Origin of the sequence: Microbacterium sp. 1S1 (assembly GCF_008271365.1) — a bacterium.
Taxonomy (GTDB): Bacteria; Actinomycetota; Actinomycetes; order Actinomycetales; family Microbacteriaceae; genus Microbacterium.
On sequence record NZ_CP043430.1, the window covers coordinates 1,628,062 to 1,683,191 of the forward strand.

61 protein-coding genes (2 of these 61 only partly in view) are annotated in these 55,130 nt (G+C 70.4%); 28 read left to right on the forward strand and 33 right to left on the reverse strand.

Translation table 11 applies throughout. The features are described from left to right. The 6 genes in view from FY549_RS07980 to FY549_RS08005 are tightly spaced (at most 8 nt apart) and all read left to right on the forward strand, a layout consistent with a single transcriptional unit that may run on beyond the window. On the forward strand, positions 1–178 hold the final stretch of the coding sequence (locus FY549_RS07980; protein WP_149084565.1) for a NeuD/PglB/VioB family sugar acetyltransferase. It extends 464 nt beyond the left edge of the window; the window shows 178 of its 642 coding nt (coding positions 465–642); its start codon lies off the left edge, out of view; its stop codon occupies positions 176–178. Next, on the forward strand, positions 175–1,296 hold the full coding sequence (locus FY549_RS07985; RefSeq protein WP_149084566.1) for an N-acetyl sugar amidotransferase: 1,122 nt from the start codon (positions 175–177) through the stop codon (positions 1,294–1,296). The genes FY549_RS07980 and FY549_RS07985 overlap by 4 nt, the downstream gene beginning before the upstream one ends. 8 nt (positions 1,297–1,304) lie before the next feature. Beyond that, positions 1,305–2,438: a glycosyltransferase gene (locus FY549_RS07990; protein ID WP_159463414.1), complete on the forward strand. Its 1,134-nt coding sequence runs from the start codon at positions 1,305–1,307 to the stop codon at positions 2,436–2,438. After that, positions 2,435–3,673, forward strand: a complete 1,239-nt coding sequence (locus FY549_RS07995) for a glycosyltransferase family 4 protein (protein ID WP_149084568.1) — start codon at positions 2,435–2,437, stop codon at positions 3,671–3,673. The genes FY549_RS07990 and FY549_RS07995 overlap by 4 nt, the downstream gene beginning before the upstream one ends. Further along, a complete protein-coding gene (gene hisH, locus FY549_RS08000) occupies positions 3,670–4,272 on the forward strand; it encodes an imidazole glycerol phosphate synthase subunit HisH (protein WP_149084569.1) in 603 nt (200 codons plus the stop codon). The genes FY549_RS07995 and hisH overlap by 4 nt, the downstream gene beginning before the upstream one ends. Next, positions 4,257–5,054: a HisA/HisF-related TIM barrel protein gene (locus FY549_RS08005; protein ID WP_200838951.1), complete on the forward strand. Its 798-nt coding sequence runs from the start codon at positions 4,257–4,259 to the stop codon at positions 5,052–5,054. Before hisH ends, FY549_RS08005 begins: the two co-directional genes overlap by 16 nt. Here the strand turns inward: FY549_RS08005 and FY549_RS08010 are convergent. After that, entirely contained in the window at positions 5,044–6,414 is a 1,371-nt protein-coding gene (locus FY549_RS08010) for an O-antigen ligase family protein (RefSeq protein ID WP_149084570.1), read from the reverse strand. The genes FY549_RS08005 and FY549_RS08010 overlap by 11 nt on opposite strands. A 77-nt stretch (positions 6,415–6,491) precedes the next feature. Further along, positions 6,492–7,304 carry a glycosyltransferase gene (locus FY549_RS08015; protein WP_187614947.1) on the reverse strand — a complete coding sequence of 271 codons (813 nt, stop codon included), beginning with the start codon at positions 7,302–7,304 and terminating at the stop codon, positions 6,492–6,494. A 400-nt stretch (positions 7,305–7,704) separates the two neighbouring features. On the opposite strand from FY549_RS08015, the gene FY549_RS08020 reads away from it, so the two are divergent. Next, entirely contained in the window at positions 7,705–9,159 is a 1,455-nt protein-coding gene (locus tag FY549_RS08020; RefSeq protein ID WP_149084572.1) for a hypothetical protein, read from the forward strand. Between the two features lie 31 nt (positions 9,160–9,190). Beyond that, positions 9,191–11,074: a DUF4012 domain-containing protein gene (locus FY549_RS08025; protein WP_149084573.1), complete on the forward strand. Its 1,884-nt coding sequence runs from the start codon at positions 9,191–9,193 to the stop codon at positions 11,072–11,074. Positions 11,075–11,093: 19 nt separating this feature from the next. On the opposite strand, the gene FY549_RS08030 is transcribed toward FY549_RS08025, so the two are convergent. The 3 genes from FY549_RS08030 to FY549_RS08040 are packed head-to-tail and all read right to left on the reverse strand — an operon-like array spanning position 11,094 to position 13,260. Then, positions 11,094–11,810: a hypothetical protein gene (locus tag FY549_RS08030; RefSeq protein WP_200838952.1), complete on the reverse strand. Its 717-nt coding sequence runs from the start codon at positions 11,808–11,810 to the stop codon at positions 11,094–11,096. Then, the gene (locus FY549_RS08035) at positions 11,807–12,283 is read right to left on the reverse strand and encodes a VanZ family protein (protein WP_149084574.1); all 477 of its coding nucleotides are present in this window, start codon (positions 12,281–12,283) and stop codon (positions 11,807–11,809) included. The genes FY549_RS08030 and FY549_RS08035 overlap by 4 nt, the downstream gene beginning before the upstream one ends. Positions 12,284–12,318: 35 nt before the next feature. Then, positions 12,319–13,260, reverse strand: coding sequence for a Ppx/GppA phosphatase family protein (locus FY549_RS08040; RefSeq protein ID WP_149084575.1), 942 nt, complete (start codon positions 13,258–13,260; stop codon positions 12,319–12,321). A gap of 28 nt (positions 13,261–13,288) precedes the next feature. Between FY549_RS08040 and coaA the strand changes: the two genes are divergently transcribed. From coaA to FY549_RS08080, 8 genes are all read left to right on the forward strand, one after another. Next, positions 13,289–14,242 carry a type I pantothenate kinase gene (coaA, locus tag FY549_RS08045; RefSeq protein ID WP_149084576.1) on the forward strand — a complete coding sequence of 318 codons (954 nt, stop codon included), beginning with the start codon at positions 13,289–13,291 and terminating at the stop codon, positions 14,240–14,242. 63 nt (positions 14,243–14,305) lie between these two features. Beyond that, positions 14,306–16,153 (forward strand): glutamine--fructose-6-phosphate transaminase (isomerizing), encoded by a 1,848-nt coding sequence (gene glmS / locus FY549_RS08050; RefSeq protein ID WP_149084577.1) that lies wholly within the window; start codon positions 14,306–14,308, stop codon positions 16,151–16,153. A gap of 108 nt (positions 16,154–16,261) precedes the next feature. Further along, complete coding sequence (locus FY549_RS08055; RefSeq protein WP_149084578.1) at positions 16,262–16,621, forward strand: holo-ACP synthase; 360 nt, start codon at positions 16,262–16,264, stop codon at positions 16,619–16,621. Continuing rightward, positions 16,618–17,724 (forward strand): alanine racemase, encoded by a 1,107-nt coding sequence (alr, locus tag FY549_RS08060; RefSeq protein ID WP_149084579.1) that lies wholly within the window; start codon positions 16,618–16,620, stop codon positions 17,722–17,724. Before FY549_RS08055 ends, alr begins: the two co-directional genes overlap by 4 nt. Next, complete coding sequence (tsaE, locus tag FY549_RS08065) at positions 17,721–18,212, forward strand: tRNA (adenosine(37)-N6)-threonylcarbamoyltransferase complex ATPase subunit type 1 TsaE (protein WP_149084580.1); 492 nt, start codon at positions 17,721–17,723, stop codon at positions 18,210–18,212. Before alr ends, tsaE begins: the two co-directional genes overlap by 4 nt. Then, entirely contained in the window at positions 18,209–19,048 is an 840-nt protein-coding gene (locus FY549_RS08070) for a response regulator transcription factor (protein WP_200839059.1), read from the forward strand. The genes tsaE and FY549_RS08070 overlap by 4 nt, the downstream gene beginning before the upstream one ends. A gap of 209 nt (positions 19,049–19,257) precedes the next feature. Beyond that, a complete protein-coding gene (locus FY549_RS08075) occupies positions 19,258–20,850 on the forward strand; it encodes a sensor histidine kinase (RefSeq protein WP_149084581.1) in 1,593 nt (530 codons plus the stop codon). Continuing rightward, entirely contained in the window at positions 20,847–21,983 is a 1,137-nt protein-coding gene (locus tag FY549_RS08080; protein WP_149084582.1) for a hypothetical protein, read from the forward strand. Before FY549_RS08075 ends, FY549_RS08080 begins: the two co-directional genes overlap by 4 nt. Before the next feature lie 15 nt (positions 21,984–21,998). On the opposite strand, the gene FY549_RS08085 is transcribed toward FY549_RS08080, so the two are convergent. Beyond that, positions 21,999–22,667: a FadR/GntR family transcriptional regulator gene (locus tag FY549_RS08085; RefSeq protein ID WP_149084583.1), complete on the reverse strand. Its 669-nt coding sequence runs from the start codon at positions 22,665–22,667 to the stop codon at positions 21,999–22,001. Between the two features lie 278 nt (positions 22,668–22,945). On the opposite strand from FY549_RS08085, the gene FY549_RS08090 reads away from it, so the two are divergent. Continuing rightward, entirely contained in the window at positions 22,946–24,640 is a 1,695-nt protein-coding gene (locus FY549_RS08090) for a 2-isopropylmalate synthase (RefSeq protein ID WP_259614216.1), read from the forward strand. Here FY549_RS08090 and csrA read toward each other — a convergent pair. The 7 genes from csrA to FY549_RS08125 are packed head-to-tail and all read right to left on the reverse strand — an operon-like array spanning position 24,637 to position 30,243. Then, positions 24,637–24,888, reverse strand: coding sequence for a carbon storage regulator CsrA (gene csrA, locus FY549_RS08095; RefSeq protein ID WP_149084585.1), 252 nt, complete (start codon positions 24,886–24,888; stop codon positions 24,637–24,639). The genes FY549_RS08090 and csrA overlap by 4 nt on opposite strands. Before the next feature lie 4 nt (positions 24,889–24,892). Beyond that, positions 24,893–26,962 carry a flagellar biosynthesis protein FlhA gene (locus FY549_RS08100; protein ID WP_149084586.1) on the reverse strand — a complete coding sequence of 690 codons (2,070 nt, stop codon included), beginning with the start codon at positions 26,960–26,962 and terminating at the stop codon, positions 24,893–24,895. Continuing rightward, entirely contained in the window at positions 26,959–28,050 is a 1,092-nt protein-coding gene (locus FY549_RS08105; RefSeq protein WP_149084587.1) for a flagellar biosynthesis protein FlhB, read from the reverse strand. Before FY549_RS08105 ends, FY549_RS08100 begins: the two co-directional genes overlap by 4 nt. After that, positions 28,047–28,808 carry a flagellar biosynthetic protein FliR gene (locus FY549_RS08110; RefSeq protein WP_149084588.1) on the reverse strand — a complete coding sequence of 254 codons (762 nt, stop codon included), beginning with the start codon at positions 28,806–28,808 and terminating at the stop codon, positions 28,047–28,049. The genes FY549_RS08105 and FY549_RS08110 overlap by 4 nt, the downstream gene beginning before the upstream one ends. A 4-nt stretch (positions 28,809–28,812) precedes the next feature. Then, the gene (gene fliQ / locus FY549_RS08115; RefSeq protein ID WP_101847221.1) at positions 28,813–29,085 is read right to left on the reverse strand and encodes a flagellar biosynthesis protein FliQ; all 273 of its coding nucleotides are present in this window, start codon (positions 29,083–29,085) and stop codon (positions 28,813–28,815) included. Further along, on the reverse strand, positions 29,082–29,849 hold the full coding sequence (gene fliP, locus FY549_RS08120; RefSeq protein ID WP_410428260.1) for a flagellar type III secretion system pore protein FliP: 768 nt from the start codon (positions 29,847–29,849) through the stop codon (positions 29,082–29,084). The genes fliQ and fliP overlap by 4 nt, the downstream gene beginning before the upstream one ends. After that, positions 29,758–30,243 (reverse strand): flagellar biosynthetic protein FliO, encoded by a 486-nt coding sequence (locus FY549_RS08125; RefSeq protein ID WP_262381153.1) that lies wholly within the window; start codon positions 30,241–30,243, stop codon positions 29,758–29,760. Before FY549_RS08125 ends, fliP begins: the two co-directional genes overlap by 92 nt. Here FY549_RS08125 and FY549_RS16745 point away from each other — a divergent pair. Next, complete coding sequence (locus FY549_RS16745; RefSeq protein ID WP_262381158.1) at positions 30,148–30,411, forward strand: hypothetical protein; 264 nt, start codon at positions 30,148–30,150, stop codon at positions 30,409–30,411. The two genes, FY549_RS08125 and FY549_RS16745, sit on opposite strands and share 96 nt — an antisense overlap. On the opposite strand, the gene fliN is transcribed toward FY549_RS16745, so the two are convergent. Genes fliN through FY549_RS08150 form a run of 5 tightly spaced genes read right to left on the reverse strand, consistent with a single transcriptional unit; the run spans position 30,366 to position 33,876 of the window. Then, positions 30,366–31,025 (reverse strand): flagellar motor switch protein FliN, encoded by a 660-nt coding sequence (gene fliN, locus FY549_RS08130; protein WP_149084590.1) that lies wholly within the window; start codon positions 31,023–31,025, stop codon positions 30,366–30,368. The two genes, FY549_RS16745 and fliN, sit on opposite strands and share 46 nt — an antisense overlap. Continuing rightward, the gene (locus FY549_RS08135; RefSeq protein ID WP_259614215.1) at positions 31,022–31,954 is read right to left on the reverse strand and encodes a flagellar motor switch protein FliM; all 933 of its coding nucleotides are present in this window, start codon (positions 31,952–31,954) and stop codon (positions 31,022–31,024) included. Before FY549_RS08135 ends, fliN begins: the two co-directional genes overlap by 4 nt. A gap of 49 nt (positions 31,955–32,003) precedes the next feature. After that, the gene (locus FY549_RS08140; protein WP_149084592.1) at positions 32,004–32,813 is read right to left on the reverse strand and encodes a flagellar motor protein MotB; all 810 of its coding nucleotides are present in this window, start codon (positions 32,811–32,813) and stop codon (positions 32,004–32,006) included. Next, on the reverse strand, positions 32,810–33,622 hold the full coding sequence (locus FY549_RS08145) for a motility protein A (RefSeq protein ID WP_149084593.1): 813 nt from the start codon (positions 33,620–33,622) through the stop codon (positions 32,810–32,812). The genes FY549_RS08140 and FY549_RS08145 overlap by 4 nt, the downstream gene beginning before the upstream one ends. Next, positions 33,622–33,876, reverse strand: a complete 255-nt coding sequence (locus FY549_RS08150) for a flagellar FlbD family protein (RefSeq protein WP_149084594.1) — start codon at positions 33,874–33,876, stop codon at positions 33,622–33,624. The genes FY549_RS08145 and FY549_RS08150 overlap by 1 nt, the downstream gene beginning before the upstream one ends. A gap of 215 nt (positions 33,877–34,091) precedes the next feature. Between FY549_RS08150 and FY549_RS08155 the strand changes: the two genes are divergently transcribed. Continuing rightward, entirely contained in the window at positions 34,092–35,462 is a 1,371-nt protein-coding gene (locus FY549_RS08155) for a M23 family metallopeptidase (protein ID WP_259614054.1), read from the forward strand. Between the two features lie 94 nt (positions 35,463–35,556). Here FY549_RS08155 and FY549_RS08160 read toward each other — a convergent pair whose 3' ends face one another. The 15 genes from FY549_RS08160 to FY549_RS08230 form a co-directional block, all read right to left on the reverse strand. Beyond that, on the reverse strand, positions 35,557–36,717 hold the full coding sequence (locus FY549_RS08160) for a flagellar hook protein FlgE (RefSeq protein WP_149084596.1): 1,161 nt from the start codon (positions 36,715–36,717) through the stop codon (positions 35,557–35,559). A gap of 25 nt (positions 36,718–36,742) precedes the next feature. After that, positions 36,743–37,201, reverse strand: a complete 459-nt coding sequence (locus FY549_RS08165; protein ID WP_149084597.1) for a flagellar hook capping FlgD N-terminal domain-containing protein — start codon at positions 37,199–37,201, stop codon at positions 36,743–36,745. 1,331 nt (positions 37,202–38,532) lie between these two features. Next, positions 38,533–38,955, reverse strand: a complete 423-nt coding sequence (locus FY549_RS08170; RefSeq protein WP_149084598.1) for a hypothetical protein — start codon at positions 38,953–38,955, stop codon at positions 38,533–38,535. Next, complete coding sequence (locus tag FY549_RS08175) at positions 38,952–40,244, reverse strand: FliI/YscN family ATPase (RefSeq protein ID WP_149084599.1); 1,293 nt, start codon at positions 40,242–40,244, stop codon at positions 38,952–38,954. The genes FY549_RS08170 and FY549_RS08175 overlap by 4 nt, the downstream gene beginning before the upstream one ends. After that, the gene (locus FY549_RS08180) at positions 40,241–40,849 is read right to left on the reverse strand and encodes a FliH/SctL family protein (protein ID WP_149084600.1); all 609 of its coding nucleotides are present in this window, start codon (positions 40,847–40,849) and stop codon (positions 40,241–40,243) included. Before FY549_RS08180 ends, FY549_RS08175 begins: the two co-directional genes overlap by 4 nt. After that, the gene (gene fliG / locus FY549_RS08185) at positions 40,839–41,843 is read right to left on the reverse strand and encodes a flagellar motor switch protein FliG (RefSeq protein ID WP_149084601.1); all 1,005 of its coding nucleotides are present in this window, start codon (positions 41,841–41,843) and stop codon (positions 40,839–40,841) included. Before fliG ends, FY549_RS08180 begins: the two co-directional genes overlap by 11 nt. Further along, positions 41,840–43,462, reverse strand: coding sequence for a flagellar basal-body MS-ring/collar protein FliF (fliF, locus tag FY549_RS08190; RefSeq protein ID WP_149084602.1), 1,623 nt, complete (start codon positions 43,460–43,462; stop codon positions 41,840–41,842). Before fliF ends, fliG begins: the two co-directional genes overlap by 4 nt. Then, positions 43,462–43,722: a flagellar hook-basal body complex protein FliE gene (fliE, locus tag FY549_RS08195; protein WP_149086043.1), complete on the reverse strand. Its 261-nt coding sequence runs from the start codon at positions 43,720–43,722 to the stop codon at positions 43,462–43,464. Before fliE ends, fliF begins: the two co-directional genes overlap by 1 nt. Positions 43,723–43,763: 41 nt before the next feature. Next, complete coding sequence (locus FY549_RS08200; RefSeq protein WP_149084603.1) at positions 43,764–44,159, reverse strand: flagellar basal body rod protein FlgC; 396 nt, start codon at positions 44,157–44,159, stop codon at positions 43,764–43,766. Next, complete coding sequence (gene flgB / locus FY549_RS08205; protein WP_149084604.1) at positions 44,156–44,497, reverse strand: flagellar basal body rod protein FlgB; 342 nt, start codon at positions 44,495–44,497, stop codon at positions 44,156–44,158. The genes FY549_RS08200 and flgB overlap by 4 nt, the downstream gene beginning before the upstream one ends. Positions 44,498–44,609: 112 nt before the next feature. Beyond that, positions 44,610–44,906, reverse strand: a complete 297-nt coding sequence (locus FY549_RS08210; protein WP_149084605.1) for a hypothetical protein — start codon at positions 44,904–44,906, stop codon at positions 44,610–44,612. Beyond that, entirely contained in the window at positions 44,903–45,289 is a 387-nt protein-coding gene (gene fliS, locus FY549_RS08215; RefSeq protein ID WP_149086044.1) for a flagellar export chaperone FliS, read from the reverse strand. The genes FY549_RS08210 and fliS overlap by 4 nt, the downstream gene beginning before the upstream one ends. 2 nt (positions 45,290–45,291) lie before the next feature. Continuing rightward, the gene (gene fliD, locus FY549_RS08220) at positions 45,292–46,680 is read right to left on the reverse strand and encodes a flagellar filament capping protein FliD (protein ID WP_149084606.1); all 1,389 of its coding nucleotides are present in this window, start codon (positions 46,678–46,680) and stop codon (positions 45,292–45,294) included. Between the two features lie 88 nt (positions 46,681–46,768). Beyond that, positions 46,769–47,599 carry a flagellin gene (locus FY549_RS08225; RefSeq protein ID WP_149084607.1) on the reverse strand — a complete coding sequence of 277 codons (831 nt, stop codon included), beginning with the start codon at positions 47,597–47,599 and terminating at the stop codon, positions 46,769–46,771. Between the two features lie 81 nt (positions 47,600–47,680). Then, complete coding sequence (locus FY549_RS08230) at positions 47,681–48,484, reverse strand: sigma-70 family RNA polymerase sigma factor (RefSeq protein WP_149084608.1); 804 nt, start codon at positions 48,482–48,484, stop codon at positions 47,681–47,683. A 220-nt stretch (positions 48,485–48,704) separates the two neighbouring features. Here FY549_RS08230 and flgN point away from each other — a divergent pair, with 220 nt between their 5' ends. The 9 genes in view from flgN to FY549_RS08275 are tightly spaced (at most 54 nt apart) and all read left to right on the forward strand, a layout consistent with a single transcriptional unit that may run on beyond the window. Next, positions 48,705–49,187 (forward strand): flagellar export chaperone FlgN, encoded by a 483-nt coding sequence (gene flgN / locus FY549_RS08235; RefSeq protein WP_149084609.1) that lies wholly within the window; start codon positions 48,705–48,707, stop codon positions 49,185–49,187. A gap of 13 nt (positions 49,188–49,200) precedes the next feature. Continuing rightward, the gene (flgK, locus tag FY549_RS08240; RefSeq protein WP_149084610.1) at positions 49,201–50,610 is read left to right on the forward strand and encodes a flagellar hook-associated protein FlgK; all 1,410 of its coding nucleotides are present in this window, start codon (positions 49,201–49,203) and stop codon (positions 50,608–50,610) included. Positions 50,611–50,635: 25 nt separating this feature from the next. Further along, on the forward strand, positions 50,636–51,505 hold the full coding sequence (flgL, locus tag FY549_RS08245) for a flagellar hook-associated protein FlgL (protein ID WP_308208818.1): 870 nt from the start codon (positions 50,636–50,638) through the stop codon (positions 51,503–51,505). Then, entirely contained in the window at positions 51,502–51,873 is a 372-nt protein-coding gene (gene fliW, locus FY549_RS08250) for a flagellar assembly protein FliW (protein WP_149084612.1), read from the forward strand. Before flgL ends, fliW begins: the two co-directional genes overlap by 4 nt. 54 nt (positions 51,874–51,927) lie before the next feature. After that, a complete protein-coding gene (gene tsaB / locus FY549_RS08255; RefSeq protein ID WP_149084613.1) occupies positions 51,928–52,545 on the forward strand; it encodes a tRNA (adenosine(37)-N6)-threonylcarbamoyltransferase complex dimerization subunit type 1 TsaB in 618 nt (205 codons plus the stop codon). After that, positions 52,542–53,030 (forward strand): ribosomal protein S18-alanine N-acetyltransferase, encoded by a 489-nt coding sequence (gene rimI, locus FY549_RS08260; protein WP_149084614.1) that lies wholly within the window; start codon positions 52,542–52,544, stop codon positions 53,028–53,030. Before tsaB ends, rimI begins: the two co-directional genes overlap by 4 nt. Then, positions 53,027–54,115, forward strand: a complete 1,089-nt coding sequence (gene tsaD, locus FY549_RS08265; protein WP_149084615.1) for a tRNA (adenosine(37)-N6)-threonylcarbamoyltransferase complex transferase subunit TsaD — start codon at positions 53,027–53,029, stop codon at positions 54,113–54,115. The genes rimI and tsaD overlap by 4 nt, the downstream gene beginning before the upstream one ends. Continuing rightward, positions 54,112–54,594 (forward strand): hypothetical protein, encoded by a 483-nt coding sequence (locus tag FY549_RS08270; protein WP_200838928.1) that lies wholly within the window; start codon positions 54,112–54,114, stop codon positions 54,592–54,594. The genes tsaD and FY549_RS08270 overlap by 4 nt, the downstream gene beginning before the upstream one ends. Before the next feature lie 5 nt (positions 54,595–54,599). Next, a protein-coding gene (locus FY549_RS08275; protein WP_149084616.1) for a hypothetical protein crosses the window boundary here: on the forward strand, positions 54,600–55,130 show its 5' end (the start). 540 nt of this gene lie beyond the right edge of the window; 531 of the gene's 1,071 nt are visible here — the first part of the coding sequence; it begins with the start codon at positions 54,600–54,602; its stop codon lies off the right edge, out of view.

The window sequence follows — 55,130 nt, forward strand, 5'->3', positions numbered from 1 at the left end:
CAATCCCGGAGCGATCGTCTCGGGCAACGTCGTCGTCGAGACCCGAGCACTCCTGGGGGCCGGATCGGTCGTCCTGCAGGGGCTCACGGTCGGCGCGGGGGCGACGGTCGGAGCCGCGGCCTGTGTGACCAGGGATGTCGCACCGGGACAGACTGTGAAGGGGGTGCCTGCACGATGACTGTTCGAGAGTGCACGCGTTGCATCATGAACTCTGACGTGGACCCAGACATCGTCCTCGTGGACGGCGTATGCAATCACTGCCTCCGGTACGACGCGCTGCTGGAGTCCCGTGTCGTCCCCGTCGAACAGCGCCCGGCGAAGCTGGCGCAGGTCGTCGAAGCGATCTCCCGCGCGGGGCAGGGTCGGGAGTACGACTGCATCATCGGCGTGAGCGGGGGAGTGGACAGCTCCTACGTGGCGCTTCAGGTGAAGCGACTCGGCCTCCGTCCACTCGCCGTCCATGTCGACAACGGCTGGAACTCGGCCCTCGCGGTCCTGAACATCGAGCGTCTCCTGCGCACCCTCGACATCGACCTCCATACGGAAGTCCTGCGTCTCGACGAGTTCTACGACCTGCAGCGATCGTTCCTGATGGCGTCGACGCCGGACGCCGACATCCCGAGCGACCATGCCATCCAGGCCACGCTCTGGAAGGTCGCGCGTGAGCACGGTGTGAGGTTCATCATTTCCGGGATGAATTTCGCCACGGAATCGATCAGCGTGCCGTCGTGGTCGTACGGTCATTCGGACTGGCGGTATCTCAATGACGTGCACCGCCGATTCGGTCGGGTGCCGTTGCGCACCTACCCGCACTTCGGATTCGTGACGCTCGCCTGGACGACGTTCGTGCGACGGGTGCGAATCGTCTCCATCCTCAACTACCTCGACTACGACAAGTCGAAGGCGATGGAAGAGCTCGTCGAGAAGCTCGGCTGGGTGCCGTACGAAGGAAAGCACTACGAATCCATCTTCACCCGCTGGGTGCAGGGCTTCTACCTCCCGAAGAAGTTCGGCATCGACAAGCGTCGCGGTCATTACTCCGATCTGATCAATTCGGGACAGATCTCGCGCGCGCAGGCGCTGGCGGCTGTAGCGGAAAGCGACTACAGCGAGCGCCTGCGCGCTGAGGATGAGCTTCTGCTGCTCAAGAAGCTGTCCCTGACTCCTGCCCAGCTCACGGACATCGTCGAACGGCCCGCGTCGAGCTACCGTGCCTACCGGAACTCATACGGGTTTGTGCAGTTCCTTCGCGGAACGGTCAATCGGCTGCGAAAGCTGGGGCTCTACCCCCGATGACAGAGAGCATGAACATCCACGTTTATCCCGCCCCGATCGTCAACGAGAGCCGTATCTTCCGCGAAACGAAGGCTGTCGCGGAGGCCGGTCTGTTCGAACAGGTGGTCGTGACCGGACAGAGGTCCCCCGGTCTGCCCGACGTCGAGCGACTCGACGAAGTACGGTCGATCGAACGTGTCGGTTCCGTCGGGGATGAGAGGCCGCGGTCGATCGTGGGGCGCATCCTGGAACAGATCTCCTGGTCGGTTGCGGTCTACCGTCGTTGGCGATCGCGTCCGGTGCGCGTCGTCAACGCCCACTCCGTGGCCGTTCTTCCGGTGTGTCATGCGATCGCGCGCCGCCATCGCGCCGCATTGATCTACGACACACATGAGCTCGAGACCGAGACGTCGACGTCGAACGGCATCCAAGGGAAGATCTTCCGGATGATCGAGAGGCACTACGTGCGTCGGTGCGACGCCGTGTTCGTCGTCAACGACTCGATCGCGGACTGGTACCGGGCCGCGTATCCCGGCGCGCGTGTGACCAGCGTGCGCAACGCACCTACCCGGGAGCGGGATCCGCAGGCCGTCGATTTGCGTCGGAGGTTCGCCATCCCCGCCGGCGACCGCATCTACGTGCACGTGGGGAACATCGTCGCCCATCGCCGCATCCCGGAGATCCTGGAAGCGTTCCGCGCGCGTGAGTCCGCCGGGGATCACGTCGTCTTCATAGGATCCGGGGTGCTGCAGAGCCTGGTGCGGGGCGCCGCGGAGCGGCACACGAACATTCATCTCCTCGGATCCGTCCCTGCGGACGAGGTGGTCGACACCGTCGCGGGCGGGGACGTCGGCCTCTGCCTGATCGAAGCGACATGTCTGTCGTATGCGTTGTCGCTGCCGAACAAGGCACTGGAGTATTCGATGGCGGGCATCCCCTTCTTTTCCACGGACCTCGTCGAGATCGACCGTCTTCTCGGATCCGACGCGGCAGCCTGGAAGGTCGACGGCGATGCGGACTCGATCCTCCACGCCCTGTCATCGCTCAGCGACGCTGACATCGCGGCCGGACGCCGGGCGGTCGCTGCTGTCGAGCTGCCGCACTGGCCGACGGAATCCGCGAGCATGCTCGATGAGTACCGACGAGTGCGGGGAGCGGCATGAAGACCGTCTGGATCGTCAACCACTATGCGACGGACCCTCAGGAGACCGCATCTGGGTCTCGTCACTTCTCCCTGGCACGGGGGCTCGTCCAGCGCGGTTGGACCGTGGTTCTGCTCGCCGCAAGCACCGAGCATCCCTCCGGTCGCCGTCGAGCCGGGATTCCGGACGAGCGCGCGAGCGATCGGATACGCGACGGTGTCCGGTTCAGGTTCCTGCGAACTCCGCAGTACGACGGAGGGCTAGGCCGCCTACGAAACATGGCCGCCTTCACTGCGGCTCTTCTGCGTCGGGCGAACGTGGCAGACCTCCCTCGCCCCGACGTGGTGATCGGGAGCACCGTCCACCCGCTCGCGGCGTGGGCGGCTTCGGTCCTGGCCCGCCGCGCCGGAGTTCCGTTCCTTTTCGAAATCCGTGACCTCTGGCCGCAGACTCTCATCGACATGGGAAAGCTCTCGCCCCGGAGTCCTCTGTCCTGGATGCTGCGCCGCCTGGAGCGCATGCTGTGCGACCGCGCCGAAGCCGTGATCACGCTGCTACCGTTCGCCTCCGAGTACCTGGTCGCCCAGGGGGTGCCGGCGGAGAAAGTGGTGTGGATCTCCAACGGCACGGACGCTGACGACTTCGACGGTGCGCCGCCGCCCGGGGGAGATGACTTCGTCTTCATGTACCTGGGTTCCGTCGGGCGGGCCAATGGCCTCAGCGCCATCGTCGATGGCTTCCTCTCCGCCGCCGCTACCGAGCCGAGGCTGCGGCTCGTCATCGTCGGGACGGGAACGGAGCTTCCAGCAATCCGTACGCGGGCTGGCGGATCTCCGCAAGGCGTCCGGGTCACGTTCGAGCCGCCGGTGCCCAAGGACCAGGTTCCCATCCTGGTCGGTCGGGCCGACGCGATGGTCATCAACATCCTCGATCTCGATGTCTACCGCTTCGGGGTGAGCATGAACAAGATCTTCGACTACGCTGCTGCTGCCCGCCCGATCCTCGTGGCGAGCAACGCGCGGAACAACGTGGTCACCGAGGCCGATGCCGGGATCGTCGTCCCCGCTGACGACGCGGAGGCTCTCGGAGTAGCGATGATCAGGATGGCATCTCGGGACGCCGCTGATGACCGGGCACGGTGGGCGGCGAATGCGCGCGCCCATGTCATGAATCACTACGACTATCGCGCACTGGCCGAGCAGCTGGACCATGTGCTCGAACGATGCGTCACGCGCGAGGGAGACAAGCAACGATGATCACGATCGTCGACTACGGGGTGGGAAACATCGGGTCCCTCATCAACATGTTCCGTCGGATCGGCCAAGAGGCCGGACTCACGGCGGACCCGCAACAGATCGTGAGCGCGGAACGCCTGCTCCTTCCGGGGGTGGGGGCCTTCGACGCCGCCACCGCGAAGCTCCGCGAAGGAGGGTTCGACGTAGCGATCCGCGAGTTCGCCCACACCGGACGCCCGCTTCTCGGGATCTGCCTCGGAATGCAGCTCCTGCTTGATTCCAGCGAGGAAGGCGCCTCGCCAGGGTTGGGGCTCATCCCCGGCGGCAGCGTGCGCTTTGACGACTCCGGGGGGACCCGTGTGCCGCACATGGGCTGGAACCAGTTGGTCGTGCAGAAACCGGCGGCGATCGTCGACGGACTCCCCGAGAACCATCGCTTCTACTTCGTGCACAGCTACCGCGTCGTCGTCGCGGACGAGCGCGATGAGCTGGCACGGAGCGAGTACGGGGGGGAGTTCACCTCGATGGTGCAGCGGGAGAACGTCACCGGTGCGCAGTTCCACCCGGAGAAGAGCCACGCTTTCGGGATGCAGATGCTCGACCAGTGGGCACGCTCGTGATCGCCCCGCGGGTGATCCCCGTCCTTCAGATCGACGACGGAGGATGGCTGGTCAAGACACGCCAGTACCGGAGCCCGCGCTACCTCGGCGATCCGATCAACGCGGTGAAGATCTTCAATGAGAAACAGGTCGACGAGCTCGTTGTGGTTGACATCGCTGCCAGTCGGTCACGTCGTGACCCGGCGTATGACGTCCTCACCGACATCGCATCGGAGGCCTTCATGCCCGTGGCGTACGGCGGCGGCCTGCGTTCGGTAGACCAGGCCCGGCGTGTGGTCAACCTCGGCATCGAGAAGGTGATCGTCAACTCCGCCCTCTTCACCGCGCCGGAAGCGGTGGAGGCGATGGCGGCGGCTCTCGGGTCGCAGAGCGTGGTCGCGAGCATCGACGTGCGCCGTGGCGTGGACGGCGAGCTCGTCACGACCAGCGCATCCGGCACACGCCGGGAGCCGGAGAACGTCGGAGACGTCGCTCGTCGTGCCGTCGGCCTTGGCGCGGGCGAGATCATCCTCTCCGCCGTCGACCGGGAAGGGACGCGGGAGGGATACGACCTGGAGGCGATCCGGCTGGTAGCCGAAGTGGTGCCTGTGCCGCTGGTCGCTCTCGGCGGCTCCGGTTCCTTCGAGGACTTCGTTGCAGCGATCTTAGCCGGAGCGGACGCCGTTGCGGCGGGCAGTCAGTTTGTGTTCTACGGTCGACGCGATGCCGTGCTGATCACGTATCCAGAGCCATCAGAGGTCGCGGCACTCATGAAGGCGTCCCCCAGCGGGACTACTTACTGATCGGCTGCGTCGACGCGCGGGGTGCGCCGGCATCCACCCCTGCTGTCCTGGCCTCGGTCAACCACATCGCCAGAGCAAGCATCGACGCGAATGCCATCCAGGTGTACGACGGCTCAAGACTCGCGCTGGCCATCATCGTCATCAGGGGCGAGAGCAGCGCGAACACGACGAGCGCCAGGCCCGCGATCTGTCTTCCTCGACCGAAGCCCCTGTCGCGATGAGAGCGCCATCCTGCGCGTGCGATGTGGAACATGACCACGACAGTTGCGGCGAAGACGAAGATCCCATACTGGCTCAAGATCTCCAGCGCTGCGCTGTGCGGGCTCAGAATTCCCTTCGTCGCCAGATCGTACGGGTGCACTTCGGCTGTGCGCGGCTCGTATCCGCCGGGCCCGAGACCGAGGAAACCCGATTCCAACGCAAAGTTCACACCATTGCCCAACAAGTTGAAGCGGATCGCACCCGTCTGCCCCTCGTCGAACCAGGAGACTTGAGCGCGCTCCAGGCCGATGATCCCGGCGATCCCGCCGGGTGAGGTCACCACCAGTAGTGCGCCTGCTGCGATCACGGGAGCGACGATGATCATCGTCCGCGGGAACCTGGCCAGGACCAAGCTCAGCACGATGACCGAGAGGGCCACGAACCCCAGCGTTGATTGCGTCTCCCGTATGAGGAACGCTATTCCGACCAAGAACATGATGATCAGAAGACCCAGGGAGCGCTTGCGGACAACGGCGAACCCCGCGACGAGCATGAGGAAAGCGATCAGCAGGAAATACGCGAAGTCGTTCGGGTTTCCGAAGGTGCTGGCCAGGCCAGGATCGGTGAGCACGCTCTCCGCGTCGCGGTTCGCGAAGTAGTTGCTCGCGCGCCATCCCGTCCGCAACTCATACGCGGCGAGCGCACCCGTGACGATGACAGACGCCGCCCATCCGAGAAAGAGAGCAGTCACGAATCGCTGGTCGAGCCGCGCGAGCAGGACGGCAATCACCAGCATGCCGCCAAAGAAGCACGAGACAAGCTCGGACGCGGCGTAAGAGTCCACTCCGTGGACGAAGCTCAGCCCCAAGGCGGCGAGCGTGCCGATGACCAGGAGGACCCAGGTCGCTTTCCGCAAGGCAGACGGGACTCTCTTCGGGCGGCGTCGGAAGACAACGATGAAGAAGAACAGAAGAGTGGCAACACGGAACGCGAACAGGTTCCCGAGCCCGGGCGCGAGGGGGCCGAGGGCGGCGAGCGTCGGAAGGACGAAGATCAAGGCACGCTCAGCTCTGGTGCTGGACGGGATGGGATCCTCACCCGGCGACACGAGCTTTGTCTGGCGCGGTAGCGCGGTGTTCGTCGCGGCGGCCCGTTGCATCGCGGTATCTCCAGGCTCGGTGGCCGCGTGGTGCGAACACGCAGACGGGGTCGAAGGTAGGGGCAGTCTATCCCGACCTATCCCTGGTGCGCGGCTCCGCGGAGCCAGTCATCCAGCACTGTCGCCGCGGTGGTGCCGTCATGCCATTGTTCGACGAACGCAGGTCCGCTCGCAGCGACTTCCCTCGCGCGAGCCCGATCGGCGAGCACGTTGTCGAGTACAGCCGTGATGGTCGCGGGGTTAGCGTCGAAGAGAGGGACGACGCCCCCCAGAACTTGTCGCGTGTGCTCCGACACGCTGCTCACCACCACACGGCCCGCAGCCATCGCCTCGATCGCGATCACTCCGTATGCTCCCGTCTGGATCTGATCGATCACGATGTCGGCGCTGTGCAGGAGAGCAGGCATGGCGTCGTGCGAGACCACACCGGTTCGGATCCTCTCGATGCTTCCCTGGCGCTCCAGCAGCTCCAGTGCGCGATCGATGTGCCGGGTTCCCTTCGTCACGGCGGCGTTGGCACTCGGGCGGTGGAGCACGCGAGGCACAGCTCGACGTAAAGGAGCGTCTGTAGCAGCCCACCTGGCCGGTGAGACCGTGATGGGGAGGAGGACGGATCCCTCGACATGCAGCAGCATGTCCGGGGTCGTCACGAAGGTAGGAAGACCAGCCGCCGCCACCGCGCTACGGTTCCGCCGAGCATGCTCGCCCAGTCGCTGCACCCACTCGGGGTCGGCTTCGGTGAAGAACGAGTGCTCGTTGAGTTCGATGCTCCGTTCAGGATCCCTGGCGTCGCTGCCGTGGAACACCACGGCCGTACACACGCCGAGACGGCGGTACAACTCCGCCTCGTCGGTGAAGCGGGTGACGTGCGGATCGCCCACCAGAGGCATGTTGCTCTCGTTCAGGAGATGGGTCACGCGGCCCATGAGCTGACGTACCCGTGCTCGCCGCAGCCAGGGCGGCGCAAGGCGATAGTGGGGAAGAGAGTGGCCGGAACGGTCGTTGACGCGTCGGTCACGAAGAAGGCTCGCAACCGGGCCATCGAAGGCGACCGTGAATGCCTCGTGCGCCGTCCGATCTCGCAACGAACGGGCCCAGGCGCTCGCCTGTGACGCGGAGTTGAGCGGACCGATCGAGAGCGTTTGGTTCACGACGGCGCCTTCGGTCGAGGGACTCGACACGGTCGAGTCCGAACCGTGTGCCGATAGTCTATGCCCGGGGTCTCAGACTCGTGCACCTGTGCCTTGGCGCCCTGGGGAGTCCGGACTCGAATCCGAAGAATGAGGTGCGTTGACCAGATCGAGAATGTTCGCGCGCCCGGCGTACGACCGGACGACCACGAACGCGCTCGGACGTAAGGGGGTTCTCGCGCTGCTGAGCAGACTCGCGCCCGGGCTCACCACTCTCCTCGTCAACGTCGCAATCGGCCGAATCGCGGGAGCCGGGCTGCTTGGCCTCACGCAGACTGTCACCTCCACTGCGTCGATCGCAGCCCTGGTCTACCCGGCGGGGGGTGCGGCGAGCAGGTATCTGTCGAGCCTCGGTGCCCAGGGGGAGCGGGAGATGGCACGGGCCGTCGCCACCCACCTGTCTCGTCGGGTGATGCTCGCGTCGACAGCGGCGGCCTTGATCGTGAGCGCGGTCGTACTGCTCGGAAACCGGGGCAGCGGATCAGTCGCCCTGGTCAGTGGCCTCATGGTCGTTGCCGTCGCCGGACGCGCCTTCGTCGAAGGCCTCCATTTCGGAGGCGGGGAGGGTGCGCGCCTTGCGAAGTGGAGCCTGGTGATCGCGTGTCTTAGCGTCACTGCGACGATCGTTCTGCTCCTGTTCGGCGTCCGCGACGTATGGGTCATGGCTCCTCTCGTCGCGCTCCCGATCATCTTCACGGCCGTCTCCTGGCCGCGCCGGTCTTCTCGGCGCCTTCCAGCAGCCCTGATCAAGGAGATCCGCGGCTTCGTCGCGCTCTCCGTCGTGGGAACGCTCGCGAGCACGGGCTTCGCGCAGGCTGCGGTTCTGGTTGGGGGAATCGCCCAGGGACTCTCCTTCGTCGGTCAATACTCGGCAGCGATGACCATGACGACGCCGCTGGGAGTGCTCGCCGCCGCGCTCGCCGCAGTGCTGTTCCCCGCGCTTGCCGCAACGCACAGCGTCGGGGCGACGGAGGCGGTCAAGCTTCGCCTAGGTGCCGTGACATCCATCGTCATCACCGTGATGGTCGCACTCTTCATACCGCTCGCGGTGCTCTCGGAGCTTCTCGTATCGCTGATCTGGGGCTCGAAGTTCCCGCAGACCGCATGGATAATTCTGATCCTGCTCCCAGCGATTGTCATCAGCACCATCGCCGTGCCTGCAGTGAGTGCGGTCACGGCATCCTCGAATCGCGGTATGGCGACATCGGCAGTGTCGAGCGTCATAGGCGCGGTCGTCGGGGTCGCGGTGTGGGTGGCGCTCGTCCCGAGCGGCTCACCGACGGCGATCCCGCTCGGCTTCGCCGTCGGTACCGTTCTCATTTCGGCGATTCCCCTCGCCATCGCGTGGAGGCGGTACCGCATGGCCTGGGCGGCCGAGATGGTCATTGTCGTGGCCGTTCTGGCCGTGACGCTCGCTCTCGTCGTGCTCGGGCAGCACTGGGAACTGAGTCCGGTCTACTCGGTGCTGGGAGCAGGGGTGCTGACGAGCTTGTGGCTGCTCGCCCGTCATCGCACCGTTCGTCTTCTGCTTGCTCGCGTCCGTCGCCGCGCGTGAGTCGTGCACGCAACCATGGTTGAATCGCCGAGTGACAGATCCCAGCCTTCCGCCTGCGACGCGGCGAGAGCAGCGCGCACTGCGCGCGTCTTCCTCCGACGCTCCGACGACCGCTGCCGACGACATCGAGCAGGAACCGCCACGGCGACGCCGACGCGTCTGGCTCTGGATGACGATCATCGGCGTGCTGCTCGTCGCCCTGGCCGTGGCCGGAGTGTGGGCAGGAAGCCGGATCTATTCGCAGGCCATGCAGGCGCGCTCCCACCTGCTCGCAGCCATGCCGTACGTCGCCGAGGTGAAGACGGCGATGCTCGCTTCCGACCCGGAAGCGGCCGCGACGGCTGCGGCGGCATTCCGAGCAGAGGCGGCAGACGCGCAGGCGGCCGCATCCGGCACGCTCTGGGGCTTTTTCGAAGCCATCCCGCTCCCGCCGCTCGAGAACCTTCGTGCCGTAAGCACCGTCGCCGATGTCGCGGTGTCGCTCGCCGATGATGTGCTCGTTCCGGCGAGCGGTGTGAGCGTCGCAGCTCTCGCGCCGTCGGGCGGAAGGATGGATGTCGCGGCTCTTCAATCGCTTTCGGGGCTGCTCGATCAGATTGAGGCGGGGACCGCTGCCGCGGTCGAGCGCCTGGCGGCGCTCGACCACAGTGCCCTGATGGACGAGGTGCGCTCCGGCGTGCAGCAGGTCGAGACGGCACTCACCGAGATCCAGTCGGTGGCCGGGCCGGCCCGCGACGTCATCGCTGTGCTGCCGGATGCCCTCGGTGCGTCAGGACCGCGCAACTACCTCGTTATGTTCCAGGGCAATGCCGAGGTGAGGGCGAGCGGCGGCGGTCCTGGATCGTTCATCCTCCTCAGCGTCGACGACGGTGCCCTGTCGATCGTCGGAGAGGCGGCGGCCACAGAGTTCGATTTTGCCATCCCGGAGCCCGTCGTGCCCATCGACGCCGAGACCGAAGCGCTGTACTCCGACATCATCGCTCGGTGGATCGCGAACCTGACGGCGACCCCGGACTTTCCCACGAGCGCGGCGCTCGCGAAGGGGTGGTGGTCGACACTTCACGACGATCGGATCGACGGCGTGATATCGATCGATCCGATCGGGCTGTCGTACATGCTGAACGCAACCGGACCGATCACACTGCCCACGGGCGATGTGCTGACCAGCGAGAACGCGGCGCCACTGCTCCTCAACGAGGCGTACTTCAAGTACCCGGACGGCGCCGACTCCAACCGGTTCTTCGCGGCCGTCTCGTTGTCCGTCTTCGACGCTCTCACCGGTGGGAGCATCGAGCCCGTCCCGATGATGACCGCGCTGACGCGAGCCGCCGACGAGGGTCGTCTGAAGGTCTGGAGTTCGGACGAGGAGGAAGCCGCACTGCTCGGGGAATCGCCGCTGTCCGGACGACTCCCAACGACGAACGACACGGAGACTGCGGTCGGGGTGTTCTTCAACGACACGACGGGGTCGAAGATGGACTACTACGTCGATGCCACGGTGGCTGTGCAGGCGGATACCTGCGCCGCTGACACTCCACGCTGGACCACGACGGTCACACTCCAGAACCACATCACGGCGAGCGCGGCCGCAGAGCTCCCGCGCTACATCACGGGTCCATACTTCACGCCCGGGGACATCGGGACGGATTTCGTCGTCTATACACCGGTCGACGCCACGATCGAGGGGTGGACGTTGAATGGCAAACCGTTCGACGCAATCACGCACACGACTCATCTTGGGCGCGACGCGGTCCGGGTGAACGTCGTTCTACCACCAGAGTCGACGGCCACGCTCGAGGTAACCATGGCGGCTGCAGCAGGAAGCGCTGCCGCTGAATTCGGACCGACGACAGTCCGTCACACTCCTATGGTGCGTGACACACCGGTGAGCATCGATGAGTCGAGCTGTGGTTAGAGGACCGCGTTGAGCGCCGTCAGCTGACCGCCGCCCGGACGATCCGCTCGACCTCGTCCAGGGCCGGGGTGAGTTGCGCGCCGGAGAGCGCGTAGGTCTCCCGTGAACGGCGGTACGGGTCGACGACGTCGTCGTCCTCGGGCGGTGCGGGCGTGAGACCGCGCTGGTCGCCGACGGCACGGAGCACGGCGGCGAACCTGTCCTGGAGCGAGCCGTCGGTCTGCCGGGCGGTCTCCAGCGCCTCTTCGGTGCTGAGCGTCGAGGCGAGCCGCGCGAACTCCCGCAGCGTGAACGTGCGGCGGAGAGCGCCGGGCATCATCTTGACGACGGCGGAGCGGTGCTCGCGCGCCATCGTGAGGATGAGGTCGGCGTCGGCGAGATACGGCTCGACCAGGTACCTCGCTCGGTGAGCCTGCGCGATCGCCGGGTCGGCACCGGCCAGCGCGGCCAGTTCGAGGGCGGGCTCCTGCATGCCGTGCCCCTCGAGAGCGTGCGTGCCGGCACTGTGGATGCGGATGCCCAGGGGCGCGAGTCGCTGCCTGAGCAGCACTTCCGCCAGCGGGGATCGGCAGATGTTGCCGGTGCACACGGTGAGGATGGTCAGCGTCTCGTCCGTGGCGGCCGGTCGGCTCGGAATGCTCTCGGCGGCCGCAGCGCGGGGCGGCTGCTCCTGTTGCTCACGCCACTCTCTGCGGCTCATGCCGGCCGGGGGGCCGTCCAGGGGAGGAAGGGTCACGACGCCAGCCTACGGCTCCGCTGCCGTCGGGGATCGCGCGACAGCAACGCCAGCAGGACGGTCGTGACGACGGCGCCCAGGAAGGTGCCGGTGGTGTTGGCGATCACGTCGCTGAGCGTGGGGAACCGGGACGGCATCAGCCCCTGGACCGTCTCGATCATCACGCTCATCAGCCCGCCGACGAGCGTGACCTGCCAGAGCCGCAGACCCGGCCAGGCGAGCGGGAGCAGCAGCCCCACCGGGACGAAGAGGGCGACGTTGGCGAGGACCTCCAGGACCACGGCGCTCTGCTGGTAGGGGGCGATGCCGGCCTCCGCGACCCAGCGGGCCATCACGCCCACCAGCCCCGTGACCTTCGATGACACGCTCGCGGGCAGCCAGACGGTGAAACCCACGAACAGGAGGTAGGCGACCAGGGCGACGCGTGCCGTCGCCGCGCCGCGTCGGGGGCGGACGGCGAGCGACGAGGTCATGGCGTCATGCTATCCAGGCTGCCGGAGCGCGCCTCTCAGGATCCGGATCCGGGTGCGAGCTGCTCGATGTAGCGGAGGAGCACGCCCTCGCGGAGCGCCCAGGGCGACACCTCCAGCTCGTCCACGCGCAGCGCGGTCATCGCGGCGTGCAGCGACACCGCCGCCGCCACGATCTGGAAGGTGCGATCGGGGGTGATGCCCGGCAGCTCCTGCCGCGCAGAGGCGGGCAGCCGGGCGAGCCGGGGGATCCACGAGCCGAGGGCCGCGCGCGGCAGCAGCATCCGTTCGATGCCGGACCAGCCGGGCGCGGGGTAGCCGACGAGTCGGGCGAGCGAGCGGATCGCCTTCGACGACCCGACGACGTGATCCGGGCGGGGAAGTTGGCGGAATCGGGGAACGACGGTCCCGAGCGTCGCCTCGGCGTGCGCTCGCAAGCGTTCCACGTCGGCCTCTCCCGGGGGGTCGGAGGGGAGGAACTGCACCGTCATGCGCCCGGCGCCCAGCGGCACGGACGCCGCGACGTCGGGGAGCTCCTCGGCACCCGCGGCGATCTCCAGCGAACCGCCGCCGATGTCGAGCAGGAGCAACTGACCCGCGGACCAGCCGAACCAGCGCCGCACGGCGAGGAAGGTGAGCTCGGCCTCTGTCTCCCCGTCGAGCACCTGCAACGGCTGCCCGAGTACGGCCTCGACCCGGGCGATCACGTCCGCCCCGTTGCGGGCGTCTCGCACGGCGCTCGTGGCGGTGGCGAGGAGCGCGTCCACCCGTTCGGCTTCCGCCACCCGGCGCGCCTGCGCGACGGCGGCCTCGAGGGCGTGCACTCCCTCTTCCGCGATCGCGCCGTCCGGTGTCAGATACCGCATGAGCCGCAGCACCGTGCGGTCGCTCGTCGTCGCGAGCGGTCGTCCGCCAGGGCGCACGTCGGCCGCGAGCATGTGGACGGTGTTGGATCCGATGTCGAGGACTCCCAGGCGCACGGGATGAGGATACTCGGGCGCGGTTACGATGGACGACGTGACCACCGCCGACCCCACGCTGCCGCTGTCGCCGTATCGGGAGATCGGGCGCGCGGAGTGGGCGCGCCTCGCCGCCGGGCTCGACCAGCCCCTCACCGAGACCGAGGTCGTGGAGCTCCGAGGGATCGGCGACAGGCTCGATCTCACCGAAGTGCGCGAGGTGTATCTGCCGCTGAGCCGGCTGCTGAGCCTGTACGCCAGCGCGACGAAGCAGCTCGGTGCCGCGACCTCGACCTTCCTCCAGGAGGACGACACGACGACGCCGTTCGTCGTCGGCGTCGCCGGCTCGGTGGCCGTCGGCAAGTCGACGATCGCCCGCCTCCTCCGCGAGCTCATGAGCCGGTGGCCGGGGACGCCGCGCGTCGAGCTGGTGACCACGGACGGCTTCCTCTACCCGAACGCCGAGCTCGAGCGACGGGGCCTCATGGACCGCAAGGGCTTTCCGGAGTCCTATGACCGTCGGGCGCTGATCGAGTTCCTGACGAAGGTCAAGAGCGGGGCCCCCGAGGTGCGCGCGCCGTTCTACTCCCACATGCGCTACGACATCGTCCCCGACGCGCACGTCGTCGTGCGTCGGCCCGACGTCGTGATCGTCGAAGGGCTCAACGTCCTGCAGCCTCCGCCCGCCCCGAACGACGTGGCCGTCAGCGACCTCTTCGACTTCTCGATCTTCGTCGACGCCGACACCGCGCACATCGAGAAGTGGTACGTCGACCGGTTCCTCGCGCTGCGGCAGGGCGCCTTCAGTAACCCCTCCTCCTACTTCAACGTGTTCGCGCACCTCACCGACGAGGAGGCGATCGCGACCGCGCTGGGGTACTGGAACGAGATCAACATGCCGAACCTGGTCGAGAACGTCATGCCGACCCGGCATCGGGCGCGGCTCGTGCTGCGCAAGGGTGCGGATCACGACGTGGAGAGCGTCCTCCTGCGCAAACTCTGAGGCCCGGCGGGGACCGCCTATTGTTCGGACGACTCGCAAAAATTCCCGCTTACCCTTATCCCCATGTGTGGAATCGTCGGATACGTGGGCCCGCGGCCCAGCCAGGACATCCTTCTCGCCGGCCTCGCCCGTCTCGAGTACCGCGGCTATGACTCCGCTGGCATTGCCGTCATCGACGGCGAGGGAACGCTGGGCATGCGCAAGAAGGCGGGCAAGCTCGCCAAGCTGCGCGATTCGCTCGGCGACGCGCCCCTCGCCGACGGCACGACCGGCATCGGACACACCCGGTGGGCCACGCACGGCGGCCCGACCGACGTCAACGCCCACCCCCACCTCGCGGACGACGACAAGCTCGCGGTGATCCACAACGGCATCATCGAGAACTTCGCTGCCCTCCGCGACGAGCTCCTCGCGGACGGCGTCGCGTTCCGCAGCGAGACCGACACCGAGGTCGCCGCGGCCCTCCTCGGTCGCGAGTACGCGAGCAACGGCGGTGACCTCGCCCTCGCGTTCCGTGCGGTCGTCAACCGCCTCGAGGGCGCCTTCACGCTCCTCGCCATGCACCAGGACCACCCGGGCCTCGTCGTCGGCGCCCGCCGCAACTCGCCGCTCGTGATCGGTCTGGGCGAGGGGGAGAACTTCCTCGGCTCCGACGTCGCCGCGTTCGTCGAGCACACCCGCAAGGCGCTCGCGATCGGTCAGGACCAGATCGTCTCGATCACCCCCGACGCCGTGACCGTGACCGACTTCGCCGGCACGCCCGTCACCGCCGAGCCCTTCGACGTCTCCTGGGACGCCGCCGCCGCCGAGAAGGGCGGCTGGTCGAGCTTCATGGCCAAGGAGGTCGCCGAGCAGCCGGAGGCCGTCGCGAACACCATCCGCGGCCGCATCCGTGACGGTCAGGTCGTGATCCCGGAACTCGACGGCCTCGACGACCTGTTCGTCGGCATCAACCGCGTCATCATCACGGCCTGCGGTACGGCCTCCTATGCGGCCCTCGTCGGCAAGTACGCGATCGAGCAGTGGGCCCGCGTGGCCGTCGACGTCGAGCTCGCCCACGAGTTCCGCTACCGCGACCCGGTCATCGGCGCTGACACCCTGGTCGTCTCGATCAGCCAGTCCGGCGAGACCATGGACACCTTGATGGCCGTGAAGTACGCCCGCGAGCGCGGTGCCCGCACCCTCTCGGTCTGCAACACGCAGGGCGCCACCATCCCGCGCGAGTCCGATGCCGTCGTCTACACGCACGCCGGCCCGGAGGTCGCGGTCGCCTCGACCAAGGCGTTCTCCGCCCAGATCACGGCCCTGCTGCTGCTCGGCCTGCACATGGGACGCGTTCGCGGCGTCGTGGCCGACGCCTCGACCGGCGTCGAAGAGCTCTCGGCACTGCCGGAGAAGGTCGCGAAGGTGCTGGAGAGTGAGCACGAGCACGTCACCCAGCTCGCGGGCTGGATGGCCGACACCCGTTCCGTGCTCTTCCTCGGTCGCCACGTAGGCTACCCGATCGCGCTCGAGGGTGCGCTCAAGCTCAAGGAGATCTCCTACATCCACGCCGAGGGCTTCGCCGCGGGCGAGCTCAAGCACGGTCCGATCGCCCTGATCGAGCCGGGGCAGCCCGTCTTCGTGCTCGTGCCGTCGCCGCGGCACTCCGCGCTCGTGCACTCCAAGGTGGTCTCGAACATCCAGGAGATCCGCGCCCGCGGTGCTCGCGTCATCGTGGTGGCGGAGGAGGGCGACGCCGCCGTGCTGCCCTTCGCCGACGAGGTCATCCACATCCCGCTGGCCGGGCCGATGTTCGAGCCGCTGCTGGCAGTCGTGCCGCTGCAGATCTTCGCGATGGCGCTGGCCACCGCGAAGGGCCTCGACGTGGACCAGCCGCGCAACCTCGCGAAGTCCGTCACGGTGGAGTGAGTCCCGCCGACCCACCCCTTCCGTTCGTCCCACCCCTCTGCGTGCGCACGTAGAGGGGTGGGACGTTCGTATCGGGGTGGGTGGAGGAAGCGCGAGTAGGCTGAACGCGTGATCATCGGCACCGGCATCGACCTCGTGGACATCCCCCGGTTCGAACGCACGATGACCAGGACGCCGCGGCTGAAGGAGCGGCTGTTCGCCCCCTCCGAGCGCGATCTGCGACTGCCGTCGCTCGCCGCCCGGTATGCCGCGAAGGAGGCGCTGATCAAGGCCCTCGGCGGCTCCGACGGCGTGCACTGGACGGAGATCGAGATCGCCTCCGAACCCTCCGGGCGCCCGCACTTCGTCCTCTCCGGCTCCACCGCGGCCGTCGTCGAGGAGCGCGGGATCCTCACCCTGCACCTCACCCTCACCCACGACGCGGGCCTCGCGGCCGCGTTCGTCGTCGCTGAAGGAGCCCCGCTGTGACCGTCCCGTTCCGCGAGGCCACGATCGACCTCGATGCGATCGCCGACAACGTCCGGCACTTCCGCCGCCTCACCGGCGTGGAGGTCCTCGTCGTCGTGAAGGCCAATGCCTACGGTCATGGCGCCGCGGCAGCCGCCGTCGCCGCGCTCTCCGCCGGGGCCACGCGCCTCGGCGTGGCAGAGATCCCCGAGGCGTTGGAGCTGCGACGCCAGGGCGTGCACGCTCCGGTCGTGGCGTGGCTGCACGCCCCGGGGGAGCGGTTCCTGGAGGCGGCCGCCGAAGGGATCGAGCTCGGCATCTCGTCGTACGACCAACTGCAGGCGGCGGCCGCCGCGGCGTCCGCCGACCGCCCTGTCGCCGTGCACCTCAAGCTCGAGACCGGCCTCTCCCGCAACGGCATCGCCCCGGACGACTGGGGCACGGTCCTGGCCGAGGCAGCGCGCCTGGAGCGCATCGGACGCCTCCGCATCGTGGGACTCTTCAGCCACCTCTCGAACGCGTCGCCCGCCGACGACCGCGCCGCCCTCGCGCGTTTCGAGGAAGGGGTAGCGCAGGCGGCCGCGCTCGGCATCCGCCCCGAGCTCCGCCACATCGCCGCCACCGCCGCCGCGATCGACCTGCCGGAGACACGACTGGACGCCGTGCGCATCGGCATCGGGACGTACGGTCTCTCGCCCTTCGAGGACCGTTCCTCGGCGGAGCTCGGCCTCCGCCCGGCCATGACCCTCCGTGGATCCGTGGCCGCCGTGCGCCGGGTCCCCGCGGGCACCGGGGTGTCCTACGACTACGTGCACCGGACGGAACGCGAGACGACCCTGGCGCTCGTGCCCCTGGGCTACGCCGACGGGGTGCCCCGCAGCGCCTCCGGCCGGCTTCCGGTGTCGATCGGAGGCCGCCGCTACACGAACGTCGGCCGCATCGCGATGGATCAGTTCGTGGTGGACGTCGGTGACGCTCCGGTGTCGGTCGGGGACGAGGTCACGCTCTTCGGGGACCCGACGCTCGGCGTCCCCTCGGCTGCGGACTGGGCGGAGGCCGCCGGGACGATCGGCTACGAGATCGTCACGCGCATCGGCCACCGGGTACCGCGGAGGACGGCATGAGCCTGGACCCGGCGTTCCTCGGCCGCCGTCGCATCGCCACCTCCGACGAGATGGAGCAGCTCGGCCTGCGCATCGGCGAGCAGCTCGAACCGGGCGACCTGCTGATCCTCACCGGGCCCCTCGGGGCGGGAAAGACCACATTCACCCGTGGCCTGGCCGAAGGGCTCGGCGTCCGCGGCCCCGTGCAGAGCCCGACCTTCGTGATCGCCCGGACCCATCCGTCGCTCGTGGGCCGGGCGCCGCTGGTACACGTCGATGCCTACCGCCTCGGCTCCGCGGCCGAACTGGACGACCTCGACCTGGACCTGGACCGATCGGTCGTCGTGGTGGAGTGGGGTCGCGGCATGGCGGAGGATCTCGCCGACGCCTGGTGGGACATCGAGATCGAAAGACCTGTCGGAGCCGATGACGAGGCCGACCTCGACCCGGCCGAACTCGACTCCGACGCCCCGCGTTTCCTCACCATCACCCGCGAGGAGCGGTCGTGACGGTGGGGGAGGGGACGCCGCTGGTCGCGGTCATCATCGAGGACGATCCGGGCGTGCAGTCCCTCCTGGACGAGGTGTTCCTCGCCGCGGGCTTCCGCACCGTGCTGGCGGGATCCGGCCCGGAGGGCCTCGAGGCCATCGCGGCAAGCAGTCCCATCATCACGACGCTCGACATCAATCTCCCCGGCATCGACGGCTTCGAGGTGGCCCGGCGCATCCGCCAGGTCAGCGACACGTTCATCATCATGCTGTCGGCTCTCGCGGAGGAGTCGGACGTGGTCCTCGGTCTCACGTCCGGCGCCGACGAGTACCTCGTCAAGCCCTTCCGGCCGCGGGAGCTGCGGGCGCGGATCGAGGCCCTGCTCCGCCGCACCCGTACGTCAACGCCGGACCAGGCCGCGGTCACCGCCCCGACGAACACCGTCCTCGGTGCTGCGCCGACGACGCCAAGCGCCCCGCTTCCCGTCGTCGCCGCCGCGGACGCCACCGTCGCCACCTGGCGCGGCCGGGTGCACCGCGACCTCAGCCTCGATCTCGACACACGGCTGGTGCTGGTCGCCCAGCGGCCCGTCGAACTCACCCCGACCGAGTTCGACCTGCTCGCCGCGCTCCTCGAAGCCGGACGTCGGGTCAGCAGCAAGGCGGAGCTCGCGCTCGGGCTGCGCGGCATCCCCGGCGACGTCGGCGACCGCGTGAGCGAGCCGGACAAGCGGGCCATCGAGACGCACATGGCCAACCTTCGTCGGAAGCTCGGCGACAGCCCGACCGCTCCGCGATACATCGAGACGGTGCGCGGCGTCGGATATCGACTCACGTCCGACGACCGCACCGTCTGAGTCAGGGGTCGAGGCCGCGGCTCCCCCACCGCGGCCCCGGATGCCTTGCGAATCCCCACTCGCGCGGCCCCAGCTTCTGCGAAATCCCCAGTCGCAGCGTCGGCTCCCATCCAGAAGCGTACGGGGCGGAGGGCGCCTGAAGAGCGAGATGTGGCGATCTTTGAGTAATCTTGCGTGAATGCTGAGGATCGACCGGGAGGCGGGCCTTGATGATCCGCACGGTGTCGATCTGGCGCTGGCAACTGGTGTTCACCGCGAGCATCGTCGCCATCGTGGTGATGGTCGCGGGCTTCAAGCCGCAGACGCTCACGATTCCGCTGTTCGTGGGGGGAATCGGGCTCATCGTCGTCACGACCCTCGTGGCGCTCATGGTGCCGTGGCACCGTCTCCCGCGCGCGGCGGTGACCGTCGTGCCGCTGCTCGACGTGTTGGGTGTCGGACTCACGACGAACGTCCCGGATCTCCGGCTCGGCTTCCTCTGGGTGTTCCCCGTCGTGTGGCTGGCCACCTACTTCTCGATGCCGTGGGTCTTCGCGGGAATCGTGCTCAGTGGCGGTTGCCTGGTGTTCTTCGCCGACCGCTCCGGCGATCCGGCTGACGTCCTGCTGCGGGTCCTCACGGTGGTCATCACGCTGAGCTTCCTCGGCGTGACCGTTCGCATCGGGGCACAGCGCTCGGGGGCGGCGAGACGGCTGCTGCAGCGACGCTCCGAGCAGGTGAACAGGGCGGCGGAGCGCGCGGAGACGAATCAACAGCGCGTCACGCAGATCATCGACGCGCTGGGTATCGCACTGGTCGTGGTCACGGCGGAGGGGCGCATCCTGCAGATGAACGATGCCTACCGCGCGCTCTACGGACGAGACCGCTTCGGGACGGCGCTGCCGTCCGCCTCGGTCGAGTACGACGCGCGGCGCGGCGCAGCGCTCGTCCCTGAGCGGACGACGCTGTCGCGGGCGGCCGCGGGGGAGCAGATGCGGGAGGAGCGCGTGTGGCTGTACGACGGCGCGGGGCAGTGGCACGCGCTCGCGGTGACCACGCAACCCATCGCCGGTGCCAGGGAGGGGGAGCGGATCACCCTCGTCGTCATCGACGACGTCACCGCCCTCCTGGAGGCGGCGGAGGAGCGCCGCGCCCTCACCGCCGTCATCTCCCACGAACTGCGCAACCCGCTCACCGCGATCATCGGCCACGTCGAGCTCCTGCGGGAGCGCGACGACCTCCCCGGTCGGGTGCCGGCGCAGATCGAGGTCATCGCCAACGCCGGCGAGCGGATGCAGGACCTCGTGACGAGCATGCAGGCCCAGACCGGGCGGTCGTCCCACGACCCGTTCGAGCCGGTCGATCTGCGGGTCGTGGTGGAGGAGTCCGCCGCCTCGTTCGCACCGTTGATGGGAGCGGCCCGCCAGGAGCTGGTGCTCGACGGCGCGGACCGCATGGTGATCACGGGGGACGCCTTCCGATTGCGCCAGGTCCTGGACAACCTCCTGGGCAACGCCGTCAAGTACACAGCGGCGGGCGGACAGATCACGGTGCGGCTGGCGCAGTCGGACGAGCACGCGGAGATCACCGTGGTCGACACGGGCATCGGCATCGCCGAGGACGACCTCCCGCGGCTGTTCGAGCCGTACTTCCGCGCCGACGGGGCGGTGCGCGGCGGGATCGCCGGCACCGGGCTCGGCATGGGCATCGCCCGCGACATCATCGTCGCGCACGACGGCGACATCCGCGTGGCGAGCGAGGTGGGCGTCGGCACGACCGTCACCGTCCGTTTCCCGCGGCGAAGGAAAGAGGTCCCCGCATGACTCCGCTGGTCCCCGTGAGCGTCGACGTCACCACGAGCATGGTCGTGGTCGTGACCGTGCTCACCGCGGTCGTTGTCGGCCTCGCGACCCTCGCCAGGCCGAGCAGGGCGACCATCGTCTGGGGTGTCGCCTTCGGTATCGGGATGCTGGGCGCCTACCTGTGGGCCGCGGGCCATTACACCGGCAGCCCCGTCCTCAGGGCCGCCGCCTCGGCGATCGTCGTGTCCTTCGTGCCGCTCGTGTGGATCGGCGTTCGGCTGCACTTCCGGCGCACGGCCCCCTGGCTCCCCGTGATCCTCGCCCTCGTCGGCGTGCCGACGGCTCTGATCCTGACGGCGGGTACGCGCTGGTACCTGCCGGTCTTCCACGTCGTCTTCCTGGCGATGGCGGTCTTCGCCGGGCTCCTGGCCTGGGAACTGCTGCGGGGGCAGCCCGCGGCGAAGGACGTCGTGATGCCGCTCGCGCTCGCCGCCTGCGGCTTCGTCGTGGTCGCCGTGGTGAGCGCGGCGTCGGCGCTCGTGTCCGGCGCCGTGAGCACCGAGGCGCAGCTCAGCGTACTGCGGGGGATGAATGCGGTGGGGACGATCGTGGTGAGCACGTGCGCGGCGTTCACCCTCGTGCTCCTCGTGCGCGTGGAGGACGCGGCCCCCGGAACCGACGGAGCCGGGGACCGGGCGAGGGACCGGCTTCGCAAGGCCGCAGCGCAGAAGGACACCGCGTGGTCGGTGCTCGACATCCGGCTGGACGATCCGATCGATCTGCGGGAGGCGTCGAGCAGCGCCGGCTTCCGGCGCATCGCGGACCGGTTCCACGCGGACATCTGCGAGGCACTGCCGGCGACAGCCGACGCGGAGCGGGTCGCCGACGACCGGGCGATCGTGCTCATCCACGGCAGCGACGAGGCGGTGCGCCACCACCTGCGGGCGATCCTGGCCTCCGTGTCGATCATCGATCTGGAGTCGCCCGCGACCGGGATCCGCTCCTCCGCCAGCATCGGCTGGGCGACGGCATCCGTCGCGGGGTACGACTACGACACGCTCGTCGCGGCGGCGGCATCCGCGGCGGAACGGGCACGCGACGCCGGCGGGGATCAGTGGAAGCGGGCGCAGGAGTCGGATCTGACCGCCGTCTGAGCTCGCGTTCCGGCGTCAGGCGAACAGCCTCTTCACCGTATCGAGGTGCTCGCGGGAAAGGGCGCCGGCTGTCCGGGGGTCGCGCGCGGCGATCGCATCGCCGATACGCGCGTGCGCGTCCTGGTCGGCGGCGTCGCCGTGACGGCCGCGGATGCGCAGCATGTCGATCATGGCCTGCAGCGAGCGCGGGGCGAAACCGTCGAACAGCTCTCGCAGCACGGGATTGCCGGAGGCGACGACGACGGCCCGGTGGAAGGCCATGTCCGCCTCGACGTGCGCGCGGATGTCCGTGCGTCGACGGTCGCGTTCGGCGAGCGTGCGCCTCAGCTCGTCCAGGTCGGCCGGGGTCCGGCGCTCCGCAGCGAGCACCGCGGCCTCGACTTCGATCGCGGTGCGGGCCTCGAGGACCGCGATGATGTCGGCGCGGTCGAGGACGGCATCCCAGGTCGGAAGGGGCTCGACGGCCGTGACGAAGACGCCCGCGCCCTGGCGGGTGGCGAGCACACCGCGCCCGGCCAGGATGCGGATCGCCTCGCGGGCCGTCGAGCGACCCACGCCGAGCTGCGGAGCGAGTGTGGTCTCGCCGGGCAGCTTCCCGCCGATCGTCCATTCACCGGCTCCGATCCGTGCCAGGAGCAGCTCGGCGGCCTGTTCGGCGAGGGATTCGCGGCGCACGGTCGTCATGGATCCATTCTCGCAGGTGACTCGACTGCTCTGCTTGTCTGAGGAGTTGTGCTACATTTCCCCTATGCGCACACTCGGGTTCCTCGTCCTTCGTCGCCACGACGGGGTCTAGTCAGACCGGCTCCCCGTCGTGGGGCGCAGGACGCGCCGGTCGCCTTCCTCGCGATCCGAACAGGAACCAGATCATGACCCTTTCCCGCGCCTTCCCGACCCTCGCCACCCCGTCCGGTGCCCTCCCCGTCGATGCTCCGCACTGGAACAGGCAGCGGCCCTCGCAGATGCCCTCGCACCGCTATCGAGACGTGTACTCCCGCGTCGCCGTGCCGCTGCAGACGCGGACCTGGCCGAGCGCGCGACTGACCCAGGCCCCCCTCTGGGTCCCCGTGGATCTCCGTGACGGGAACCAGGCGCTGGCCGAGCCGATGGACCCCGCCCGCAAGCGGCGCTTCTTCGAGCTCATGGTCGCGATGGGCTACAAGGAGATCGAGGTCGGGTACCCCTCGGCCTCCCAGACGGACTACGACTTCGTCCGGCTCCTCGCCGAGACCGACCTCGCTCCTGCCGACGTGACGATCGTGGTGTTCACGCCCGCGCGGCGCGACCTGATCGAGCGCACCGTGGAGTCCGTGCGAGGCATCCGGAACCCCGTCGTCATCCACATGTACACCGCCACGGCGCCGACGTGGCGCGACGTCGTCCTCGGCCAGGACAGGGAGGGGCTGAGGGCGCTGATCCTCGCCGGCGGGCAGGACGTGCTCCGATCCGCGGGAGACCTCGACAACGTCCGCTTCGAGTTCTCTCCCGAGGTGTTCACCCTCACCGAGCCGGACTTCGTCCTCGACGTGTGCGACGCGATGACGACCCTGTGGGACGCGACCCCCGAGCGTCCCGTGATCCTGAATCTACCGGCGACCGTCGAGGTCGCGACCCCGAACGTCTACGCGGACCAGATCGAGTACATGCACCGCAACCTCGGCCGTCGCGACGGGGTCATCCTCTCCGTGCATCCGCACAACGACCGCGGCACCGGTATCGCCTGCGCGGAACTCGCCGTCCTCGCCGGCGCGCAGCGGGTCGAGGGGTGCCTCTTCGGCAACGGGGAGCGCACCGGCAACGTCGACCTCGTGACCCTCGCCCTCAACCTCCACGCGCAGGGCGTCGATCCAATGATCGACTTCTCCGACATCGACGAGATCCGCCGGACCGTCGCGCACTGCAACGGCATCGACATCCATGCGCGGCACCCGTATGCCGGCGACCTCGTGCACACCGCCTTCTCGGGCACCCATCAGGACGCCATCCGGAAAGGGTTCGCGGAGCATCGCGCCCGTGCCGCGGAGGAAGGCCACGCCGAGGGCGACATCGAATGGCGCGTGCCGTATCTGCCCATCGACCCGGCGGACATCGGCCGCAGCTACGACGCCGTGATCCGCGTCAACTCGCAGTCCGGGAAGGGCGGCATCGCGTATCTGCTGGAAGACGCCTATGGGATCGAGCTGCCGCGGCGCCTGCAGATCGACCTCGCCCGTCTCGTCCAGCGGCGCACCGAGCAGACGGGACGCGAGGTCACGGCCGCGGAGGTGTGGGACATCTTCGACGCCGCCTACCTCGCGAGCGCGGACACGGGACCGCTGAGGCTGCGGGCGGATGCCGACGTCGCGGGAGGGTGCACGACGATCACGCTCCATGCCGACGGCGTCGAGACGCGGACCCGCCACGACGGCGTCGGCCCGGTGGAGGCGCTGGGCACGGCGCTCGCGGCAATCGGTCTGCCCGTCGAGGTCCTGAGTCTGCACCAGACGAGCGTCGGAACGGGCACGGAGAGCGACGCGCTCACCCTGATCGAGTACCGCGACGGCGCACGCTCGGAATGGGCGGCCGGCCGCGACCGCTCCGTGCTGACGGCGACCCTGCACGCCGTGCGGAACGCGGCGGAGCGCCGCGCCGCGACGACGCCGGCCCGCGGGGCCTAGGGGGTCTGCTTCTCGCGCCCTCGCGCGAGGGCCGCGGTGATGGCGTCCGCGGCACCGGCGTCGGAGTCGGCGGCGGCGGAGACGTTCTCGGCGACGACGGCCTCGATGATCTCGGTGCGCTGGATGCGCGTCTCCCGCGGGGCCTTCACGCCGATGCGGACGCTGTCACCCTTGATGTCGAGCAGCGTGACCTCGATCTCGCCGTCGATGCGCACGCTCTCACCGATCCGCCTCGTCAACACCAGCATTCGTTCAGCCTACTGGTGCGGCGGGCGCGGCTCCGAGCGACGCGGTCGAGGAGTCGCGGACCACCCCGATCGTCTCGATCGTGAGGGGCGCGGCGGTCGCCTCGCTGTAGGAGAGGACGGGGAGGCCGTCGGTCTGGGCCGAGACGAGCCGCCGTACGGCCGGACGCAGGGAGGGGGCGCACACGAGCACCGGTTCGCCGCCATCCGGCTGCGCGGCGACGGCCTGCTTCACGGACGCGATCACCGCTTCCAGCCGGGGCGGATCGAAGACGATCTGTGACCCCTCGTCGCCGGGTCGGAGGCTCTCCAGCATCGCCTGCTCGAGCAGCGGGGCGATCATGACGACGCGGAGCGTTCCGTTCTCGGCGAAGCGGGCGGCGATGGCCGGGCCCAGAGACGCGCGGGCCGCCTCGATCAGGCCCTCCGGTTCGGTCGAGGTCTTGGCCCGCAGCGCGAGGGCCTCGTAGATGCGGCTGAGGTCGTTGATCGGCACCCGCTCCGCGAGCAGCCCCTGCAGCACCCGCTGGATCTCCGCGAGCGACAGCAGCGCGGGGGTCAGCTCCTCGACGGCCGCGGGGGAGACCTGCTTGAGGGCGTCGGTGAGCTGGCGGACGTCCTCCCGGCTGAGGAGGCGCGCGGCGTGGGTCTGGATCACGCTCGACAGGTGCGTGATGATGACGCTCGCCCTGTCGATCACGGTGGCTCCGGCGAACTCCGCGCTGTGGCGCATCTCCATCGGGATCCACTTGCCCTCGAGGCCGAACACCGGGTCCAGCGCGGCGGTCCCCGGCAGGCTGTCGAGTCCCTGGCCGAGCGCGAGCACGGACCCGACCGGAGCGGTGCCCCGCCCCGTCTCGACGCCGGCGATCCGGATCACGTAGGTGGCCTGCGGGAGCTCGATGCTGTCCCTCGTCCGCACGGGAGGGGTCACGAGGCCGAGGTCGAGCGCGATCCGGCGTCGCAGCGCCTTCACCCGGGCGAGCAGGTCGTCCGGGCCGCCCGTCACGAGGTCGACGATATCGGGGGCAAGGAGGATCTCCAGCGGGTGCACCCGCATCCGCTCGATGAGCTCTTCCGGCTGATCGACCGGGGCCGGGGCGGGAGTGTGTGCCGCCTCCGCCGCCTCCCGCTTGCGCGTCGCCGTGATGCGCTGCGCGATGAGGAGCAGCAGCGCGCCGATCGCGACGAACGGGAGCATCGGCATGTGCGGGATGAGCGACATGACGATGGCGGCGCAGCCGGCGATGATGAGGGCGTTGCGCGACTGCCCGAGCTGTGCGGAGGCGGCCGTGCCCATCTCGGCCTCCGCCGTCGAACGGGTCACGATCATGCCGGTCGAGACCGCCATCAGCAGGGCGGGGATCTGGGTGACGAGGCCGTCGCCGATCGTGAGGAGGCTGTACGTGCTGACCGCCTGGTCGATCGACATGCCGTGCTGGACGAGGCCGATCGCGATGCCGCCGACGAGGTTGATGATGATGATGACGAGGCCGGCGATCGCGTCGCCCTTCACGAACTTCGAGGCGCCGTCCATCGCACCGTAGAAGTCGGACTCCGCCGCGACCTCCGCCCGCCGCTCGCGGGCCTCGGTGTCGCTGATGAGGCCGGCATTGAGGTCGGCGTCGATCGCCATCTGCTTGCCCGGCATGGCGTCGAGCGTGAACCGGGCGCCGACCTCGGCCACGCGCTCAGCCCCCTTGGTGACCACGACGAACTGGATGACGACGAGGATGAGGAACACGACCGCGCCGATGATGAGCGAGCCGCCGACCGCGATCGCGCCGAACGCCTCGATGACCTGACCCGCGTACGCCTCTCCGAGGACGAGACGGGTGGAGGCGACGTTCAGTCCCAGCCGGAACAGCGTCGCGACGAGCAGCAGCGAGGGGAACACCGAGAAGTCGAGCGGCTTCTTCACGAACATCGACGTGAGGAGGATGACCAGCGCGAACATGATGTTGAGGATGATCAGCACGTCGAGCAGGAACGGCGGCACCGGGACGACGAGCAGCATGATGATGCCGACGACGCCGATCGGCACCATGAGCGTGGTGAGCAGCTTCTTCGCGTTCATACGGTCCTCCGGTACGGGAGCGAGTGGATGCCGCGGGCGGCGCCGCGACGCCGCAGGGCGTCGACGAACACGAGCACGCGCGCCACGGCGTTGTAGAGGTCTTCGGGGATCTCCTGGCCCAGGTCGCACGCGGCGTGCAGCGCCCGGGCGAGGGTGATGTCGCGGACGAGCGGGACCCCGGACTCCAGGGCCTTCTCACGGATGCGCTCGGCGACGACGCCGCTGCCCTTCGCCACGACCCGGGGAGCCGACGTGCCGGCGTCGTACTCGAGGGCGATCGCGATGTGCGTCGGGTTCACCACCACGACATCCGAACCGGCGACCGCGGCGATCATGCGGTTCCGGCTCACGGCGAGCTGACGCGAGCGACGCTGCTGACGGATGAGGGGATCGCCCTCGGAGTTCTTGTTCTCGTCGCGCACCTCGCGCTTGGTCATGCGCGTGTGCTTGCGGTTGCGACGCATGACGACGAACAGGTCGATGGCCGCGAGCACCAGACCCACCGCGATCGCCGTCTGCAGCAGGGCGGCGGTCCCCGCCGTGGCTGTGCCGAGCAACCGGGAGATCGAGTGAGCGCCACTGGCGGTGAGCACGGGCATGAGCCCCGCGATGACGATCCACAGCGCGATGCCGATGGCGGCGGTCTTCAGCAGCGCCTTGGCGCCCTCCCAGAGCGCCTGCAGACCGAACACCCGTCGGACGCCCGACACGAGGTTGAACTGCTCGTAGCGCCCCGACAGCTTCCGCAGATGCACGCCGCCCTGCACCACCGCGCCGAACAGTGTCACGATCGCGACGGCGGCCAGCAGCGCGCCCAGGGTGGGCAGTACCGAGGCGAGGCCCCGTCCCAGGGCCCCCAGGGCGGCCTCAGGCGAGGGCGCCTGCATGAGCCCGGCGAGGGTGACGAGCTGCTCGGTCCCCGCGGCGGTCCCCGCGGCGATCGCGGCGGGCATCATCACGGCGGCCGCGCCGATGCCGAGCCACGCGGTGAGGTCCTGGCTCCGGGCGAGGCGCCCCTTCTGCCGCGCCTCGCGCAGGTGCTTGTCGGTGGCCTTCTCGCTGCGCTCGCCGCTGTCCGACCCGCTCATCGTGTCACCCCCTGCATCAGCCGGAAGGCCTCTGTGGCGAGGGCGTCGACGATGCCGGGGAAGGCGACGTACACGGCGCCGGCCAGCAACAGGGTGAGCAGGATCTTCACCGGGAAGCCCATCGCGAAGGCGTTGAGCGCCGGCGCCACGCGCGTGATGAGTCCCAGCCCGACGTCCGCGAGGAACAGGACGAGGACCAGCGGCCCGGCGATCTGCACGGCCGCGAGCACCATCTGGGAGACCCCGTCGACGAGCAGCTCGGCCGGGCCGGACACGCGGAAGACGCCGTCCACCGGCACGGCGTCGAAGCTGCGCGCGAGCCCGGCGAGGATGAGCTGGTAACCGCCGGAGGCGAAGAGCAGCGTGAGGGCGGTGAGATGGAAGAGGCGGGTGAACTGTGCCCCGTTCACCATGGCCGCGGGGTCGAAGGCCTGGGCGAGCTGGAAGCCGCCGAAGACGTCGATCAGGCTGCCCGCCGCCTGCACGGCCGAGAAGCACAGCAGCACGAGGAACCCCAGCAGCGCGCCGGTGAGCAGTTGGATCACGAGCGCGCCGAGGAACGGGCCGGTGGCGAGGCTCTCGTACCCGGGCGCCACCGCCCCGCCCACCGCGAGCGACAGTCCGATCGAGAGCATGGCCTTCACGCGCACCGGGATCGCGCCGTACGAGAACGGCGGGGCGATCATGATGAACGCCGTGATGCGCACGGCGGCGAGCAGGGTGGCCTCCAGCCACGCGAAGTCGATCGGGATGAACATCGGCTCAGCCGCTCAGCAGCGACGGGATGCGGGCGAACATCTCGTTCGTGAACGCGATGATCTCGGCGATCATCCAGTTGCCGGCGATCAGCAGGGCGATGCCGACGGCGACGATCTTCGGCACGAACGACAGCGTCACCTCCTGCACCTGCGTGATGGATTGCAGCAGCGAGATCGCGAAGCCCACCACGAGGGCCGTGACCAGCATCGGCGCCGCGAGCTTCGCCGCGATCAACAGCCCCTGGGCGCCGATGTCGAGGACCGCTTCCGGGCTCATCCGACCCCTCCGTAGCTCTCCAGGAGGGCCTTGATGATGAGCCCCCAGCCGTCCACGAGGATGAACAGCAGGATCTTGAACGGCAGCGAGATCATGACCGGCGGGAGCATCATCATTCCCATCGACATCAGCGCTGCCGCGACGACGAGGTCGATCACGAGGAACGGCACGAAGATCACGAACCCGATGATGAACGCGGCGCGCAGCTCGGAGATCATGAAGGCCGGGATGAGCGTGTACATCGGGACGCTCGCGGCGTCCTCGGGATTGTCCTGGCCGGCCATGCGGGTCATCAGTGCGAGGTCCTCCTCGCGGGTGTAGTGCAGCATCCACTCGCGCAGCGGCCCCTGTCCGACGTCCACGGCCTGCGTGAAGGTGAGCGCGCCGTCGATGTACGGCTGGACGGCGAGAGTGTTGATCTCGGTCAGCACCGGCCACATGATGAACAGCGACAGGAAGAGGGAGAGCCCGGCGAGGACCTGATTCGGCGGGATCGTCGGGAGCGAGAGCGCATTGCGGGTCATCGCGAGCACGACGAAGATCTTCGTGAACGACGACATCATCAGCAGCAGCGCCGGTGCCACTGAGAGCAGGGTGATCCCCAGAAGGGTGAGGATCGAGCCGGACGGACCGCCGTCGATCCCGTTGATGTCGATCGTCACGCCCTCGCCGTCATCCGGGGCGACCTCGGCGTGCGCGGCGGTGCCGGTGAGGGCGGCCAGGAGCGCGCCGAGGAGGATCGCGACCGCGACGAGGACGAGCAGCCGGGAGGCGCGACCGCGGTCGACGGCACGGGTCTCGGTCATCGCGCGCGCCGCAGGACCTCGGCGGTCTGTCGCCAGGTGTCGGGGGAGAGGATGGAGCCGCGGAGCGGATCGTTGCGGTGCCGCACGCGACGGCGCAGCTCCGGGGAGGGGAGGCCGCGGGTGGGCTCGTGAGGGCGGCGGCGGCGAGGATGCGGTCGAACTCGGCGTCGTCGGACGAGGGCTCGGCCGTCGACCCCGTGCCCTCGCCGTCCACCGGAGCCGGTCGGAGGGGAAGGCGGTCGACCACGCTCACGCCGTGCTCGGTGACCCCCAGCACGTAGCGCGCGTCGTCCGTCTGCACGACGACGAGCTGCGCCTTCGGGCCGATCCCCTGACGTCCGAGCACGGTGATCGGCTCGGCGTCGCGGCGCCGCGCCTGCGTCTTCGAGACCCGACGCTGCAGGAACCAGAGCAGCCCGAGCACTGCGGCGAGCGAGAGCCCGACCCGCAGCGCGAGCAGGAGGTCGTCCAGGGTCAGGCCTCGACGTTCTCGAGGATGCGGGTGATCCGCACCGCGTAGTCCTGGTCGACGACGACGACCTCACCATGGGCGATCGTCCGACCGTTGAGCTTCACGTCGGCCGGGGCGCCGGCGGAACGGTCGAGCTCCACGATGCGACCGGGCTCGAGGTCGAGCACGTCGCGGACCGCCATGCGTGTGCGGCCGATCTCGACCGTGAGCTCCATCTCGACGCCGGCGATGCGGTGCAGGCGCCCGTCGCCACCGGTCGGCCGTGCGGGACGGTGGGTGATCCGGACGGCGAGCCGGCCGATCGTGCGCTCGGTGTGGTCCACCAGGTCGAAGAGCTGGGTCTGCGGGTCGGCGAACACGGCCGAGGCGTCGCCGACCGCGGCCTCGCCCAGCAGTCCGGGTCCGAGGGCGGTCGCCGCGGCCTCGAGGGCATCCAGCAGCCGATCGGTGAGAGGGCGGTCGCCCAGGCCGTCGACGAGCACATCCGCGTCGAGGAGTTGAACGGCGAGCTGGGCGCTCGCCTCGCCCACGAACTGCGCCACGACGGCCTCACCCGTGTCGCCGGACACCTGAGAGGCGCGGGCGGTGACCGGGGCGGCGGTGGGCAGTCGGGCCGCGAAGGCGGCGGCGACGGCGGACTCGTAGGCGGTGGTGCTGATCACGCGGACTCCTGAGCGGGGGCGGGGGCGGGGGCGGTGGCGGGGACGGTGGCGGTCACGACGCACGCGAGTCGGGCGCCGGCGCTGCCGACGGCCGCGGTCGCGACGGTCTGGTCGCCGACGGTGAGGAGCAGCGCGCGGTCCGCGGCATGCGGCAGCGGAAGCAGATCCCCGACGGCCAGGTCGAGCACCTCGCGCGGGAGGATCGTCCGGGGGGCGAGCTGCAGGGCCACCTCGACCGGTGCGGACTCCACCTGACGTCGCACGAGGGCCGGGGCATCGACGCGGTCGGCGTCGGCGGCGCGCACCGTGAACCCGGCGAGCACGGAGGCGGGCAGCATGATGCTGGCCGGTACCGTCCGACCGCCGTGACGCATCGACAGTCGGGCCACGATGACCGGTTCGCCCGCGGCGGCGACCTGCGCGAACTGCGAGCTGTACTGGATTCCGGCGACGGCGACCCCCGAGGGCAGCAGGCCGTCGAGACTCCCGGTGAGGTGATCGATCGCGTCGGTGACGAGCGACCGGATGAGGGCCTGCTCGATCGGGGTGAACGTGCGGTCCTCGGCGGTGGCCGTGGACCGACCGCCGACCATCTGCACGATCCAGGACGTCGCGGTCGGGATCGGCACCTGCACGATCACGCGCTCGTCCGAGTCCGGCAGGGCACATACGATCATGGTGGTCGTGGTGGGGAGCGACTGCGCGTACTCGGCGTAGGTCAGCATGCCGACGTGCTCGACGGCGATGGTCGCGCGCACGTGGATCTTCCCGGAGAGCTGGGCGGACCATTGGCGGGCGAAGGTCTCGAAGGCGAGCTCCAGCGTCCGGGCGTGCTCGCGCGACAGCGTCGCCGCGCGTCCGAAGTCGTAGACCTCGACGTCGGCGATCGCCGTCTCCGCGCGCACTCGCGAGCGCACGCCGTCATCCATCACCACGAACCCGACTATCGGGCGGTGATCGGCGTGCGTTAGCGGACGGTCAGGGGGACGTCTGCGCCGCGCCCGCGGCCGGGATCAGCGCTCGCACCTCCTCGCTGGCGTCGGAGAGGATGACGATGTCCACCCGGCGGTTCTCCGCAAGCTGCTCGGGAGTGCTGCCGGCGGCCACCGGTCGGGTGTCGCCGAAGCCCACCGACTTGAGATGAGCGGGCGGCAACCCGGCGGATTCCACCAGGTAGCGCAGCACCTGGGTGGAGCGCCCAGCGGAGAGCTCCCAGTTCGTCGGGAAGGGCGCGACCGAGCCGCGTGCGTCCGCGTGGCCCTCCACCGAGATCTCGTTCGGAGCGGTGACGAGCACGGAGCCGAGCGCGTCGAGCACCTGGGTCGCAGCGGGGCTGAGGTCGGTGCTGTTGGTGGTGAAGAAGGTCTCCGCGCTCACGAGTCCGATCGTCAGCCCGCGCTCGTCGATCGTGAAGGTGACGTCGGTCTCCAGCCCGCGCTGGGCGAGCACCTGGCGCAGGCGCTCGCGGAGCGCGGAGAGTTCATCGAACTCCCGCTGTGCGGCCTCCAGCCCGGTGTCGGCGAAGTCCTCGCCCTTCTCGTCCACGAGCTCGGGTGGCACGACCACGCCGCTCGTCACGTCGATGTCCTCGGAGGGCTCCTGGCCGAAGCCGGTCGCGAGCGAGGCGCTGAGGGCTTCGAACTTCTCCTGATCGACGGTCGACATCGCGAACAGCACGATGAACATGCACATCAACACGGTCACCATGTCGAGATAGGACGCCATCCAGCGCTCGTCCGGTCCGCTGTGCTCGGCCTCCTGGACGCGGCGTCGAGTGCGCACGCTCATGAGAAGAGGTCCTCGTGCTCCTCCGTCTCCGCGGGCTGCTCGCGGCGGCGCGAGCGGCCGGGGGAGCGATCGGAGACGAGCGCGCTCAGCCGCTCACGGACGTGCGCGGGGGCGGCACCGGCCTGGACGGCGAGCATGCCCTCCATGAGCACCGTCATGCGCTCCAGCTCCAGCTCGCCCAGACGCTGCAGGCGGCCTCCGATCGGCAGCCAGATGAAGTTCGCCGACAGCAGGCCCCACAGCGTGGCGACGAAGGCCGCGGCGATCATCGGGCCGAGCGTGTCCGGCTTGTCGAGTTTCTCCAGCACGTGGGTGAGGGAGACGACCGTGCCGATGATGCCGACGGTGGGGGCGAATCCGCCGAGGGTCATGTAGAAGCGGGAGGCGGTGCGGTTCCGAGCGGCCGTCGACGTCAGCTCGTCCTCGAGCAGTACCCGCAGGTCCTCCGCGTCGGTGCCGTCGGCGATGCTCTGCAGAGCCTGGCGCAGGAACGGGTCCTTCTCCCCGTCCAGGCCCTGCTCCAGCGCGAGCAGGCCCTCCGAGCGGGCCTTCTCCGCATAGCCGACGACGGTGTCGATGGTGCTCTGGGCGGTGCGCCGCTCGCCGCGGAAGGCGCGGGGGAGAGACTTCACGGCGTGCAGGGCGTCGCGCAGCGTGCCGCTGGCGAGTCCGACCGCGATGGTCGCGCCGAAGACGAGCACCATCGGGGCGGGGAGGAGGAGCGATCCGATCGTCGCGCCCTCGAGGTTGATCATGGCGATCAGCGCGCCGAAGGCGAGGACGAGACCGAGGATGAGGGACGGGTCCATCAGGCGTCGCCTCCCGTCGCGGGGACTCCCGGCGGCGGCGCGTGGTCTCCGGCTGCGATGAGTGCGGCGGCTGTCGCGAGGACCCCCGCACGGAAGCGGGTGATGCGGGCGATCACGTCGTCCATCGTCTCCGTGACGACGAAGGTCGCGCCGTCGACCATCATGATCGTCGTGTCCGGCGTGGCCTGGACACGTTCGATCAGGTCGGGGTTCACCGCGAACCGGGAACGGTTCAGGCGCGTGAGGACGATCATGGGCTCCATCCTGGAAAGCTCGCCCCGCCCGGAGGCGAGGAACAGACGGCCCGTCCTGGGCTGTCGGAGGGGACTGTCGGCCGGGCGACGCGTGACGTTAGGGCGAGACCGGGACGGACGCGATCTTTCTCACGGAGGGCGCGTCGTCGCCGATAGGGAGGAGGAGCGGGGGACGATGAGCAGCGGGCGAAGGGAGCCTTGTGCGGGATCGGAACGTGGAGGAGGCCGCCGCGACGGCGGCCGAGGAGTGCGGCTGCGCGCCGACGGACGCCGAACGGGGTGCGCTGTGGAGCCGGCCGGTCAGCCGCCGTAGCGCCTTCGGCATCGGGGCACTGGGCGTCGTCGCCCTCGCCGCGTTCGGCGTCGGTTCGGGAGTCACCGCCGCGCATGCCGCGTCGTACCCGAGCTGGGACGACGTCCAGCGCGCGAAGAACAACGAGGCAGCGAAGGCCGGCGAGGTCTCCCGCATCCAGGGGTTGATCCGGTCGCTGGAGCAGAAGGTCGCGGAGACCCAGGCGGCGGCCCAGGTCGCGTCGGACGAGTTCTTCGAGGCGCAGCAGGCGTACTTCGCCGCGATCACCGAGGCCGACGCGCTGCAGAGCCAGGCCGATGAGCAGGCGGCGCTCGCCGATGAGACGGCGAAGAAGGCCGGCCAGATCGCGGCCCAGCTCTACCGCAGCGGCGGCGACGACACCGCGCTGGAGCTGTTCTTCGCGGGATCGGGGGCCAACGCCGACGAGCTGCTGTCGCGTCTCGGCACGATGAACAAGTTCCTCGAGTACAACCAGACCACGTACGACAACGCCGTCTCGGCGCGCGACACCGCGCAGGCCCTGACGGAGCAGGCGCAGGTGGCCAGGGACGAGCGCGACCGCCTCCAGCAGGTGGCCGAGCAGAAGATGGTCGCGGCGCAGCAGGCGGCGGATGCGGCTCAGGCCGCGCTCGACGAGCAGGCGGCGAACCTCGAGACCCTCAAGGCCCAGCTCGCGGCGCTCAAGGACACCACGACCAAGACGGTCGCGGGGTACCAGGCGGGAGTCGAGGCGCGGCGGCGCGAGGAGGAGGCCCGGCGCAAGCGCGAGGCGGCAGCGGCCGCCGCCGCGGCGGCGGCTGCCGGTCGCGGGAACGGTGGCGGCGGCGGAGGAGGCGGCGGCGGATCGGCGGGCAGGGGCGGCTGGGTGCGCCCGCACGGCGGCGCGCGCAGTTCGAGCTACGGTCCGCGCACCCCCATCTGCGGCCCCCGGGGCTGTTCGTCGAGCTTCCACTACGGGGCGGACCTGGCCAACGGCTGCGGAGCCCCGATCTACGCCGCGAACTCCGGCACGGTCGACTATGCGGGACCGAACGGGAACTACGGCAACTACATCCGCATCCAGCACGGCGGCGGCGTCAGCACCGGCTACGCCCACATCCAACCCGGCGGCATCAACGTCCGCAGCGGCCAGTGGGTTCGCGCCGGCCAGGTCATCGCGTACGCCGGGGACACCGGCCGCTCGTTCGGCTGCCACCTGCACTTCGAGGTCTACATCAACGGCGGGTACACGAACCCGGTGCGTTTCATGGAGCAGCGCGGCATCTACGTCTGACCCTGCCGAGACCCCGTCTTGTCGCCGAAGCCCCGCCGTATCCACGGGGATACGGCGGGGCCTGGGCGCGAACGCGGGATTTCGCGGGAAGGGGTCAGCGCTTGAGGTTCGTGAGCTCCTGCAGCACCTCGTCGCTCGTGGTGATGATCCGGGCGTTCGCCTGGAAACCGCGCTGCGCGACGATGAGGTTGGTGAACTCCTGCGAGAGGTCGACGTTGGACATCTCCAGGGCGCCGCTGATGATGCCGCCGAGACCGCCGGTGCCGGCCTGCCCGAGCTCGGGCTGACCGGAATTGCCGCTCGGCCGGAACTGCGAGGAGCCGACCTTCTCCAGACCGCCGGGATTGACGAAGCCGGCCAGCGCGACGCGGGCCAGTACCTGGGTGTCGCCGTTGCTGAAGGTGCCGACGAGGCTGCCGTCGTTGGTCAGGGCGTAGGAGCTGAGTGTGCCGGCCGGCTTGCCGTTCTGCTCCTTGATGGCGATGTCGCTGACGTCGGCGAAGCCGGTCACACCGGACAGGTCGACGGTGACGCCGCCGGACACGATGCTCCCCGCGCCGTTCTGCACGCCGTCGGTGAAGGTCAGCGTCGAGCTGGCGCCCGCGCCGTCCGTCACGTTCCACCCCGTCGCCGTGCGCGTGAACGTCAGCCGCAGCGTCGAGGCCGTCCCGTCGGCGTCGTAGGTCTTGATGTCGCGCACGAGCGTCTCGCCCACCGCGGCCCCGGAGGGCAGGTTGCCGGTCGCGCGCGCGGTCGTCGTGGCGGCCGCGGGGCTGAGCGCACCGACCGGGAGGGTGATGTCCCCGATGCCCTGCCCGGGGACGATCACGCCGTTGCGCGCCGTCCAGCCCTGCACGAGGGCACCGCCCGCGCCGACGAGACGGCCGCTCGCGTCGAACGTGAAGCCGCCGTTGCGGGTGTACAGCGTCTCGCCTCCCGAGCGGACGACGAAGAACCCGTCGCCCGAGATCATCAGGTCGGTGGGCACACCGGTCGGCTGCGGCGCGCCGCCCGCGAAATTCGTGCTGATCCCCGCGACCTGCACGCCCAGTCCGACCTGGGCGGGGTTCTGCCCACCGGTCGTCTGCCCCGGCAGCATCGAGTTGCGCAGCAGCTGCGAGAGGGAGTCCTGGAACTGCACGGACGAGGCCTTGAAGCCCGTCGTGTTGACGTTGGCGATGTTGTTGCCGGTGACGTCGAGCATGGTCTGGTGGGAGCGGAGTCCGGAGATGCCGGAGAAGAGCGAACGAAGCATGGTGGTGCCTTTCTGGGGAGCGGGATCAGGCAGCGGAGCCGGGGACGAGGGAGACGCCCGAGACGGCGTCGAGGGCGATGGACTTGTCGCCGATGGTCACGGTGGGGATGGCCCCCGCGTAGGAGACGGCGGTGACGATGCCCTTCTGGGTGACGCCGTCGGCGTCGACGTACTGCGCCTCCTGCCCGAGCAGGGCTGCAGCCGTCTGACGCATGCTGAGCGCGAAGCTCTCCGTGCTCGTGGAGGCGAGCGCGGTCAGCTGCTCCATGGAGGCGAGCTGCGTGGTCTGGGAGATCATCTCGTTCGTGTTCATCGGCGAGCTCGGATCCTGATTGGTGAGCTGGGTCACGAGCAGCTTGAGGAACACCTCCGAGTCGAGTGTCTTCTTGCGCTCGGTCGCGGGAGTCGTGCTCCCGGTCTGCACACCGGACGTCGGGGTGGCACCAGGCGGCAGGGTGCCGGTGATGGAGTCGACCGTGGTCATGGGGTCCTCTCTGGTCAGGCGAAGACGTCGATGCCGCCGAGCGGAGCGACGGGCGGTGCGGGCGGAAGGGCGGACGGGGGTTCAGCCGGCGCGGGCGGCGCGGGGGCCCGCGGGTGTTCTGCGGCCGGTGGGCGTCGTGGCCACCGCCGTTCTGACCTCCGGCGGTCGCCCCGTGCTGCGGTGAGGACGACGAGCCGTCCGCGGTCGCGAGGGTGAGGGTGGCCTGCGGGGCAGCGATCGCGAGGTCCCGGCGAAGCTCCCCGAGGATCGCGCGCAGGGCGTCCCGTCCGAGATCGCCGGGGGCGTGCAGCTCGATGCGGATCGTCGGCCCCGCGATATGCGCGCGAACCGTGACGGGTCCCAGATTCTCCGGCGAGACGGTCAGCGTGATCCGGTGGTCGCCGTCCGGAGCCTGGGCGAGCGACACGACCGGAGCCGTCACCTGCGGAAGGAGCCCGGCGCGGACGGGCGGGGGGACCGCGGGGGGCGGGGCAGCGGGCGGTGCGGCGACCGGGGCCGGTGCGGCGGACACGCTCGGCGCCGACGCGAGCGGGTCCGCGGTCGTCGGTGCCGCGGCGGAGGAGGCGCCGGGAGCGGAGGCCGGGGTCGACACGGGGGCGGCGGAGGGGACGGACGTGGTCGTCCCCTCGGTGGGGTGCGGTGTGGCCGTGGGCCCCGCCGCCGCGGTCGGCGGGCGTCGGGGAAGCGGCGCCTCCGACCCGGTGCCCGTTCCGGCTCCGGCGCCGCCGCGTGTGCCGGTCTCGGTGACCGTCTCGATCGCGGTGCCGGGGAGACGCTCGCCGCGGTGCTGGGCGACATCGGGGACGGCGCTGGCGTCGGGGCTGACGTGGCCGGCCGGGAGCCCTCCGCGCCGGAGGACGATCCGGGGACGACCTCGGTTGGCGAGGGGGACGCGGTGCCTCCGGAGACCGTGCGGGGCCCGTCCGGCGCGGCTGCCCCTGGCGCCGGTGCCGCAGGGGCGGCCGAGGACCCTGCCGGCACGGCTGCCGCGGACGGCAGCGCCTCCGCCTCCAGCGCCGCGGGGAGCGGGGCGCAGAGGTTCGTCTCCGCGGGAGCCGGCGGAGTGGTGGTCATGGTGGGCGGAAGGACGGCCGCTGCCTCGCTCGGAACGGCGGCCGCGGGGTCCGTCTCGGTGCCCGGCTGCGAGGCTTCGGCGCCCTCGGAGGTACCGGAAGCGTGGGGTGCCGTCTCCCGGGCCGCATCCCGCACCGCTTCGGCGAATGCGGCCGCTCCGGGCGTGCCGGTCCGTGCGGCCGGGGCCGCGGGCCGCGCCGGCCGCACGTCCAGAGCGGCGAGGAGGTCGAGCGTCGTCATGCCGAACCCTCCGTCCGCGACCGTACGGCGATCTCGTCCAGCTCCGCCTGCTCGGTGTGCAGGTCGGCGGCACGCACGGCGTCCGCGTGTCCCTCCGCGAGCCTTTCGAGGCCGCGGAGCGTGCGGCGCGCGTCGGCGTGCGCGGTCCGTGCCTCCGCCACGCTCTCCTGCTGGAGGTCGGCCAGAGCGGTGAGGTCGGCGAGCAGTGCCCGGCCGGAGACCCGGGCTGCGGCGAGGGCGGCGAGCGCGCGGACGTCGACGGCCTCCATCTCGGTGCCCGCGAGGTGCGCCCGTAGCGCGCGGTCCCTGGCCTCCGTGTGCTGCGCGTCGATGACCGCGCGCGACAGGCGTTGTGCAGCCGCGCGCTCCTGGATCTCCCGTACGCGCAGGAGTCCGGCGAGGGAGAATCCTCTGCTCATGACACCCCCTCGAACGCCGCTACCAGGCTCTCCAACCGCGCCCAGGAGTCCTCCACCGCGCTCGTCTCGTCGAGCGGCTGGGTGAGGAACGCCGAGATGGCGCGCTCATGCGCGATCGCGGCGTCGATGCGCGGGTCGGCGCCGGCATGGTAGGCGCCGATGTCGATGAGGTCGTTCGCCCGTCGGCGTGCCGCGAGGACGGCGCGGAGGGTGGCCGCATGCGCGCGACGCTCCGGGCTCGTGATCTTGGTCGCCACGCGGGAGACGGAGCCGAGGACGTCGATCGCGGGATGGTGACCGGCGAGCGCGAGCGCACGGTCGAGCACGACGTGGCCGTCGAGGATCGAACGGACCGTGTCGGCGATGGGCTCGTTGTGGTCGTCGCCGTCGACGAGCACGGTGTAGATACCCGTGATCGAGCCGGCGCGATCGGTGCCCGCGCGTTCCAGGAGGCCGGCGAGGAGCGAGAAGGTGGAGGGGGGATAGCCGCGGGTGGCGGGCGGCTCGCCCGCAGAGAGCCCGATCTCGCGCTGAGCCATGGCCACGCGCGTCAACGAGTCCATCATGAGGATCGCGTGCGCGCCCTCGTCCCGGAACGCCTCGGCGATCCGGGTGGCGGTGAAGGCGGCACGGATGCGGGCCATCGCCGGCTGGTCCGAGGTCGAGACGACGACGACGGACCGGGCAAGTCCTTCCGGGCCGAGGTCGTCCTCGATGAACTCGCGCACTTCGCGGCCGCGCTCGCCGACGAGCGCGATGACGGTCACTTCGGCATCGGTGCCGCGGGCGATCATCGACAGCAGCGAGGACTTCCCCACCCCGGAGCCGGCGAACAGGCCGACGCGCTGTCCGCGGCCGACGCTGACCAGGGTGTCGAGGGCACGTACGCCGAGGGGAAGTGAAGTGGCGATGCGGTCCCGCTCCATGATCGAGGGCGTCGCGTGGTCCAGGCCGACGTGCGGCGTCGCGAGTGGTCCCTTGCCGTCGATGGGACGTCCGAGCCCGTCCAGGACGCGGCCGAGCAGGGCCGGTCCGGTGGGGACGCGCATGGGCCCACCGCTGCTGCGCACCGGGGCGCCCACGGTGAGTCCGGAGATCGAGCCGAGGGGCATGCAGCGCAAGCCGTCCTCGCCGGTCGCGACGACCTCCGCGTCGATGCCGTCGAGGGTGATCACGTCGCCCACGGCGCCGTCCAGGCCGCGTACCTGTACGCTCAGGCCGCGCACCTGGGCGACCTCGCCGACCCGTTCCGGGCGTGCGGCCTCGCGCACCGCCGTCCAGGCGCTCACGTCGCGCTCTCCGCGAGCGCCCGGCGCGCGCGATCGAGGGCCGTGGCGACTCTGGCATCGATGAGGCCGTGCGTGAGGACGGCCACGGCGTCTCCGCGGTCGAGGCTCTCGTCGGGCACGAGGGGGAGATCGGCGACGCCGCTCGCGGCCTCCGCGGCGAGGACGCGCAGATCGTCGGGGTGCACCCGGAGGCTCCGCATCGCGGCGGCCTCGGTCGCGCTCAGCGCACGACGTGCGGCGGCGACCGCTGCCGTTCCCGCCTCGCTCAGCTCGGCGGCGAGGATGAGCTCCGCGAGGTCGATCGCGTGCGACAGCACCTGCGCCGTCGCGGCGGCCTCGAGCTGCTCCACCCGCGCGGTCAGGGACTGGGCGGCGGCGTGCAGGGCGGCGACCGCGGCGGTCAGCTCTCCGGCGCGACGGGTCTCGCGCTCGGCCTGCTCTGCCGCGGCGCTCCGGAGCGCGGCGGCAGCGTCGGCCGTGCCCGCCCGGAAGCCCGTGGCGTGCCCCTCGGCATAGCCGCGGCGCCGCGCCCGCTCCTGCTCGGCCCGGTGGTCGGCCCCGCCGAGCCGGGGGAAGGCGGCGGGCGCGAAGGCATCAGTAGACATACTCGTCCTCGTCCGCGCGCTGCACGGTGATGTCTCCCGCGGCTTCCAGTGTCCGGATCGTGCGGACGATCTCGGCCCGAGCCTCCTCGACCTGGGAGACGCGCACGGGGCCCAGCGTGCGGGCCTCCTCGTCGAGGTTCTCGCGGTTGCGCTCGGACACGTTGCGTCGGATGAGATCGACGATCGGCTGCTGGGCGCCCTTGAGGGCGAGGGCCAGGGAGCGGATGTCCATGCCCCGCAGGACGCGCTGGGTGTCGCGGTCGTCGAGCTTGACGATGTCGGCGAAGGTGAACATGCGCGAGCGGATGTCCTCGGCGAGGGCACTGTCACGGTCTTCGATGCTCGCCAACAGGGCCTTCTCGATCGTCGCGCCCGAGCGGCCGATGATCTCCACGAGCGGTTCGACGCCGCCGAGCACCTCGGGGCTGTCCCGCGACGCGAGGCTGCCGGTCCGGGCCTTCAGGGCCTCGGCGACGATGGCGATGGCGTCCTGCGACGCCGTGCCCATGGTGGCGATGGCCTGGGCGACGTCGGTGCGCCCGGGGTCGGGGAACGCGGCGAGCACGGCGGCCGCCTGGTCCGCCGGGAGATGGGCGAGCACGAGGGCGACCGTCTGCGGCAGCTCGCCGTCGAGGAGGGTGGCGAGATGGGCGGCGTCGGCGGAGGCGAGGAACTCGAAGGACGCGCTCATCGAGGTCGAGCCGACACGGCCCAGCACGGCCGCCGCCCGTTCCGAGCCGAAGGAGGCCTCGAGCAGACCCGCGGCGATGTCGCGTCCGCCTCGAGCGGGCGGAAGGTGTCCCGCGGCGATGCGATGGAACTGCCCCAGTGCCTGAGCGGTGGTCTCGACGTCGAGGTCCTGCAGCCCGATGATCTCGGCGGCGACCGCTTCCGCCTCGGCTTCGGAGAGGTGCTTCATGACCTCCACGGCCTGCGCGCGGTCGAGGTTCATGAGGACGATGGCGGCGGTCTGCCGGTCGGTGAGCCCGCTCACGCGTGCGACCTGTCGTCGATGAGGGTGCGCAGCAGCTCGGCGGTGCGCTGCGGGTCCTGCCGGGTGAGTGCGTCGATCTCGGCACGGCGGCGTTCGAGGCTGATCTGCGCGGGCTCGGGCTCCGGATCCGGATCGAGGTCGGGCGCCGTCTCGAGGAACGCGAGGGGCGTGGTCGGAGCCTCCAGCACGGCCGTCGGCGCGTCCGCGGAGAGAGCGGACAGCTCGGCCGGGCGGTCCCCGAAGAGCTGGTCGAACTCCTCGACGCCTCCCGCCTTCCGGCGGGAGCGGATGATGAGGGCGGCGATCGCGGCGATGAGCGGGATGGCGATCGCGGCCGCGATGATGACGGTGTTCAGGAGCGCGGCCTGGCGGGCGGCATCCTCCGCCTCCTTCGCGGCTTGCAAGGCCGCCTGGGCCGCCTCGGCATCGGTCTGGCTGAACGCGACGAGCTCCACGGCGAGCTCGTCGCCACGGGTGCGGTCGATGCCCGCGGCGGTGGCGACGAGATCGCTGAGCTGCGCGGAGCTGAGGTCGCCGCCCGCACCGGCGTCGACCGCGACCGACACGGACTGCCGCAGGAGGGTGCCGGCCGGTGTCGAGGTGCTCTCCGTGGCCTTGTTGACCGCGTTGGTCCTGGTCTCCTCGGTCGCGGTATACGTGCCGTCGCCCTCCCCGTTAGGCACGGCGATGTTGTCCGGGCCCAGCACGCCGGCCTCGGACGTCGAGCCGTTGCTGTTCTGCTCGCGGACCTCCTCGGTGAGCGGGGGCGCACCCTCGGCGGGGGTGTAGGTCTCCTCGACGCGCTCGTTCACCGAGCGGTCGATCTCGGCCACGACGGTGACAGTCGCATTGCCGGGGCCGACCACCGTGTCGAGCATCTGCTGCACGCTCGCGGTCACGCGGGCCTCGTAGTCGCCCGCCTGCTGGTCGAGCCCTCCGGTGGCGCCGCCGCCGACCGTCGACAGCGTCCGTCCGGTCTGATCGACGACGGCGACGTTCTCCGGCTTCATGCCGCTGACCGCGGCCGAGGTGAGGTGCACGATGGCCTCGACCTGCTTCTGGTCGAGTGTGGTGCTTCCCGCCGTCTCGACGAACACGGAGGCGGTCGCGTCGACCGTCTCCGACACGAAGACGCTCTCCTCGGGGATCGCGAGCTGCACGGAGGCTGCGGAGACGCCGTCGATCGCCGAGATCGTGGCGGCCAGCTCGCCTTCGATCGCGCGCTTGTAGGTGACCGACTGCTGGAACTCACTCGTGGTGACGCCCATGTCGTCGAGCAGCGAGTAGCCGGCCGATCCGGCGCTGGGCAGCCCCGCGGAGGCGGCAGCGAGACGTTGGTCGTACACGTCCTTCTCCGGCACGAGCACGGTCGCTCCGCCGTCGGTGAGCTCGTAGGGGACGGAGGCGGAGCGCAGCTGCTCCACGACGGCGTTCGCATCGGAGGCGCTCAGTCCCGAGAACAGCGGCGTGTAGGTGGGTCGGCTGAGCCAGCTGGACAGCGCGATGACACCGAGCGCGAGCACGGCGATGCCGATGATGGCGATGGTGCGCTGCGCGAGCGAGAATCCGGCGATCACGCGCCGCATCCGCTGGAACGCCCCGGTCACTGCCGGAGGCATCAGGCCTGCATCCGCATGATCTCGTTGAACGCGTCGACGCCCTTGTTGCGAACGGCGGCGACGAGCTCGAGGGTGACCGCGGCACGCGAGGAGGCGATCATGGCGGCGTGGATGTCGTCGAGGTCGCCCGTGACGGCCGCGACCTTGAGCGTGTCGGACTCCGACTGCAGCGCTCGCAGCTCGTCGATCGCGCCGGTGACACTGTTCGCGAAGGCCGTGTCGTCGCCGGTCTTCGCACCGGTCACCGGCGACGTCGTCATGCCGAGGGACGAGGCGACGGCTTCGATGCCGGCGACGGCGCTCACGAGTTCCGTCCGATCTGCAGCGCCGCCTCGTACGAGTTGCGGGCGCGGTCCACGATCGCCGCGCTGGCCTGGTATCCACGCTGCGCGAGGATCAGCTGGCTCATCTGGTCTCCCAGGTCGATGTCGGGGTAGCGGACGTAGCCGTCGGCGTCCGCGAGCGGGTGATCCGGCTGGTGCACGAGGCGCCCTTCCGCGTCGCCCTGGACGGTGCCGGCGACGTAGACGCCGGGGGACTGATCGCTCGTCTGCGCCAGGATGTACCGCGCGCGGAAGGCCGCTCCGTCGGTCGAGGTCGCCGTGTTGATGTTGGCGATGTTGTCGCTGATGGCGTCGAGCCACTTCCGGTGCACGGTCAGACCCGTGCCGGCGATGCCGATCGCGTCGAAGGTCATGATGTCCTCATCGCCGTGCGCATCGAGGAGAACGATCCGTTCACGGCCTGGGTCGCGAACTGGTATCGCAGCATCGTGTCGATGCTCGAGAGCGTCTCGGTGTCGAGGTTCACGTTGTTGCCGTTCAGTCGCGTCGGCTCGAGCGAGGTCCCGACGCTGGCCGTCACATCCCCGTCTCCGGCGGCGATCGAGTCCGCGAGCGCGGCCTCGAACTGCACCCGCTTGGCGTGATAGCCGGGGGTGTTGATGTTGGCGATGTTGTCGGCGATGGCTCGCTGGCGCAGCGAGAGGCCGTCCAGCGCACTCGTCAGTGCGGTGATGGTCACAGAGTCGAACACGAACCGGCTCCCCGTGTGTGGGTGAAGTGGCCGTTCCCTGGCCGAGTCTTGCGAGCCATCCGTGCTCTCGGGGGACTGTCGGCCGTCCGCGCGGTTTCGTTAGGGGAGTCGCTCAACCGTCCACGTCGAGGTAGGCGGGGGCGTCCGGGGTGTGCGGTGGCGGGACCCGCCGGACGGCGCCGAGGTGCCGCCGGAGTCCGTCGAGCTCGGACCGCGCGCGCTCCATGGCCGCGTGCTGCCGGTCGATGACCGCGCGTGCCCGCTCGGCCAGGTGCGGCGGAAGCGGTGCGGTCGGGGGTGCCCACGGCACGATGTCGTGCACCTCGACCGCACCGGCGGGCGCGGCGAGGATCCGGTCGGCGTCCGCGTCGAGTCGGTCGAGGAGCGCGCTCCAGTCCTCGTCGGTCACGCGCGGCCCTCGGCGATCGTCAGGGCGGCGGCGTGCCACGCGTCGCGCAACGGCACGACGAGCTCCCGGCAGGCGTGGGTGCGTTCCGGGTCGCGGCCGATGTTGGCGCCGATCAGGGTCTGCGACAGGAAGACGTAGAGCGACCGCAGACCGGCACTGCCGTTCCATTCGTCGGTCAGCGAGGCGGACAGCTCCGCCACGATCGCCTGTGCGTGCTGCAGCTGGGCGTTCGCCTCGGTCCAGTCGGCTGCACGTTGGGCCGTCTCGGCGCGCTCGATGTCCAGCAGCAGCCGGTCGTAGAGCATCGTGACCAGGCGCTCCGGCGGGGCGGACAGGATGGCGTCCTCGCGGTAGCGCTGCTGGGCGCGCAGGGCGGCGTTCATGCTCACGAGCCCGACCCGGAGCGGCTGCTCGGCAGCGCGTTGATCTGGGAGGCGAGGTAGGAGGACTGCGACTGCATCTGCGAGAGCATCACCTCGAGGCGCGCGTAGGTCCGCTCCAACGACGCCTTCCGCTGGGCGAGGCGCACGTCCCAGCGGTCCATCTGCTCGCCGAGGCTCTTGACCTCGCTCTCCTGACCCGTGATCCGGGAGGTGAGCAGCCCGTCGTACTTGTCGGAGTAGGAGGTCGCCGTCTGCTCCACGCGTGCCGCCACCGCGGAGAAGAGCGCACCGACGGCCGCGGGGTCCTTCGCCAGCGCCTCGGAGAACTTCTCCTCGTCGAACGTGAGCTTGCCGTACATGTCGGTCGAGATGCCGATCGTGGACGGTGAGACGCCGTCCACCGGGTGCTGGACGGCGTCGGCGAGGGCCGTGCGCAGGCCACGGATGGTGCTGTCGCCGGTGAAGACCCCGAGGGTCGTCTTCTCCCCCTGGCCGGCGGCGACGGTGGCCTTCGAGCCGTTGTCGATGCGGGTGAAGATGTCGGTGAGGAGGGCGATGAACTCGCCGGAGGCCTTGGCCCTGGCCTCGCCGTCGACGGCGACGGTGACCGTGACGGGGGTCGTCGAGACAGTGGAGACCGTGACGTCGACGCCCTCGAAGAGGTCGGTGAACGTGTTGCCGGACGACGTGATGACCTGCTCGGCTGCGGTGCCGGCCCAGAGGCGCAGCTGCGCGTCCGTGCCCGTGGCGATGACGGCGGCGCCCGGCTCCGTGGACACGTCCGTGGCGGTGCCGGCGGCCACCGCGGCGAGGTCACCCGCGTAGACGCGGAAGCGTCCTGCCTCTCCGGACTCCTCGGCCCGGAGCTGCAGGCGGTAGACGGGGTTGCCGTCGGCATCCTTGCCGGCGGGGACGGCCGTGGCGAGCACTCCGGTGTCGGCGTCGTTGATGGCCTGAGCGATGTCCTGCATCGACGTCGAGTCGGCCTGCACCTGGACGCGCTTCCCCGAGGCGTCCTCGAGGGTGAGCACGGGGGGCTCAGCGGGCCAGCGGGTCAGGGCGGTCGAGACCACCGTGTGCGCCTGGGCGAGGCGGTCGACGACGATGTCGGTGGACACGGGAGCGGCGCCGGTGCGCAGGGCGACCTTCACCGATTCGGACGACGCGCTGCAGGTGAAGCGGTCGAGACCGCCGGGCGCTGCGGCCTTTTCGGCGGCGGCGGCGAGGTTCTGCACGGCTGTGTTGAGGGTGCGCAACTGGGTCATGACGACGTTCTTGTCGTCGATCTTGGCCTTGAGCAGCGTGCGGGGGATGGCGTGCACGTCCATCAGCGCCTTGATGACCTCGGTGGTCTTGAGCCCCGAGACGAGGCCGTCGAGCGAGAGCGACATGCGGCTTCCCTTCTGTGAACGGCGGGGCCCGGGCGGCGGACGAGGCCGCCACCCGGACCCCCGGAGTGGTTCCGTGCTGCGGCGCGGATCAGCGCAGGAGCTGGAGCACGCCCTGGTTGGCCTGGTTGGCCTGGGCCAGCATCGCGGTTCCCGCCTGCGACAGGATGTTCGCCGACGTGAACTTGACCATCTCGGACGCCATGTCGGTGTCGCGGATACGGCTCTCGGCGGCGGCGAGGTTCTCGGCCGACACGTTGAGGCTGTTGATGGTCGACTCGAAGCGGTTCTGCAGCGCACCGTAGCCGGCACGGGCGGTCGAGACCGCCTGGATCTGCGTGTCGATGCCCGCCAGAGCCGCACCGTACGATGCCGCGTCGGTCATGGTGCCGGCGAGCGTCTCGATGGTGGTGCCGAGGTTGGCGAAGTTGGTCAGGCCGACCGAGATCTGGTCCTCGGCGGCGACCGCGCCCGCACCCACCTGGAACGTCAGCGTCGTGCCGCCCGAGAGCAGCTTGATGCCGTTGAAGTTCGTGCTGTCGGCGATCCGGGTGAGCTCGTCGGCGAGGGCGCCGATCTCGGTCTGGATCGCTTCGCGCGACTTCGTGTTGTTCGAGTCGTTCGCGCCCTGAGCGGTCAGGTCGCGCACGCGCTGCAGGATGGAGTGCACCTCGGTCAGGGCGCCTTCCGCGGTCTGGATGACCGAGATGCCGTCCTGGGCGTTGCGGGCCGCGACGTTCAGGCCGTTGACCTGCGAACGCAGACCCTCGGAGATCGCCAGGCCGGCGGCGTCGTCCGCTGCGCGGTTGATGCGGAGGCCGCTCGAGAGCTTCTCGAGCGACTTCGACAGGTCGTTCTGCGTGTTGGACAGGTTGCGGTAGGCGTTGAGCGCGCCCACGTTGGTGTTGATCTGCATACCCATGAGGGTTTCCTCCGTGATGTGGTGAACAGGAGACCATCCGTGGTCTCCTGTTCTCACCTATCGGCGGAGGATGCGGCGGCGTTAGGCGGGGGCGGCGGCGCGGAAGACCTCGCCCATGCGTGCGCCGGCGGCTTCCGCGATGCGCCCGAAGTAGGCGTCCCGGGCGGCGGGCGACACTCGGGTCTTCGTCGTGGTCTCGGCCCGGTTGTCGGCGAAGTACCGGTCGAGGGCGTCGCGGAGCAGCCGTACCGCCTCCGAGCGCTGCTGGGAGACGGCGGAATGGGTCACGCCGAGCTCCTCGGCGATCTCCTTGACCGGACGCTCTTCGAAGTACACGGCCACGACGATGCGCCGCATGCGTTCGGGGAGAGCGGTGATGGCGTGTTCGAGCACCTCCCGCCGCTCGCCGACCAGGGCGGACTCCTCCGGGAGGGGGATGTCGGCGACGAGATCCCTGGTCGCAGGGTCGTCGAGGGTCGAGACGGTGCGTGCGGCGTCGGCGAGAGCCTCGACGACGGCCTCCTTGGGGGAGCCCATCGCGGTGGCGATCTCCGCGGCGGTGGCGGTACGACCGAGCGCAGCGGTGAGGGTGTCGCGCACGGCGACAGTCTCCTTGATCCGTTTCCGGATACCGCGCGACGCCCAGTCCATCGCGCGCATCTCGTCGGCGAACGCGCCGAGGATCCGTCGACGGGCATAGGCCCCGAAGGGAACGCCGAGCGCGGGGTCGTACGCGTCGGCGGCGGTCACGAGAGCGAGCGCGCCGACAGCGGCGAGCTCTTCGCGGGGGATGTGGGTTGCCCGAGCATGGGTGTCCGCAGCGAGGTAGCCGACCAGGGGAAGGTTGGCCTCGACGAGGCGGTTGCGCTCAGCGCGCGACGACATGGGGGATGATCCACCTCTCTGGATGCACTCCGGAAGCTCCATAGCGAGAGGTAGATGTCCATATCACAAGGTCCGAGATATGTCCATGGGGAGAACTACCCACCGCCGTTCCACATAGTAACCTTAGGGGCGCGGTGGCCGATAGAGATTAATGAACCGTTAACAGGCGGGTCGATCGCACCGGCGTTGGGGCGGGGGATCGCTGGGGAACAAGGGGATCATGGGAGCCAACGAACTATCGATGCAGCTCTGGCGAGAGCGCGAGCTGCTCGAGATGCTGCTTTTCAAACTCGACGAGCAGCAGCTGCTGCTCGCCGCGGGACGTTCGCACTGGATACAGTTTGCGGCACGCGAGATCGATCAAGTACTCGATCGCCTCCGTGCGGCGGGGCTGGCCCGCACGGTGGAAGTCGCCGGGGTCGCGGAGGAGTGGGGAGCGCCCGAGGACGCGACCATCTCACAGCTCATCGAGCACGCGCCGGACGGGGCCTGGAGCGACGTCTTCTCCGATCACATGCGGGCCCTCGTCCGGCTGACCGCGGAGGTCGAGCAGATGCGTGACTCCGCCGCCGAGCAGCTCACCGGCGTCCTCCGCGCCACACAGGAGACCATCGCCGCGCTCGGCCAGGAGAGCGGCGAGTACACCACGCGTGGCGACCGCGCCCGCGAGGACGCCGCCCGCATCATCGACACCGAGATGTGACCGAGAGGGGATCATGTCGACCTTCAGTGGATTGACCACCGCCGCGAGCGGCCTCGCCGCCGCGCGCCGGGGCATGGACGTGGTGGGGCAGAACATCGCCAACCAGAAGACCGAGGGGTACACGCGGCAGCGCGTCGAGACCTCGTCGATCGCGGCGATCGCGCAGACCGGTCGGTTCAGCATGGGGGCGCTGCCCGGTCACGGCGTGTCGATCGACGGCGTGGCACGCCTCGGTGACGCCCTGCTCGACGCGCGCGTCCGCGACACGCTCGGCGCGTCCGGCTACTGGGCCACCAGGGCGCTCGCCGCGACGACGGCCGAGTCGGCGCTGGCGGAGCCCACCGACAAGGGGCTCGCGAATCGGCTGACGACCTTCTGGGCGGGCTGGCAGGACCTCGCCAACACCCCCGACTCGGGTGCCGCGGCCGCGACCATCCTGGAGTCAGCGAAGGAGCTCGCGGCGCACATCTCGGGCGGCTATCGCACGGTCGCCGCCCAGTGGACCGCCGCGCGCGGCACCGCGGAGCGCACGGTCAACCAGGTCAACGCCGCCGCCGACCAGATCGCGGTGCTCAACACGGAGATCCGCGACGCGCTCGCCGCCGGACGCTCCGCCAACGAGCTCACCGATCGCCGCAACGCGCTCGCGGAGGACGTGGCGCGGCTGGCGGGTGCCACGGCGAGCGTCGAGGCGGACGGCACGCTCACGGTGCGTCTCGGTGGCAACGCCCTCGTCTCCGGAGGCGACGCCCGACACCTCGCCCTGACCGGTGCCGCGACGATCGACGGTGTTCCGCGGGTCGGAGTCGCCTGGGAGTCCGTGCCCGACCTTCCCCTCGTGGTCGACGGCGGGGAACTCGGCGGCTCGCTCTCGGTTCTCGCTCCGGCCGCCGACGGCGGGATGCTCGCGCAGCTCGCGGCGACGTACGACCGGGTGGCCACGGCCCTGGCCACGTCGCTCAACGCCCAGCACCGGGCGGGGGTCACCGCCACCGGACAGCCGGGCGGCGACTTCTTCACCGTTCCCGCGACCGGCTCGGCCGCGCTCGGGCTGCAGGTCGCCGTCACGACAGCGGCCGAGTTGGCCCTCGCCGCCCCCGGCGCCGGTGCGAAGGACGCGAGCAACGCCGACCTGATCTCCCAGATCGGTCAGCGCGCGACCTCTCCTGACGCGCTGTGGACCGACCAGGTGACGCGCTTCGGCGTCGCCACCGCCGCAGACGTGCAGCGGGCGAAGGTGTCGGACGCGGCGGCCGTGGGCGCGGTGGGAGCGCAGCAGTCCGTCGCGGCCGTCGACGGCGACGAGGAGACGATCAACCTCCTCACGTACCAGACCGCCTACCAGGCGGCGGCCCGGGTCCTCACCGCCGTCGACGAGGCCCTCGACGTCCTCATCAACCGCACGGGCGTCGTCGGACGCTGATCGGAGCAGCATCGTGATCTCTCGCGTGACCCAGACGACCATGACCCAGACGGCGATGCGTCAGCTGCAGTCGAACCTGTCCGAGCTCGCCCGGCTGCAGGACCAGGCGACCTCGCAGAAGGCGTTCGCCGCCCCCTCCGACGACCCGGCTGCGGCCGCGGCTGCCCTCGCCCTCCACGCCGAGCAGCGGCGGACGGAGCAGTACGCACGCAACATCGACGACGGCCTGGCCTGGGTGACCGCGGCCGACACCGCGATCACCTCCAGTACGTCGCTGCTGTCCCGCGTGCGCGACCTGACCGCGCAGGGAGCGAACGACGGAGCGTTGGACGCGGTGGCGAAGGAGGCGCTGGCCGTCGAGCTGGAGGGCATCCGCGACGAGCTCCTCGCGCAGGCCAACACCCGGGTGCTCGGCCGCTCCGTCTTCGCCGGCACCGCGGATACCGCCGCCTTCGCGGCCGACTACTCGTACAGCGGCGTGGCCGGCTCCGAGGTCGGCCGCCGGGTGTCCGACGCGGCCGTGGTCCGCGTCGACACCGACGGCGCTGCGGTGTTCGGCACAGGCGACGACTCCGTGTTCGCCCTCGTCGACCGCATCGCCGCCGACCTCCGTTCCGGCACCAACGTCGGCCCGCGGCTGGCGGAGATCGACTCTCGCCGGACGGCGATGCTCGGCGTGCAGGGGTCGGTGGGCACCAGACAGGCTCAGATTGAACGCGCCAAGGAGGCGGCAGTGCAGAATTCCGTGTCCCTCGAATCCCGCCGTGCCGCGGTCGAGGACGTCGACTCGGTCGAGGTGCTCATCCGCCTCCAGGCGCAGGAGCTCGTGTACCGCTCGGCGCTGTCGGTCAACGCCCGCGTGCTGCAGCCGACGCTGATGGACTTCCTGCGATGACCGCCGCGCTCACCTTCACCGCCCCGCCGCCCGGGCTCGCTCCGCACGTGGACTTCGCGCTCGCGCCGGTCGACGGCGCGGACGGCCTGTTCGCGATGCGGGCGGTCGGGGACGAATCCCTCCGGCTCTATCTCGTCGATCCGAACACGGTGCTCGCGGAGTACGCCCCGACCCTCAGCGACGCTCAGGTCGCCGATCTCGCCCTGGGTTCGCCGGACGACGCGCTCGTGCTGGTGGTCGCCCATCCCGCCTCGGACGGCGTGAGCGTCAACCTGCTCGCGCCGGTCGTGGTCAACCGCACCACCGGGGTCGCCGCGCAGGTGATCCTGGAGGACCAGGACTACCCGGTGCGGGCGCCGCTGGGCTGATCGGCTGCTCTTGAGCGCAGGCGTCTCCGGCCGGACGGCGACTACCCTGGAGGGGTGATCCTCGCCGTCGACACGTCCCTTGGCACCGCCGTCGCCCTCATCGACCCCGACGGGACGCCACGTGCCGAAGCCGGCACGGCCGACCCGCTCGGACACGCCGAGGTCATCGGTGAGCTGGTGCGCGACGTGCTCCGGGAGGGCGGGACCGACGACATCACGCACGTCGTGGCCGGCATGGGGCCCGGTCCCTTCACCGGGCTGCGCATCGGAATCGCCACGGCACGTGCCTTCGCGCTCGGCCGAGGCATCCCCGTGGTCCCGGTCCCCAGCCACACGGCGGCGGCTCTCGCGCTCGTCGACTCCGCAGCCGGCCCGTTCGCCGTCGTCACGGACGCGCGGCGGCGAGAGGTCGCCATCACCGTGTTCGACGGCCAGGACGAGGCGGGCATCCCGCGCGCGACCGCCGACACGGTGCTCGTCCGTGCTGCGGATGCCGACGGCCAGCTGGCCGGTATCCGCCGTGTCGACGTGTCGACGCTGTCCGCGGTCGACCTCGCCCGCGTGGGAGCCAGGGCGCTCGCGGCCGGCCGGGTTCTCGCCGGCGAGGAGCCGCTGTACCTGCGGCACCCGGATGTATCGCTGCCCGGCGCCCCGAAGAGGGTGGGCGTATGACGCTGCGCGAGGCAGGGCCGGACGACCTCGACGCGATCATGGACATCGAGCACCGTTCGTTCCCGACCGATGCCTGGAGCCGGGAGACGATGGCGAGCGAACTGTTGAGCCCGCACGGCCGCTACCTCGTGGACGAGCAGGACGGGGCGATCGTCGGCTACGGCGGGGTACGAGCGCTGCAGGGCAGCCCGGATGCCGACATCCAGACCATCGCGTTGGACAGCGCCTTCCGCGGCCGGGGGCGCGGCCGCGCGCTCCTGCACGGCCTGCTCCGGGCGGCCGTCGCACGCGGGGCCAAGGAGGTGTTCCTCGAGGTCCGCGCGGACAATCCGCCGGCTGAGGGGCTCTATCGCGCGGAGGGCTTCGAGGAGATCGGCAGGCGCCCCCGCTACTATCAGCCGGACGACGTCGACGCGATCGTGATGCGTCTGGATCTGCGCCGCCACGCGGCGGCGGCCGATACGCCGGAGGAGGCGACCGCATGAGTGAGCCCCTGGTGCTCGGCATCGAGACGAGCTGCGACGAGACCGGCATCGGAATCGTGCGCGGCCGGACGCTGCTGTCGAACACGATCGCGTCGAGCATGGAGGAGCACGCCCGGTACGGCGGGGTCGTCCCGGAAGTCGCCGCCCGCGCGCACCTGGAGGCGCTGCAGCCGGCCATCGATGCCGCCCTCGCCGAGGCCGACGTGCGCCTCGCCGACCTCGACGCGATCGCGGTGACCAGCGGACCGGGACTCGCCGGTGCGCTCATGGTGGGCGTCGGCGCGGCGAAGGGGCTGGCCGTCGCGCTCGACAAGCCGCTCTACGCCGTCAATCACCTCGTCGGGCACATCGCCGCCGACATCTTGAGCCCCGACGCCGCGGCCCTCGAGTACCCGACGATCGCCCTGCTCGTGTCCGGTGGCCACACCTCGCTGCTCCACGTGCGCGACCTCACCACCGATGTCGAACTCCTCGGCGAGACGGTGGACGACGCCGCAGGGGAAGCCTTCGACAAGGTCGCTCGGCTGCTCTCCCTGCCGTACCCCGGCGGCCCGGAGATCGACCGGGCCGCAGTCGGCGGAGACCCCGACGCGATCCGCTTTCCGCGGGGTCTCTCCCGCGCGTCGGACCTTGCGAAGCACCGCTACGATTTCTCGTTCTCCGGGCTGAAGACAGCGGTCGCCCGGTGGGTGGAGCGCTTCGAGGCGGAGAACGCCGGGGCGGGGGCCGGAGCGCACGATCTTCCGATCGCCGACGTTGCCGCGAGCTTCCGCGAAGCCGTCGTCGACGTCCTCGTGACGAAGGCGCTCAACGCGTGCGAAGACCTCGGCGTGCCGCGGCTGCTGCTCGGTGGCGGCGTCATCGCGAATCGTCGGCTGCGCGAGGTCGCGCTGGCGAGGGCGGCCGAGGCCGGAGTCGCGGTCCGCATCCCACCGCTGTCGCTCTGCACCGACAACGGCGCCATGATCGCGGCGCTCGCCGCCGAGCTCATCGCATCAGGGCGCCCGGCGTCGACGCTCGGCTTCGGCGCCGACTCGACGCTGCCGGTGACGGAGATCCAGGTCGCGGAGGCGGTGCCGGCGTGAGCGTGCTCCCGCAGGACTCCGGAGCGGGCGAGGGGATCCCGCGCGCCAGGGTCGAGCGCGCGAGCGGGCACGTCGAGCGTCCGGCCGGCGCCGCCCGCCTCCCGGGCGCTCCGCGCGAGGGGTACACGAAGCTGCCGACCGGTCCCGTGAGCGTCGAGCCCGTGGTCGTGAGCGGGCCCGACCTCGACCGGGCGGACGCGGACCACTGGGAGCCCGCCGCAGAGCCCGCGCCCATCGACGACACGCGGCTCGCGCCGTGGGCGCTGGTGGCCGCGATCGTGGCGCTCAGCGCCTCGTTCTTCGTCGGCTGGGGCATCCCGGTCGCCATCGTCGCCGTGATCGCCGCGATCATGTCGCTCCGTCGCCCCGTCGAGAGCCGGGCGATCGCGCGCTGGGCCCTCGTGCTCGGACTCTGCGCGACGGTGTACAGCCTGGGCTGGCTGGTCTGGGCCGGCATGCAGTTCGAGAGGCTGGGCTAGGCGAGATGACCGCTGCGGACGACGAGGGAGTCGAGGAGCGCAGGGCTCTGCAGCGCAAGGCTTTCGGCCCGGGCGGAGGGCTGTCGGCGGCCGAGGCCGCGCGGCTGCGCGAGCTCGACGAGGCCCGGCGACAGGCGCCGCTCATCCCGACGCCACCGGAGGAACGGCGTCCCGACGCGCATCCGGAAGACCGCGCGCAGCCGGTCTCCGCCACCGAGGTCGTCGCTCCGCACACCCCGGAGGGCGAGGCCGTGCCGGAGCCGGCCGGAGGCGACCGACGACGGCGGACGCCCCTCGGGGTGCTCGCGCTCGCGGCGGTGGTCGCGCTCCTCCTCGGCGTCGGCGCCGGCTGGCTCGCGTTCGGTCGGAGCGGCGGCTCCGCGGTCGCGCTCAGTGCCGAGCAGCAGCAGTGGCAGTCCGACCTCGTCGCATCCGGAAAGTACGACCCCGGGTCCGTGCGCGCGGTCGCGACCGAGGAGGGCGCGGTCATCTGGGCGGCGACGCAGGACGGCGGCGCCCGCGTCTGCCTGCTCCTG

Excerpts from the sequence above, each read along its gene's own strand:
- FY549_RS08160 (WP_149084596.1), bottom strand. The coding sequence starts at position 36,717 with ATGCTTCGTTCGCTCTTCTCCGGCATCTCCGGACTCCGCTCCCACCAG.
- hisH (WP_149084569.1), top strand. The coding sequence starts at position 3,670 with ATGATCACGATCGTCGACTACGGGGTGGGAAACATCGGGTCCCTCATC.
- fliD (WP_149084606.1), bottom strand. The coding sequence starts at position 46,680 with ATGTCGCTCTCGCTCGACGGCCTCGTCTCGGGGCTCAAGACCACCGAG.
- csrA (WP_149084585.1), bottom strand. The coding sequence starts at position 24,888 with ATGCTGGTGTTGACGAGGCGGATCGGTGAGAGCGTGCGCATCGACGGC.
- fliQ (WP_101847221.1), bottom strand. The coding sequence starts at position 29,085 with ATGAGCCCGGAAGCGGTCCTCGACATCGGCGCCCAGGGGCTGTTGATC.
- fliS (WP_149086044.1), bottom strand. The coding sequence starts at position 45,289 with ATGAACGCCGCCCTGCGCGCCCAGCAGCGCTACCGCGAGGACGCCATC.
- FY549_RS08110 (WP_149084588.1), bottom strand. The coding sequence starts at position 28,808 with ATGTTCATCCCGATCGACTTCGCGTGGCTGGAGGCCACCCTGCTCGCC.
- FY549_RS08225 (WP_149084607.1), bottom strand. The coding sequence starts at position 47,599 with ATGGGTATGCAGATCAACACCAACGTGGGCGCGCTCAACGCCTACCGC.
- FY549_RS08090 (WP_259614216.1), top strand. The coding sequence starts at position 22,946 with ATGCCCTCGCACCGCTATCGAGACGTGTACTCCCGCGTCGCCGTGCCG.
- FY549_RS08165 (WP_149084597.1), bottom strand. The coding sequence starts at position 37,201 with ATGACCACGGTCGACTCCATCACCGGCACCCTGCCGCCTGGTGCCACC.
- FY549_RS07995 (WP_149084568.1), top strand. The coding sequence starts at position 2,435 with ATGAAGACCGTCTGGATCGTCAACCACTATGCGACGGACCCTCAGGAG.
- FY549_RS08085 (WP_149084583.1), bottom strand. The coding sequence starts at position 22,667 with ATGACGACCGTGCGCCGCGAATCCCTCGCCGAACAGGCCGCCGAGCTG.
- tsaE (WP_149084580.1), top strand. The coding sequence starts at position 17,721 with ATGAGCCTGGACCCGGCGTTCCTCGGCCGCCGTCGCATCGCCACCTCC.
- fliF (WP_149084602.1), bottom strand. The coding sequence starts at position 43,462 with ATGCCTCCGGCAGTGACCGGGGCGTTCCAGCGGATGCGGCGCGTGATC.
- FY549_RS08200 (WP_149084603.1), bottom strand. The coding sequence starts at position 44,159 with ATGACCTTCGACGCGATCGGCATCGCCGGCACGGGTCTGACCGTGCAC.
- FY549_RS08010 (WP_149084570.1), bottom strand. The coding sequence starts at position 6,414 with ATGCAACGGGCCGCCGCGACGAACACCGCGCTACCGCGCCAGACAAAG.
- FY549_RS08150 (WP_149084594.1), bottom strand. The coding sequence starts at position 33,876 with ATGATCGTCCTCACGCGCCTGAACCGTTCCCGGTTCGCGGTGAACCCC.
- FY549_RS08140 (WP_149084592.1), bottom strand. The coding sequence starts at position 32,813 with ATGAGCGTGCGCACTCGACGCCGCGTCCAGGAGGCCGAGCACAGCGGA.
- coaA (WP_149084576.1), top strand. The coding sequence starts at position 13,289 with ATGGACGACGTGACCACCGCCGACCCCACGCTGCCGCTGTCGCCGTAT.
- tsaD (WP_149084615.1), top strand. The coding sequence starts at position 53,027 with ATGAGTGAGCCCCTGGTGCTCGGCATCGAGACGAGCTGCGACGAGACC.
- FY549_RS07990 (WP_159463414.1), top strand. The coding sequence starts at position 1,305 with ATGAACATCCACGTTTATCCCGCCCCGATCGTCAACGAGAGCCGTATC.
- FY549_RS07985 (WP_149084566.1), top strand. The coding sequence starts at position 175 with ATGACTGTTCGAGAGTGCACGCGTTGCATCATGAACTCTGACGTGGAC.
- FY549_RS08100 (WP_149084586.1), bottom strand. The coding sequence starts at position 26,962 with ATGAACGCGAAGAAGCTGCTCACCACGCTCATGGTGCCGATCGGCGTC.
- glmS (WP_149084577.1), top strand. The coding sequence starts at position 14,306 with ATGTGTGGAATCGTCGGATACGTGGGCCCGCGGCCCAGCCAGGACATC.
- FY549_RS08135 (WP_259614215.1), bottom strand. The coding sequence starts at position 31,954 with ATGGATGACGGCGTGCGCTCGCGAGTGCGCGCGGAGACGGCGATCGCC.
- FY549_RS08015 (WP_187614947.1), bottom strand. The coding sequence starts at position 7,304 with ATGCCTCTGGTGGGCGATCCGCACGTCACCCGCTTCACCGACGAGGCG.
- FY549_RS08230 (WP_149084608.1), bottom strand. The coding sequence starts at position 48,484 with ATGTCGTCGCGCGCTGAGCGCAACCGCCTCGTCGAGGCCAACCTTCCC.
- flgK (WP_149084610.1), top strand. The coding sequence starts at position 49,201 with ATGTCGACCTTCAGTGGATTGACCACCGCCGCGAGCGGCCTCGCCGCC.
- fliE (WP_149086043.1), bottom strand. The coding sequence starts at position 43,722 with ATGACGACGTCGCCGGTGACCGGTGCGAAGACCGGCGACGACACGGCC.
- fliW (WP_149084612.1), top strand. The coding sequence starts at position 51,502 with ATGACCGCCGCGCTCACCTTCACCGCCCCGCCGCCCGGGCTCGCTCCG.
- FY549_RS08145 (WP_149084593.1), bottom strand. The coding sequence starts at position 33,622 with ATGGACCCGTCCCTCATCCTCGGTCTCGTCCTCGCCTTCGGCGCGCTG.
- FY549_RS08180 (WP_149084600.1), bottom strand. The coding sequence starts at position 40,849 with ATGTCTACTGATGCCTTCGCGCCCGCCGCCTTCCCCCGGCTCGGCGGG.
- FY549_RS08080 (WP_149084582.1), top strand. The coding sequence starts at position 20,847 with ATGACTCCGCTGGTCCCCGTGAGCGTCGACGTCACCACGAGCATGGTC.
- rimI (WP_149084614.1), top strand. The coding sequence starts at position 52,542 with ATGACGCTGCGCGAGGCAGGGCCGGACGACCTCGACGCGATCATGGAC.
- FY549_RS08035 (WP_149084574.1), bottom strand. The coding sequence starts at position 12,283 with ATGACCTCGTCGCTCGCCGTCCGCCCCCGACGCGGCGCGGCGACGGCA.
- flgN (WP_149084609.1), top strand. The coding sequence starts at position 48,705 with ATGGGAGCCAACGAACTATCGATGCAGCTCTGGCGAGAGCGCGAGCTG.
- FY549_RS08105 (WP_149084587.1), bottom strand. The coding sequence starts at position 28,050 with ATGAGCGGGTCGGACAGCGGCGAGCGCAGCGAGAAGGCCACCGACAAG.
- FY549_RS08170 (WP_149084598.1), bottom strand. The coding sequence starts at position 38,955 with ATGAGCAGAGGATTCTCCCTCGCCGGACTCCTGCGCGTACGGGAGATC.
- FY549_RS08075 (WP_149084581.1), top strand. The coding sequence starts at position 19,258 with ATGATCCGCACGGTGTCGATCTGGCGCTGGCAACTGGTGTTCACCGCG.